48 protein-coding genes, 1 tRNA gene, 1 pseudogene and 1 other annotated feature (1 of these 51 running past the window's edge) are annotated in these 57,671 nt (G+C 67.6%); of the genes and pseudogenes, 24 read left to right on the forward strand and 26 right to left on the reverse strand.

Annotated elements, in window-relative coordinates; all coding sequences use genetic code 11:
- Both RF644_RS10040 and RF644_RS10045 read right to left on the reverse strand, forming a co-directional pair.
- The coding region (locus RF644_RS10040; protein WP_368796405.1) for a sensor histidine kinase at positions 1 to 644 on the reverse strand (644 nt) is incomplete at its 3' end.
- 417 nt (positions 645 to 1,061) lie between these two features.
- Positions 1,062 to 1,430, reverse strand: coding sequence for a hypothetical protein (locus RF644_RS10045; protein WP_368796406.1), 369 nt, complete (start codon positions 1,428 to 1,430; stop codon positions 1,062 to 1,064).
- 213 nt (positions 1,431 to 1,643) lie between these two features.
- On the opposite strand from RF644_RS10045, the gene RF644_RS10050 reads away from it, so the two are divergent.
- The 3 genes from RF644_RS10050 to RF644_RS10060 all read left to right on the forward strand — a co-directional run bounded on the left by RF644_RS10050 (position 1,644) and on the right by RF644_RS10060 (position 3,145).
- Positions 1,644 to 1,781 carry a hypothetical protein gene (locus RF644_RS10050; protein WP_368796407.1) on the forward strand — a complete coding sequence of 46 codons (138 nt, stop codon included), beginning with the start codon at positions 1,644 to 1,646 and terminating at the stop codon, positions 1,779 to 1,781.
- 260 nt (positions 1,782 to 2,041) lie between these two features.
- A complete protein-coding gene (locus tag RF644_RS10055) occupies positions 2,042 to 2,515 on the forward strand; it encodes a hypothetical protein (RefSeq protein WP_368796408.1) in 474 nt (157 codons plus the stop codon).
- Between the two features lie 213 nt (positions 2,516 to 2,728).
- Positions 2,729 to 3,145 carry a VOC family protein gene (locus tag RF644_RS10060; protein WP_368796409.1) on the forward strand — a complete coding sequence of 139 codons (417 nt, stop codon included), beginning with the start codon at positions 2,729 to 2,731 and terminating at the stop codon, positions 3,143 to 3,145.
- A 117-nt stretch (positions 3,146 to 3,262) separates the two neighbouring features.
- Here RF644_RS10060 and RF644_RS10065 read toward each other — a convergent pair whose 3' ends face one another.
- Both RF644_RS10065 and RF644_RS10070 read right to left on the reverse strand, forming a co-directional pair.
- Positions 3,263 to 4,984 carry a cation:proton antiporter gene (locus tag RF644_RS10065; RefSeq protein WP_368796410.1) on the reverse strand — a complete coding sequence of 574 codons (1,722 nt, stop codon included), beginning with the start codon at positions 4,982 to 4,984 and terminating at the stop codon, positions 3,263 to 3,265.
- A gap of 75 nt (positions 4,985 to 5,059) precedes the next feature.
- Positions 5,060 to 6,592 carry a Mur ligase family protein gene (locus RF644_RS10070; RefSeq protein WP_368796411.1) on the reverse strand — a complete coding sequence of 511 codons (1,533 nt, stop codon included), beginning with the start codon at positions 6,590 to 6,592 and terminating at the stop codon, positions 5,060 to 5,062.
- Between the two features lie 357 nt (positions 6,593 to 6,949).
- Between RF644_RS10070 and RF644_RS10075 the strand changes: the two genes are divergently transcribed.
- The 5 genes from RF644_RS10075 (at position 6,950) to RF644_RS10095 (ending at position 12,623) form a co-directional block, all read left to right on the forward strand.
- The gene (locus RF644_RS10075; RefSeq protein ID WP_368796412.1) at positions 6,950 to 7,411 is read left to right on the forward strand and encodes a hypothetical protein; all 462 of its coding nucleotides are present in this window, start codon (positions 6,950 to 6,952) and stop codon (positions 7,409 to 7,411) included.
- Positions 7,412 to 7,712: 301 nt separating this feature from the next.
- Positions 7,713 to 9,248, forward strand: coding sequence for a sugar transferase (locus tag RF644_RS10080; protein WP_368796413.1), 1,536 nt, complete (start codon positions 7,713 to 7,715; stop codon positions 9,246 to 9,248).
- 313 nt (positions 9,249 to 9,561) lie between these two features.
- Entirely contained in the window at positions 9,562 to 10,392 is an 831-nt protein-coding gene (locus RF644_RS10085; RefSeq protein ID WP_368796414.1) for a hypothetical protein, read from the forward strand.
- Positions 10,393 to 11,598, forward strand: coding sequence for an oligosaccharide flippase family protein (locus RF644_RS10090; RefSeq protein WP_368796415.1), 1,206 nt, complete (start codon positions 10,393 to 10,395; stop codon positions 11,596 to 11,598).
- Positions 11,599 to 11,609: 11 nt separating this feature from the next.
- Positions 11,610 to 12,623, forward strand: coding sequence for a glycosyltransferase family 4 protein (locus RF644_RS10095; RefSeq protein ID WP_368796416.1), 1,014 nt, complete (start codon positions 11,610 to 11,612; stop codon positions 12,621 to 12,623).
- A 126-nt stretch (positions 12,624 to 12,749) separates the two neighbouring features.
- Here the strand turns inward: RF644_RS10095 and RF644_RS10100 are convergent.
- The 6 genes and pseudogenes from RF644_RS10100 to RF644_RS10125 form a co-directional block, all read right to left on the reverse strand.
- Positions 12,750 to 13,913, reverse strand: a pseudogene (locus RF644_RS10100) (ISL3 family transposase).
- 46 nt (positions 13,914 to 13,959) lie between these two features.
- Positions 13,960 to 15,196, reverse strand: a protein-coding gene (locus tag RF644_RS10105) for an IS3 family transposase (RefSeq protein ID WP_368796417.1) whose coding sequence is annotated in 2 segments (ribosomal slippage) — positions 13,960 to 14,907 and positions 14,909 to 15,196 — 1,236 coding nt in all. Because the reading frame shifts where the segments join, the coding sequence is not laid out codon by codon here.
- Positions 14,803 to 14,918 (reverse strand) — a sequence feature (AL1L pseudoknot). It overlaps the preceding gene by 116 nt.
- Positions 15,197 to 15,542: 346 nt before the next feature.
- Positions 15,543 to 16,820 (reverse strand): O-antigen ligase family protein, encoded by a 1,278-nt coding sequence (locus tag RF644_RS10110; RefSeq protein ID WP_368796418.1) that lies wholly within the window; start codon positions 16,818 to 16,820, stop codon positions 15,543 to 15,545.
- Between the two features lie 122 nt (positions 16,821 to 16,942).
- The gene (locus RF644_RS10115; RefSeq protein WP_368796419.1) at positions 16,943 to 18,055 is read right to left on the reverse strand and encodes a glycosyltransferase; all 1,113 of its coding nucleotides are present in this window, start codon (positions 18,053 to 18,055) and stop codon (positions 16,943 to 16,945) included.
- Positions 18,055 to 19,203 (reverse strand): glycosyltransferase, encoded by a 1,149-nt coding sequence (locus RF644_RS10120; RefSeq protein ID WP_368796420.1) that lies wholly within the window; start codon positions 19,201 to 19,203, stop codon positions 18,055 to 18,057. The genes RF644_RS10115 and RF644_RS10120 overlap by 1 nt, the downstream gene beginning before the upstream one ends.
- Positions 19,200 to 19,808: an acetyltransferase gene (locus tag RF644_RS10125; RefSeq protein WP_368796421.1), complete on the reverse strand. Its 609-nt coding sequence runs from the start codon at positions 19,806 to 19,808 to the stop codon at positions 19,200 to 19,202. The genes RF644_RS10120 and RF644_RS10125 overlap by 4 nt, the downstream gene beginning before the upstream one ends.
- Before the next feature lie 172 nt (positions 19,809 to 19,980).
- Here RF644_RS10125 and RF644_RS10130 point away from each other — a divergent pair, with 172 nt between their 5' ends.
- The 4 genes from RF644_RS10130 (at position 19,981) to RF644_RS10145 (ending at position 25,090) form a co-directional block, all read left to right on the forward strand.
- On the forward strand, positions 19,981 to 21,216 hold the full coding sequence (locus RF644_RS10130) for a glycosyltransferase family 4 protein (RefSeq protein WP_368796422.1): 1,236 nt from the start codon (positions 19,981 to 19,983) through the stop codon (positions 21,214 to 21,216).
- A gap of 78 nt (positions 21,217 to 21,294) precedes the next feature.
- Positions 21,295 to 22,326: a GDP-mannose 4,6-dehydratase gene (gmd, locus tag RF644_RS10135; protein WP_368796423.1), complete on the forward strand. Its 1,032-nt coding sequence runs from the start codon at positions 21,295 to 21,297 to the stop codon at positions 22,324 to 22,326.
- Positions 22,327 to 22,340: 14 nt separating this feature from the next.
- The gene (locus tag RF644_RS10140; RefSeq protein WP_368796424.1) at positions 22,341 to 23,342 is read left to right on the forward strand and encodes a GDP-L-fucose synthase family protein; all 1,002 of its coding nucleotides are present in this window, start codon (positions 22,341 to 22,343) and stop codon (positions 23,340 to 23,342) included.
- Positions 23,343 to 23,386: 44 nt separating this feature from the next.
- Entirely contained in the window at positions 23,387 to 25,090 is a 1,704-nt protein-coding gene (locus tag RF644_RS10145; protein ID WP_368796425.1) for a polysaccharide biosynthesis tyrosine autokinase, read from the forward strand.
- A gap of 195 nt (positions 25,091 to 25,285) precedes the next feature.
- On the opposite strand, the gene RF644_RS10150 is transcribed toward RF644_RS10145, so the two are convergent.
- The 5 genes from RF644_RS10150 to RF644_RS10170 all read right to left on the reverse strand — a co-directional run bounded on the left by RF644_RS10150 (position 25,286) and on the right by RF644_RS10170 (position 30,442).
- Positions 25,286 to 26,629 (reverse strand): glycosyltransferase family 2 protein, encoded by a 1,344-nt coding sequence (locus tag RF644_RS10150; RefSeq protein WP_368796426.1) that lies wholly within the window; start codon positions 26,627 to 26,629, stop codon positions 25,286 to 25,288.
- 434 nt (positions 26,630 to 27,063) lie between these two features.
- On the reverse strand, positions 27,064 to 27,468 hold the full coding sequence (locus tag RF644_RS10155) for a VOC family protein (protein ID WP_368796427.1): 405 nt from the start codon (positions 27,466 to 27,468) through the stop codon (positions 27,064 to 27,066).
- Complete coding sequence (locus RF644_RS10160; RefSeq protein WP_368796428.1) at positions 27,465 to 27,758, reverse strand: ArsR/SmtB family transcription factor; 294 nt, start codon at positions 27,756 to 27,758, stop codon at positions 27,465 to 27,467. The genes RF644_RS10155 and RF644_RS10160 overlap by 4 nt, the downstream gene beginning before the upstream one ends.
- 38 nt (positions 27,759 to 27,796) lie before the next feature.
- Complete coding sequence (locus RF644_RS10165) at positions 27,797 to 28,633, reverse strand: class I SAM-dependent methyltransferase (protein ID WP_368796429.1); 837 nt, start codon at positions 28,631 to 28,633, stop codon at positions 27,797 to 27,799.
- A 156-nt stretch (positions 28,634 to 28,789) separates the two neighbouring features.
- Complete coding sequence (locus RF644_RS10170; protein WP_368796430.1) at positions 28,790 to 30,442, reverse strand: LuxR C-terminal-related transcriptional regulator; 1,653 nt, start codon at positions 30,440 to 30,442, stop codon at positions 28,790 to 28,792.
- 102 nt (positions 30,443 to 30,544) lie between these two features.
- Between RF644_RS10170 and RF644_RS10175 the strand changes: the two genes are divergently transcribed.
- The gene (locus RF644_RS10175) at positions 30,545 to 30,937 is read left to right on the forward strand and encodes a helix-turn-helix domain-containing protein (protein WP_244915736.1); all 393 of its coding nucleotides are present in this window, start codon (positions 30,545 to 30,547) and stop codon (positions 30,935 to 30,937) included.
- Positions 30,938 to 30,962: 25 nt separating this feature from the next.
- Here the strand turns inward: RF644_RS10175 and RF644_RS10180 are convergent, their stop codons facing one another.
- Positions 30,963 to 31,565, reverse strand: coding sequence for a ClpP family protease (locus tag RF644_RS10180; protein ID WP_229586808.1), 603 nt, complete (start codon positions 31,563 to 31,565; stop codon positions 30,963 to 30,965).
- Positions 31,562 to 32,182, reverse strand: coding sequence for a ClpP family protease (locus tag RF644_RS10185; protein WP_368796431.1), 621 nt, complete (start codon positions 32,180 to 32,182; stop codon positions 31,562 to 31,564). Before RF644_RS10185 ends, RF644_RS10180 begins: the two co-directional genes overlap by 4 nt.
- A 278-nt stretch (positions 32,183 to 32,460) precedes the next feature.
- On the opposite strand from RF644_RS10185, the gene RF644_RS10190 reads away from it, so the two are divergent.
- The 5 genes from RF644_RS10190 (at position 32,461) to RF644_RS10210 (ending at position 38,250) form a co-directional block, all read left to right on the forward strand.
- Complete coding sequence (locus RF644_RS10190; RefSeq protein ID WP_368796432.1) at positions 32,461 to 33,501, forward strand: hypothetical protein; 1,041 nt, start codon at positions 32,461 to 32,463, stop codon at positions 33,499 to 33,501.
- A gap of 34 nt (positions 33,502 to 33,535) precedes the next feature.
- Positions 33,536 to 33,844, forward strand: a complete 309-nt coding sequence (locus RF644_RS10195; protein WP_368796433.1) for a hypothetical protein — start codon at positions 33,536 to 33,538, stop codon at positions 33,842 to 33,844.
- A 40-nt stretch (positions 33,845 to 33,884) separates the two neighbouring features.
- Positions 33,885 to 35,054 (forward strand): serine protease, encoded by a 1,170-nt coding sequence (locus tag RF644_RS10200; RefSeq protein ID WP_368796434.1) that lies wholly within the window; start codon positions 33,885 to 33,887, stop codon positions 35,052 to 35,054.
- Positions 35,055 to 35,180: 126 nt separating this feature from the next.
- Positions 35,181 to 35,591, forward strand: a complete 411-nt coding sequence (locus RF644_RS10205) for an META domain-containing protein (protein ID WP_368796435.1) — start codon at positions 35,181 to 35,183, stop codon at positions 35,589 to 35,591.
- A gap of 256 nt (positions 35,592 to 35,847) precedes the next feature.
- Positions 35,848 to 38,250, forward strand: a complete 2,403-nt coding sequence (locus tag RF644_RS10210) for an ATP-binding cassette domain-containing protein (protein WP_368796436.1) — start codon at positions 35,848 to 35,850, stop codon at positions 38,248 to 38,250.
- A 38-nt stretch (positions 38,251 to 38,288) separates the two neighbouring features.
- Here the strand turns inward: RF644_RS10210 and RF644_RS10215 are convergent, their stop codons facing one another.
- From RF644_RS10215 to RF644_RS10225, 3 genes are all read right to left on the reverse strand, one after another.
- Positions 38,289 to 39,572 (reverse strand): M28 family metallopeptidase, encoded by a 1,284-nt coding sequence (locus RF644_RS10215; RefSeq protein ID WP_368796437.1) that lies wholly within the window; start codon positions 39,570 to 39,572, stop codon positions 38,289 to 38,291.
- 10 nt (positions 39,573 to 39,582) lie between these two features.
- Positions 39,583 to 41,772 carry a M36 family metallopeptidase gene (locus RF644_RS10220; protein ID WP_368796438.1) on the reverse strand — a complete coding sequence of 730 codons (2,190 nt, stop codon included), beginning with the start codon at positions 41,770 to 41,772 and terminating at the stop codon, positions 39,583 to 39,585.
- 120 nt (positions 41,773 to 41,892) lie between these two features.
- Complete coding sequence (locus RF644_RS10225) at positions 41,893 to 42,222, reverse strand: hypothetical protein (protein WP_167508901.1); 330 nt, start codon at positions 42,220 to 42,222, stop codon at positions 41,893 to 41,895.
- Positions 42,223 to 42,275: 53 nt separating this feature from the next.
- On the opposite strand from RF644_RS10225, the gene RF644_RS10230 reads away from it, so the two are divergent.
- On the forward strand, positions 42,276 to 42,518 hold the full coding sequence (locus tag RF644_RS10230; protein WP_095650412.1) for a hypothetical protein: 243 nt from the start codon (positions 42,276 to 42,278) through the stop codon (positions 42,516 to 42,518).
- 91 nt (positions 42,519 to 42,609) lie between these two features.
- On the opposite strand, the gene RF644_RS10235 is transcribed toward RF644_RS10230, so the two are convergent.
- On the reverse strand, positions 42,610 to 43,221 hold the full coding sequence (locus RF644_RS10235; protein WP_095650413.1) for a low molecular weight phosphatase family protein: 612 nt from the start codon (positions 43,219 to 43,221) through the stop codon (positions 42,610 to 42,612).
- A gap of 332 nt (positions 43,222 to 43,553) precedes the next feature.
- Between RF644_RS10235 and RF644_RS10240 the strand changes: the two genes are divergently transcribed.
- The 4 genes from RF644_RS10240 to RF644_RS10255 all read left to right on the forward strand — a co-directional run bounded on the left by RF644_RS10240 (position 43,554) and on the right by RF644_RS10255 (position 50,817).
- Positions 43,554 to 45,440, forward strand: a complete 1,887-nt coding sequence (locus tag RF644_RS10240) for a GH25 family lysozyme (protein WP_368796439.1) — start codon at positions 43,554 to 43,556, stop codon at positions 45,438 to 45,440.
- On the forward strand, positions 45,437 to 46,624 hold the full coding sequence (locus tag RF644_RS10245; RefSeq protein ID WP_368796440.1) for a CAP domain-containing protein: 1,188 nt from the start codon (positions 45,437 to 45,439) through the stop codon (positions 46,622 to 46,624). Before RF644_RS10240 ends, RF644_RS10245 begins: the two co-directional genes overlap by 4 nt.
- A 526-nt stretch (positions 46,625 to 47,150) precedes the next feature.
- On the forward strand, positions 47,151 to 49,547 hold the full coding sequence (locus tag RF644_RS10250) for a bifunctional polysaccharide deacetylase/glycosyltransferase family 2 protein (RefSeq protein WP_368796441.1): 2,397 nt from the start codon (positions 47,151 to 47,153) through the stop codon (positions 49,545 to 49,547).
- On the forward strand, positions 49,534 to 50,817 hold the full coding sequence (locus tag RF644_RS10255; RefSeq protein WP_368796442.1) for an acyltransferase: 1,284 nt from the start codon (positions 49,534 to 49,536) through the stop codon (positions 50,815 to 50,817). The genes RF644_RS10250 and RF644_RS10255 overlap by 14 nt, the downstream gene beginning before the upstream one ends.
- On the opposite strand, the gene RF644_RS10260 is transcribed toward RF644_RS10255, so the two are convergent.
- From RF644_RS10260 to RF644_RS10280, 5 genes are all read right to left on the reverse strand, one after another.
- The gene (locus RF644_RS10260; protein ID WP_368796443.1) at positions 50,783 to 51,811 is read right to left on the reverse strand and encodes a chitinase; all 1,029 of its coding nucleotides are present in this window, start codon (positions 51,809 to 51,811) and stop codon (positions 50,783 to 50,785) included. The two genes, RF644_RS10255 and RF644_RS10260, sit on opposite strands and share 35 nt — an antisense overlap.
- Before the next feature lie 178 nt (positions 51,812 to 51,989).
- Positions 51,990 to 52,973, reverse strand: a complete 984-nt coding sequence (locus tag RF644_RS10265) for a ribose-phosphate diphosphokinase (protein WP_095650419.1) — start codon at positions 52,971 to 52,973, stop codon at positions 51,990 to 51,992.
- Positions 52,974 to 52,975: 2 nt separating this feature from the next.
- Entirely contained in the window at positions 52,976 to 54,562 is a 1,587-nt protein-coding gene (gene glmU / locus RF644_RS10270) for a bifunctional UDP-N-acetylglucosamine diphosphorylase/glucosamine-1-phosphate N-acetyltransferase GlmU (protein WP_368796444.1), read from the reverse strand.
- Between the two features lie 142 nt (positions 54,563 to 54,704).
- Positions 54,705 to 54,777, reverse strand: a tRNA-Gln gene (locus RF644_RS10275).
- A gap of 62 nt (positions 54,778 to 54,839) precedes the next feature.
- On the reverse strand, positions 54,840 to 55,607 hold the full coding sequence (locus RF644_RS10280; RefSeq protein WP_146200235.1) for a hypothetical protein: 768 nt from the start codon (positions 55,605 to 55,607) through the stop codon (positions 54,840 to 54,842).
- 323 nt (positions 55,608 to 55,930) lie between these two features.
- Here RF644_RS10280 and RF644_RS10285 point away from each other — a divergent pair, with 323 nt between their 5' ends.
- A protein-coding gene (locus RF644_RS10285) for an ABC-F family ATP-binding cassette domain-containing protein (RefSeq protein WP_368796445.1) crosses the window boundary here: on the forward strand, positions 55,931 to 57,671 show its 5' portion. 104 nt of this gene lie beyond the right edge of the window; only the first 1,741 of its 1,845 coding nucleotides appear in the window; it begins with the start codon at positions 55,931 to 55,933; its stop codon lies off the right edge, out of view.

The raw sequence follows: 57,671 nt of genomic DNA on the forward strand, positions 1-57,671 counted from the left end.
CCCTCGCGGGGGGGGGGGGGGCCGGGGGGCGGGGTGGCCCCCCCGCCCCCCCCGGGGGGGGGGGGGGGGGGCGGGGTTGCCCCCCCCCCCCCCCCCCCCCCCCCCCCCCGGCGGACGTCCTCCGGAGACATGCCGTGGCCGTGGTCGATCACCTGCACCTGGGCGGAGTCGCCCGACTGGGAGTCCAGCACGAACACCGTGCTGTTCGCGGACGAGTACTTGATGGCGTTGGAGATGAAGTTGTCCAGCACCTGGCGCATGCACACCGGGTCGCAGTCGACCACCAGGGTGTCCGGCGTCCAGGCCTTCACGGAGATCCCGGCCCGATCGGCATGGGGCTGGGCGGCCTCGGCGGACTGCTCGAGCAGCGCCACGAGGTCCGCCGGGACAACGTGCAGGTCGGCGGTGTCCCGGCGGGAGTTCAAGCGGTCGTCGACCAGGCTCAGCAGCTGGTCGGCGTTGCGCTCGATCACTTCCAGCCCGGCATGCGCGGAGCCGGGCAGCCGGTCGTCCATGGCCAGCAGCTCGGTGTAACCGCGAAGGGAGGTGAGCGGGGTGCGCAGCTCGTGGGAGATACCGGCCACGAACTCGTCCTTGGCCTGCAGGGCGTCCACGAGCTCGGTGACGTCGCTGAAGGACAGCACGGACCCCTCCCGCCCGCCCGTGCTCGTCGCGCATGACGCGGGCGGTCACGGACAGCACCTGCTGGGCGGGCGGTTCCCCCCCCACCCGCACCAGGTCCGCGGAGAAGGACTCCCCCGCCACCGCGCGGGCGATCGGCCGGGCCGAGGAGGACAAGGGGGCGCCCGCCCCGTCGTACAGCACCGGGAGCGCCGAGGACGACGACGTGCGTGCCAGGCGCTGCTGGGCGTGGGCGTGCAGGTGACCGTTGTTGGTGAGCAGCGGCACCCACGGCATCGCCACGGTCAGCAGCGCCCCCAGCGGGGCGGCCGCCCGGGGCAGCTGGGCCGAGGCGACCAGCCAGAGCACGGGCAGGGCCGCCAGGAACGGCACCCCGAGGAACTGCCGGTGCTAGCGCGTCGGGCCTGCCGTGGGACCGCTCAGGCGGCCGGGATCAGTGCGCCGTCGGCCGCACCGGGAGTCTCGGGTTCGCGCAGGACGGCTCGGGCTATCTCGTGGTCGCCCACCACGGACATGAGATCCACGCCGTGGAACCCGGTGATCCGTCCGTGGCTGATCTCCGCCTCGTGCTCGGTGTCCAGCAGGCAGGCGGGGACCAGCTCGACCGGGACCCGGTAGTCCGCCCACACGTAGGTGTGCCCGGGGACGCGCCGGCCCTCGGTCATGGACTCGAGCACGGCCTCGAGACCCGGGTCGTGGCCGGAGGGCAGCTGGTAGGAGAAGAGGCGGGCCCACTCCACCGCCCCGGCGGGAGTGGTGGCGGTAAGGATGCTGAGGGTCACGGTCATCGTGGGGTTCCTTCCGGGACGCTGCGTGGACCGGCGGAGGCACCTGCCCTCCCCCAGCCTCCGTGAGCTGAGTAACAGGGGCGTGTCCCACACCTGCCAGCTTCCCGTGCCTTCGCCGCCCTGCGCGGGCGTGCGGGTTGGAGACCCAAGGATCAGTGCTTGTGGGAAGGCGGGTGAAGCCAGTGGCGCCGTCACAAAGAGCGCCGAACCGTCATGAAGCTGATGGTCGCCGGGGTCCTCAGCGGCGTTCGGGGCGCCTGCCTGCCGCGCCGTCAGGGCGGATCGTCCGAGGTGGTCGCCGGTACTGCCAACCGGTCGGTAATCCGCTATGACCTGCAGAAAGACAGCTGACTTACTGGTCATTAGGGAGGAAACACCCCAGGACGCAGGCCGTCGTATCCGCCAGCCCATTTCGTCCGCAGCGGCAAGAACCGGGCGCGAGAAAAGAATGCCATGTTGCCGTTTGTCCTAGTCGGACTCTTGAACCCCGCGCAAATGCCCTTCTACGGTGGTGTCACCCGGTTCTCAGGGAAGGCCTGTCTCACAGGCCTGGACACATTCTCTTTCGCGCGCATGGCGACTTCTTCGTCATGCCCTTTTGAGGGGACATCATGAACGATCTGCAGAAGACTCTCGCCGGTGCGGCCATCGCGGCCGCCCTCCTCGGAGGCTCACTGGGCACTCCCGCGTTCGCGGGCGGGAACCATGACCACGAGTCCAATGGTGATTACGAAGACAAATCCAGTGATGACTACGACAAGGACGAAAAGGACGACGAGAAGGACGACGACGAGTACGACGTCAAGAACTGGTACCACGACGAGAACGAGAACGGCGAGAAGGACGACGAGGAGAAGTACCACCACGAGCACGTCTGGCAGTACGACGGCAAGCACTGGTTCCACGACGAGAACGAGAACGGCGAGAAGGACGACGACGAGGAGTACCACCACGAGTACACGTGGGAGTACGACGACAAGGCCGACGACGACGAGGACGAAGAGGAGGACGAGAAGAACGACGAGGAGGCTGACGAGGACGAGGACGAGAAGGACTACCACCACGCTCACCACGGGAAGCACTGAGACCCGGATGACAGGGGCAGCCAGGGCGCTCCCCGCATGAGACGCAGGAGCGCCCCACCCCTTGCGCGGGTGGGGCGCTCCTGCGTCACCGGCCGGCCGGCCGCGGCCCTGGTGCCGGGTGCTGCGCGAAAGGAGGCTCATCCTCGTGGTCGCCCCCGTCACGGTCGAAGCCTGCCTACCGTGGGACGGGGGAACGAGCGAAAGGGATGACCGATGACCGAATACCCGCAGTTGCAGACCATCGTGCTGGACGCGACGGACGTCCGGGGGCTGGCGGAGTTCTACCGGAAGCTGCTGGGCCTGCGGTACCTGCCCCGGGATGAGCCGCCGACGGACGGATCCCCCGACGACGACGGGTGGCTGGTCCTCACGGACGCCCACGGGGCACGGAAGCTGACGTTCCAGGCGGTCCCCGCCCTACCCCGGGTGACGTGGCCCGACGCGTCCGGCGTGGCGCAGCAGCTGCACCTGGACCTGTCCGTCCCGGATCGGCAAGCGCTTGAGCTTCAGCGGGAACGGGCCCTCGAACTGGGTGCCGAACTGCTGCGCGACCGCTCGGACGATCCGGAGGAATCGTTCTACGTGTTCGCCGATCCCGCAGGGCACCCGTTCTGCATCCTCGTCGCGTAGACCCGCACAGCAGGACACCGCGTCACGCGCGGCCAGAAGGGGCGACGACGACGGAGCTCCGCGGTCGCGGCGAGATGCTGGGCGCGCCGAGGCGGGACACCTCCCCGGACATCCCAGCTAGTGCTCCGAGGTGTGCGGACGCAGCCTCGCCTCCTCGACGTCCAGGACGCGCTGGGCGTCGGCCAGGATCCTCGAGGGGTACTTCCCCTCCCGGCGGGCGGCGAGCAGGGCCTCGCGCTCCGCGCGGACCACGGCCAGGCGCAGCTGCCGGTACTGGTGGTGCGGGGTGGGGGCGTCCTTCTCCTCGCGGACGTGGGCCCGCTCCCAGGCGGACTCGCTGCGCAGGAAGGTGTCCTGGCGGACGCGCTCGACGACGTCGGGGTCCGCGGCCGCGCCGTCGCCCAGGACCGCACCCGGCGCGTCGAGGACCCGCAGCCCGGCGTCGGCGATCTCGTCGAAGAGGGCCGCGGACTCCCGCAGATCCGCGGTGGTGTCCACACCGCGGATGCCCAGCACCCGGATGAGGGCGGGCAGCGTGCCGCCCTGCAGCAGCAGGGTGGTGACCGCCACGGTGAAGGCGATGAGCACGAGCTGCTCCCGGTAGGGCACGGCGGCGGGCAGGGACTGGGCCGCCGCCAGGGTCACCACCCCGCGCATGCCGGACCAGCCCAGGACCACGGCACCCCGCCAGCCCAGTCCTTCGCGGCGTTCCTGCTCCAGGTCGGCCCGCCGCTGGGCGTAGAGGCGGCGGAGCAGGCGACTCCGGCGCTGCTGCCGGGGGTCGGCGGGGCGCTCGCGCACCTGCTCCAGGCGCAGCCACAGGCGCATGATCCGGCGCTCGGCGCGGCCGGCGCGCCGGCGCAGGAGGAACACCAGCGGAAAGACCCAGGCGACGCGGATCACGATGAGCACCGCCGTGACCAGCAGGCCGATCAGCGCCGTGTGAGGAATGCTCAGCAGGTCCTGGTCGATGTCATCCACCAGGTCGTGCAGCTCCAGGCCCATGAGCAGGAACACCGCGCTCTCGAGCAGGAACTGCACGGTGCGCCAGTTCACGTCGTCGCCGATCCTGGCCTGGGCACCCAGCACGGCCGCGCCGCGGTGACCGGTGCACAGTCCGGCCACCACCACGGACAGCACCCCGGAGGCCCCGAGCTCCTCCGCGGGGATGAAGGCCAGGAACGGCACGACGAAGGACAGGGCCGTGTCCAGCACGGGGTCGTCGATCCTGGCGCGCACGGCGACGGTGACCACGCCGACGAGCAGGCCCACGGCCACGGCGACGACCACGGCGAAGCCGAAGTCGGCAACCCCGCTCCACACTCCAGACATCGTCCCTGCCGCCACGGCCAGGGCACTGCGCAGCAGCACGAGGGCGGTGGCGTCGTTGACCAGCCCCTCGCCCTCGAGCACGGTCACCAGCCGCGGCGGCAGGCCCAGCCGCTTGCCGATCGAGGTGGCCGCCACGGCGTCCGGCGGGCTGACCACGGCCCCCAGGGCGATGGCCGCGGCCAGGTTCAGGTCCGGGAGCAGGGCGTAGAGCACCAGCCCGGTGATCAGGGCGGACACCAGCACCAGGACCACGGACAGGCTGGTGATGGCTCCGAGGTTGCGGCGGAAGTCGATGACCGGGACCTTGATCGCGGCCGCGTACAGCAGCGGGGGAAGCACTCCGGTGAGGATCCACTCGTGGGGCACCTCGATGTCCGGCACCCCAGGGGCGTAGGACAGCGTCAGTCCCACCACCACCAGGAGCAGCGGCGCGGCGACACCGAGCTTTTTCGACAGGCCGGTAACCGCCACCATCAGGACGATCACCAGGACGCCCACGATTGCCATTCCCATTCCCGCACTCTAACCAGCGCAGCGAGCGCGGGCGGCGGCGCGTCCAGGGCAGGGCCGTACCGGCAGGCGTCAGGATCGGGCGGCGGCCTCGTCCCGGGCGAGGGAGATGTCGCCCGCTGCCGCGAGGACCTCGTCGCGGTCCACGAACGGCACCCGGCTCCCCCGCGGGCCGATCTCCATCCACTCCTCGTGCCCCCTGCCGTTGAGCACCACCGTGCCGTCCGGTCCGGCCGTCTCGAGGGCGAACCGGATGGCCTCCCGCCGGGTCGGCAGCTCGACGACCTCGGGCACGGACAGACCGGCGGACCGCCGCGCCGCCACCGCACGGCGGACGCCCCGCAGCACCGCGGCGCGGATGGCGGCCGGGTCCTCCGTACGGGGGTTGTCGTCCGTCACCAGGACCACGTCGGCGCCGGACTCCACGGCCGCGACTCCGGCGGGCTCCCGCTTCGTGGGGTCGCGGTCCCCGCCGGAGCTCGCCGTGACCACGAGCCGGCCCCGCGTGCGCGCCCGCAGCGCGGCCGCGGAGGACGCGAGCGCGTCCGGGGTGTGGGCGAAGTCGACGACGACGGTCGGCCACCCCGGCCCGAGGTCCACGTGCTCCATCCGCCCCGGGACACTCACCGGGCCGTCGAGAGCGGCAGTCACCTCGGACGGCGACACCCCGAGCTCGAGCAGCATCAGCGCGGCCACCGCGGTGTTGGTCCGGTTGTGCTCTCCGGGCAGCGGCGTCCGCAGCGCCAGGCTGCCGGCCGGGCCCCGGAGGAGGAACGCGTCCTCGCCCCGCTCCCCCACGATGTGCCACTGCGCGTCCGCCCCGGGATCGTTGGCCAGGCCCTCCACGGGCAGCCCGCGGCGGCCGGCCAGGTCGAGGAGACGGCGGCCGGCGTCGTCGTCGACCACCACCACCGCCCGGGACGCGAACTCGGGGGTGAAGAGACGGGCCTTGGCCGCGAAGTAGGACGCCATGTCCCCGTGGTAGTCCAGGTGCTCGTGGGAGAGGTTGGTGAAGGCGACCACGCTGTAGTGGATGCCGTCCACCCGGTGCTGGTCCAGGGCGTGGCTGCCGACCTCCATGACGCAGGCGTCGTTGCCCGCGTCCCGCATCTGCGCCAGCAGCTCCTGCAGCCGCGGGGCCGCGGGGGTGGTGACGGCGCTGCCCCGGCGCCGGTCGCCCACCACGGTCTCCGGGGAGCTCAGCAGCCCGGGGCGGCGGCCCAGGCGGACCAGGCCCGCCTCGAGGAGATAGGCGGTGGTGGTCTTCCCGTTGGTGCCCGTGATCCCCAGCATCGTCAGATCCGCGGCGGGGTGGCCCTGCAGCCGGGCCGCCACCGGTCCCAGCACGGCGCGCGGATCGTCGACGACGACCACCGGCACCCCAATCTCCTGGCCCAGCAACTGCGCGCCGCGCGGGTCGGTGAGCACCGCGACCGCGCCGGCTCCGACCGCCGCCGCGGCGTGCTGGACGCCGTGCCCGCGACCGCACTGCAGGGCGACGAAGAGGTCGCCCGGGCCGGCCTCGCGGTGGTCCTCCACCACCCGGCGCACCACCGGGTCTTCGAGCACGTCACCCGCGGCGAGCGTCCCCCCGATGTCGTGCACCAGATCAGCCAGGGGCACCGCTGCGGACGACGACCGCCCGCCCCGCGCCCGCTCAGGAGAATGCACCGTTCCAGCGTATCCGCGCCCGGAAAGAAGTCAGTACACGTATGAATTCACGCAGTCCCGTCTCGACAGCCAGGACCGTCTGTGTGGCCCCCGACACACTCCGGAAACACCGCCTGGACAATGGTCTACACCGAACCACTTCCCGCATAGGAACAAGGGGCTGACAATAGACTTTTGTCCGGTCCGATGGGGACCATGTGGGGACAGGAATAGCCCCCCACTAGGGCCGTCGCCCCGATACGCTCGGAGGACCCGAAGATCCGTACCCCTCGACGGACAAGAGAGAAGCCGATGCGCACCTCCCCCCTTGCCACTGACGTCCAGCACTACCTGGAGTCCTGCTCCCCCGCAGGCCTCACGCTCCTGGAGCTCGACATCGTCGAGGACGTCGCCGCGCTCACCCTGGCCTTCACCCCCGAGGCCCTCGACCGCGTGCTGCGCACCCAGCTGCGCACCGCCGGCACCCCCAGCGACTGGGACTGCCCGAAGGCGTCCATGGAGGTCGGCACCCCCACCTGGGCCTACGCCCTGGAACTGGCCGATCTCTTCAACGACCACTACTTCGGCCACGTGGTCCTCGAGCGCCACGAGGCCGCCCTGGGCGAGATCCTCGCCGCCCACGGCCACGAGGGCACGCCCGTGGTGATCCGCCCGGCCTACGCCCCCGGCTGCCTGGCCCTGAACCTCCGCCGCCTCAAGGCCGAGCACCTCCGCACCGCCGGCCACGCCGCGCCGGAGGCTCGCGCCGCCTGAACGGTCGGTACCGATCGCCGCCGTCCCCCGAGTGGGGGACAGAAAAAGGCACGGTCACCGTCGGGCCGACTTCCCCGCCCGACGACGTGACCCCCGTCACCACTAGGCACGACGCTGTCCCGCGAGTTCTCGGCACGAACAAGTGCAGACGCAAACATCCTTCGTCATAGAACCATCCTCATCGATTTGCGCCCCTAAACTGATGACAAGTGCAATGCAGCGCGCGGTCCACCGTCTCCCCCACGGGCTGGGAGGAGGCACCCCAGGTGGCCGCGTGCTTTTTCGGGGAGGGAGCACCACCATGCTCAAGGTCAACGAGATCAGCAGAGCGGACGACCACCGGCGTCCGCGGCTCAACGCCGCACGCACCACCGCCCGAGACGCCGCGTCCCGTACCGGCTGGCGGTCCACCTACCTGACCCGCATGCGCTGGGCCGACGGCCTGGCCCTCATCGTCACCCTCATCGGCACCCAGCTCGTCCGGTTCCAGCTCGAGAACGCCGGTCTGGACCTCGGACCCCTCTCGGTCCCCTACTGGATCGTCGGCATCACCCTGGCCCTGGTCTGGTGGATGCACCTGGGCGCCCGCGGCGCCCGGGACGTCCGACTCATCGGCCACGGCCTCGAGGAGACCCGGCAGGTGGTGCACTCGAGCCTCATCCTCTTCGGCGCCATCGCGATCATCTCCTTCGGCTTCAATCTCCCCACAGCCCGCAGCTACGTCCTGCTCGCCCTCCCCCTGGGCCTGGGCTTCCTGATCCTCGGCCGTTTCATCGTGCGGGACCGGCTGGTCAAGGCCCGCTACAAGGGCGAGGCGCTGTCCAGAACCATGGTGGTGGGCCGGCTGGCCGGCACGTGCGACCTCATCAAGTCCCTGCGCCAACACCCGACCTCGGGACTCGACGCGGCCGCCATCTACGTCCCCGAGACCCGCAAGCCGATCCCCGCGGAGCTGCAGCGCATGAGTCTCCCCCCAAATGCGCTCGCCCCGGGGGCGCGCCCCACCGTGGAGGGCATCGTCGACGCCTGCCACGAGCGCGGCATCGAGACCGTCGTCCTGTCCTCCAACGTCCCCCTGGGCACCACGGAGATCCGGCACCTCAGCTGGCAGCTCGCCGACGCCCACATCCGCCTGGTCATGGACACCGGCCTCACCGACATCGCCGGCCCTCGCATTCACATGCAGCAGGTGGCCGGGCTCCCCCTCATCCACGTGGCCACCCCGAAGCTGAGCCGCAGCCGCGCCATGACCAAACGCCTCATGGACATCCTCGGCTCCGGGGCCGCCCTGCTCGTCCTCTCCCCCGTCCTGCTCGCCCTGACGCTGATCGTCAAGGCCCACGACAAGGGCCCCGCCTTCTTCGCCCAGGAGCGCATCGGCCAGGACGGCTCCCGCTTCAGGATGCTGAAGTTCCGCAGCATGCGCACGGACGCCGAGCAGGTGCTCCAGCGCCTCAAGGAGCAGAACGAGGGCGCCGGCCTGCTGTTCAAGATGAAGGACGACCCCCGCGTCACCGCCCCCGGCAAGTGGATGCGCCGCTACAGCCTGGACGAGCTCCCCCAGTTCCTCAACGTGCTCAAAGGCGAGATGTCGCTTGTGGGACCCCGCCCCCCACTCCCCGCGGAGGTCGAGCAGTACGAGGACTACGTCCACCGCCGGCTGCGTGTGAAGCCCGGCATCACCGGTCTCTGGCAGGTATCCGGAAGATCGAACCTCGATTGGGAGCAGTCGGTGCGCCTGGACCTTTACTACGTGGAGAACTGGTCACCGGTGCTAGATATTTTAATTATGGGGCGAACATTTAAAGCAGTCATGGCAAAAGAGGGCGCATACTAATTAGTTCGACCCAAACCATTGTGCGACGTACAGCGACTCAGATGGGGAATCAAAGTTGAAGAACGATAACATTATGGTCGGCATTTATGAGCCGTGCGACGCCGGACACAGGTTCAAGTATGTGCAATATCTAATATCCCATGGAATTCACCAACGGGCAACAATCATACTATTCACAACAATTGCGGCAACCAAGAGCGACAATTACAAACTACACATTGAGCCATTGTCTGAGTTTTTCACCCTAAGTCTGGTAAGAGGTGAGGGAAATGACGAGGTAGTTCGATCGTCGAATCTATTTAATACGGACATAATGATCGTTCCTGACGGTGATTCTCTCATCTGGCGGCACATCTGGTATCGCGGATGGCGCGGCAATGGAACCCTCTCAGCATTAGTTATGAGACCAGCGGGCCAAAGCTCCATAAAACTACGTCGAACATTCGCAACAATGCTCAAGTCCATAATGATCCAAATTTCCAATGCCTACAAGAATGTAAGCGTTCTTAAACTTGAAAGCTCCATTTCCAATAACAACAACATTAACAGTGTGCCTGATCCAATTAGCTTCAAACCGAGCGAGTTCGAACTCGAATCAATTTGGCCATCAACTTCCCGGACACGTGAAATCGAATGGATAGGAGTCGTTGGAGCCCTTACTTGCCGAAAAAATATACCGTTGGTTTTAGAATCTGCGTTAAACGTGAATAGGCACCGCATTGGTATCGTTCTGGCGGGAAAACTCGACGAGTCTCTTAAGGCCGAAGTGCAAACTTTATTGCAAAAGATGGAGCGCCGGAGAATTCAGACAGTTCTGCTTGACCAGCCTCTGACTGATGGGCAATTAGATGCAATTCTCAGTCGACTAAAAATTGTCGTGCTCGCCCATTCGAATGAGGGTCCAAGCGGCATATTGGGAAAAGCAGTTGAGGCGGGTACATTCGTGGTCGCTGCCGGTGCCCACTCGTTGAGGGATGACTGCAAAATCCTAAGCAAAAGTAGTGCCTGGTCCCCCCTAAGCGCCCCCGACATTTCCGAATCAATTAGGATAGGGCTAGAACATCGTCAAGTTACGCCGCGTTCACTCAATACGGAGTGCAAATTCGCCGAGGGTCTTTTTCTTTCATATACAAAGAATAACTAAGTGCTCAAACGATCAATAATTTTGGCTGTATCGCAAATCCTATCTCAGGGTGCGATTGCAATACTATATATCGTCGTAGCGCGAGAATCCGGAGCGGCAAGTTTCGGTGGGGTCGTGGCAGCTATTGCGCTGGCCAATTTTCTTGCAGGCATTGTTGACTTTGGCACGAATAGTCTTTGGGTTCGCGGGCTTGTAACCAACGCGCTTTCGCACGACAAACTTACGGCAAGAATGTCATCGAAACTCATAATCGCTGCTGGAGTAGGTGGCGTAGTCGCCGCACTCTCCGCCATACTATTGTCAGAAACTTTTTACTACCTGTCCGGTTTACTAACCGTATCCGTCGCTTTCTTTCAATGCGCAATTGTGTCCATCAAAGCCGCGGGCGCGGGAACGCGCTTATCCGTAGCGATTCTTCTCGAGCGGCTGCTCGCAATTTTTTGGTTTTTTATACTATTGTGGGTTGGGCTTGATGCGCATATCGCCCTGGTGCTGGCTCTTAGTATAGGTTCGTTTTCAGCGGGAATTGCGGCGTACTGCACTTCACCCATTAAGTTCATAAAGGTGTCTAGCCTTGTTCGTCTGGCTTGGCCGTGGAAGGGCGCGACCTCATACGGGCTTGGCGGAATGGCTATTGCCGCTCAATCCTTAGATGCTGCAATCCTCCACACCGTCGCTGGCCCCTCAGCTACGGGAATCTTTGGAGCCGTTAATCGTTGGACCCAGCCTATGGGCGTCTTCGCAAACGCATTTGCAACCACAGGTCTGCCAGTTGTTGCAAGAACCCAGTCCTTGCGTCGTTCATATGGGGAGATGCGGAGAGCGTGGTGGATTTTGGCGATGGGTATGGCGACTTGCTTGCTTGTTGCGATTTTTGCATCCCAACTCGTTGATATTCTCCTTGGGCCGCAGTATGAGGGATCAGCCAGTGTGTTATTCCTTTTGGCCCTGGGAACCATCCCTTCCTTACTGAACCAGCCACTTTATGCCTTTTTGCAGGCCCTACATGCTAATAAACATGTTGCGACTGTAGCTTGCACATCGGTCGCCATACAACTTACATTGTGTTTCATTTTAGGTCTGCTTTACCAGGAAACTGGCATTGCTGCCGCGTTCATGATCGCTCAGTTTTGTTTTCTCACTGGCTTCATTATAATCTTAGTCTGGCGTTCGAAAACATACCCTCCTCCCTCTTCCCAATTTTAATTGAGGCTTGCATGAAAATTCTCCAGTTTCTCTTGAGTCCTCGGATTGGCGGCGCTGAAACGCTGGCAAAATCCCTCCAGTCTGAATGGGCAAAGACTGGCATTGAGTCGGAAATTGCATATGTCGATCCATCAAATGGTACGGGGTTTAAGTATTATTCCCGCCCCAGGCACATACGTTCTGCATATAATCGATGCTCTCCCAATGTAGTTGTAACACATTCGGCTATTCCTAACGCTTATTGTCGTTTGGCATTGCCGAGGTCAGTTCCCATCGTTCCTGTAATGCATAGTGCTGCAGGTGACTTCGACTTTCGATCCCTAAGAACTGCCGAATACTTCCTGCAATACTGGCGCAATGACCATGTTGTCGCGGTTAGTTCGCAATTAAAGGCCCAATACGTCAACTTGTTCGGTGACAGAACACCCGTTCACCTTATTCAGAATGGTATTGCGGATCCAGGCTACTTCCCCTCCCCTAATCTGGGTGCGCCCAATTTGGTTACGTTAGCCAGGGTTACGTCCGCAAAGAATCCATGGCTTTGGCATGAAGTTGCAAATCATTTTGCCTCGATCGACTCACAGGCGACCTTTGATTGGATTGGTCCTATGGACCATGACCCAGAGATTCAGGCCATTGCGGACAGCATAAATACCAGCGACCATAGAGGACGTTTGCTAGGTGGTGCGCCTGATGGCGCGTCATTACTGAGAAAATACAACATATATTTTCACCCTTCGGATAGGGAAGCACATAGCCTTTCCATTCTGGAAGCTGTAATGACGGGGCTTCCAGTAGTCTGCAGTGATACGGTCGCCAATTCGGTCGGCATTGATTTAGTTAGTGAGACTTTCGATGTCGGAAATCCGACGTCAGCGATTAGGGCCGTTACATCTGCGATTGAAAAATACGCCTCCCATGTGGAGCGCGCTGAGCCGCGGAGACGCTTGGTTGTCGAGCGCTTTGGAATAGCGCATACTGCCGATTCATACGTGAATCTCTTCAGAAAGCATGTAATTCAATAATCAAGACGAATAATTGCACGCCAATCAGGAACTGACGTGCTACTTTCCTGGTGGGTCAGGTGCATGTTGGCGATCCTCGGTTTGTAGTTATTCGTTTAGATGTTTTGTGCCTTGTTTTCTGGCGCTTCACAGATGAGCATTAGTAGGCGTTTTTCGCCACGGCCGGTGGCCACTGGCGGCGAGCAGGATACGTAGCCGGTAGTTGTCGAACTTGCGGAAGCCCCAGACGACCCGGCGCATCGTTTCGATCACGCCGTTGATCGCCTCTGTCAGTCCGGTCGAGAATCCGGCGGTGTCGACGTAGTCCAGGATCCCCGACCGCCATCACCGCAAGGTGCGGCCCAGCCGGGCGACCTACGGGATCGGGCGGGTCGGGGAGGCGCCCAGGATCTCGGCGATGAGCCGGAGTCCGACTTTAGGGCGGGCGTGGTAGACGGCATGCAGCTTCTGGTAGCAGTGCCAGGCGAGGGTGACTTCACGGTGCGAGTCCCGGGCTTCGAGCTTCGCGTCCAGGCGGGTGATCTGCTTGGGGTTGATGTGGTCGACGCCGATCTGCAGGGTGCGGCGGATGCCGTAAAGCGGGTATCCGGCCCTCCCGCGGTGGCCCAGGGCGTCCTGCTGCACCTGGCGGCAGATCTCGTCGACGACTTGGCCGCCGAGCTTGACGACGTGAAAGGCGTTGAGCACCGTGATGGCCTCGGGGAGTTCGTCGCGGATGGCGTTGGCGTAGCCGTCGAACGGGTTCAGCGTCGCGGTTCGGATCCCGCCCGCGAAGGTCGGCCCCTGTTCGGTGAGCCTGTCGCCGTAGGCGGCCCCGGTGCGGCCCTTGACCAGGTCCAGCAGGCGCGTCCGGGGCCCGCCGTCGTCACAGCGGGAGTGGTCCACGATTCCGGTCACCAGCCTGGTCGCAGGCGGACCGACGTGGCGCCAGACGTGCTCGTCGATGCCGAGGGTGTCCACCCGGGCCAGCCGGTCCTCCGCAGCCAACTGGTCCGCGAGGATCGGGGCGATGGCGTCTTGGACGGTTCTCCAGGCCACCCCTAGCCTGCCGGCCATTGCCGAGACTGCGATGTCATGGGAGCGCAGCTGGCCCACCGCCCAGGCGCTCGCTCGGGTGGTGAACTTGCCCCGCGGCACGGCCAGTTTGTGGACCTCGCTGAACCTCGTGATCTCGCAGGCATCCTCCCGGCAGCGCTGGATCCACTTGCGCCAGACGACCCGCACCGGCACCCAAGCGCAGGGCAGGTCGTGGAGCAGGACCTGCCGGCGGCCGTGACCTGCGGTGAACACACCGCAGGACGGGCACCCGACCAGGGCCGGCTGTCCCCTGACGGGTTCAGTGGAGGCTTGGTAGTGCCGCTCCGGCGGTCGTCGGGGCGGTGTGCTGACGATAGTAGGCGTCCTCGAACTCGGCCGGGGGCACGAGCCCGATCTCTCCGTGCAGGCGCCGGTGCTTGAACCAGTCGATGTACTCGGCCACCGCGATCTCCAGGTCGTCGATCGACTTCCAGGGACCCTTGTTGCGGATCAGTTCGGCCTTGAACAGCGAGTTGAACGCCTCAGCGAGGCCGTTGTCGTACGAATCGCCGGTGGATCGCACCGTAGCCACCGCCCCGGCCTCCGCCAGGCGCTGGGTGTAGCGCACCGCGACATACTGCACGCCCTTATCGGAGTGATGGACCACACCGCTGGCGTCATGGCCGTCGTGGGATCGGGTCCACAACCCCATCTCGAGGGCATCCAGAGCCAGGTCCGTGCGCAACGAGGTCGACAGCTGCCACCCCACCACCCGCCGGGAGAACACATCGATGACGAACGCGGCGTAGACCCAGCCGGCGAACATTCTGCAATACGTGATGTCGGCGACCCACAGCCGGTCCGGGGCAGCGGCGGTGAACGACCGCTCCACCAGGTCCGGGCGGGACTCCGGTCCGGTGCCGGCCACCGTGGTACGCGGGCCCTTGGCCCGAATGATCCCGCGCAGCTCGGCTGCCCGCATCAGCCGGTGCACCGTGCACCGGGCCACCCGGTGGCCTGCCCGGCGCAGCTCGGCGTGGACCTTGGTGACCCCGTACACCCCGTAGTTCTCCGCATGCACCTTGGCGATGACCGCGGTCGTGGCCGCATCGCTGACCGACCGCGCCGAGGGAGGCCGGGTCTTGGCAGCGTAATAGGTGCTCGGGGCGACCTGCAGAACCTTGCAGATCGGCTCGACCCCGTACTCGCCCTTGTGGGCGTCGATGTAGGCCACTACCTGTGGTGTGGGTAGAACGAGCTCACGCCGCGAAGAAAGCCGAGGCCGACCGCAGGATGGCGTTAGCCCTGCGGAGTTCCCGAACTTCTCTCTCGAGCTCGGCCAGCCGCTGGGCGTCATCAGTGGTGGTCCCCGGCCGGTATCCCTCATCGACCTCGGCCTGTCTCACCCAGTTCCGCAGCGTCTCCGGGTTGATCCCCAGCTGCTGCCCGATCCGCGCCAGCGCCCCGGCCTTCGTCGCCGGGTCCCGCCGGGCCTCCACCGCCATCCGGGTGGCGCGCTCACGCAACTCGTCCGGGTACTTCCTCGGTGCCCCCATGACTCTCATCCTTCCGTGGAATCAAAGCCTCCAACAGACCCGTTACGGGACACCAGTCGATCCGTCCGGCTGCATCCACCGCCGCAGTGAGCGTCGCGAGCACTTTGTCCCACATGCCATCCTGGCCCCCCCTGATGCCATGTTCACACCGTCTACCACGGGCTGCACACCTGCGGCAGACACATCAGGCGATTCCGCACCGGCATCGGTAGATGAACGTCCCCACCATGGTGCGCGCGTCAGTGATCAGGCATCCCTTGCAACCCATAGGGGCTGACAGCATCGACTCGCTCAACAACCAGTGGGCAGCCGAGAACATCTGAAACCGGGACATGCAATCAGGATCTCAGCGCGTCACCGACTCACTTACCAGACACGCTCTAGGGGTACACACCGTCGTACCCAACTTCGAAGCACGCATCCCGTGAGCAGCTCGACCATGAACCACCAGGAGGAATAACACGATGCTCAAACCATAAGCAAACCCTTTATCCTCCGTGGGTGCCCCCAAAAAGGCAATGAGGGAACACATGAACAGGAATGCGGTACCGAGAGCCTGAGCCTCTGAACGGGCGCCAATTGCCCGATGAAAGCGAACTATGCAGAAACCAATTAGAGCGAAAGATACCATTAAGCACAACATGCCTAATACTCCAAATTTCGCAAAAAGCAACATTCCACTATCCAGCTGGAAATCAACCGCCACACGACCAGGAACCGGGCTTTCAAATGCGTGCCCAAATCCAACCCCCAAAAGCGGCCGATCTCGCCATTCGGCGCGGGTAATGTCGACGGCACGGGATCGTATGGCACCTGAAGCGTCCGAGGTTACACCGTCACCGAATATTTCACCGAGAGCACGTATTCTGTTCTCAAGGAACCCTTCTTTTGAAACTCGACTGGAAATAACGGGCAAGACGAGGTAGGTGCATACAGCAATACCGATCATGCCCACCGCAAATCGAAAAACTGGAATACGAAATTTTCGAACTGCGCCGACCGCACCGAAGACTCCGAGCAAAAGTATAAAACCAGACCTCGTGCCAGTGACGAGAATGGCGATGAAACATAAGATCCCAAAAAGTACCCATGTTGGTCGCAGACGGACCAGACCATAAACTGAACCCAGCAATATTCCAAGTCCAGTTAGAACCATTGAAAACATTAGAAGGCGATCAACACCGAGCAAAGAAACTCCGCGAGCGGAAAGCCAGTATACGGAAAAGCTAACAGCTGCCACTCCCGTAAATGACGCAGCCAGCGCTTTTCCGGATCTCAAACTCGTGACACGACCGGCATCGACTGCCACAATAGGAGCGATGCAAATCAACAAATAAGTGAAAAAATCCCTAAACACTCGAAGAGGCTCTTCGCCCCTAATAATTGAGATAAAAGCAACTCCGGTTATAAAAACAAGCAGTATACTCAATCCCACCAAGGCGGGTTTCAATGCACGCTTCATGCTTGGGTCGAGATATCGCAAATTTCCTAGGGAAATTACCCCGAACAATACGACTAGAGGGAAGTAAACAAATTTGAGTGATGACACCCAACCGGACTCAGACTGGAAAACGAACATGCCCATCGCAACAAATATCACAAATCGAAGCTGAGCCGCTTTCATGCATTCTTTCCAATCCCCGAACTAACGGCATGGTTCTCGTATATGCGCGTGAACACGAGTCTGCTATGACATTTCGTTAAAAATTTGCGCCATCCCGGACATCACCATCCTTCAAGCAGTCTTCATGGGGCCAGCATTTTGACCACACCTGCGGAAAAATTCTTCACCATATTTTCAAGGTTTGGAACCGGCCAATCTGCAGAGCTGGATCCCCTTGGTTCAGTTCCGGTGACATACGACATAATCAATCTGGCATATGCCTCTGGCGTGTTCGAGGCGGTCACTTTGCTATGTCCCTCGACTAAGTATTCGAACTCAGGAGCATGAAACGGCCACTCAGTGGTAAGTATGGGAATTTGACCCGTAAGGGCATCGACAGCCACCAAGCCGATACGACCGGGCAAACATAGCGCGCGGGACGACTTTATCACCAGAGCTTTCTGGCGAACATCTGAAAAACCAAGAAAACTCACTTGGCCCCTATATTGGGCCTCCTGCAGTAACCCCACATGCGCGCCGCTGCCGGCCACGAGAAGATGAATAGTGGGATCGAGATCCCATAAGTAATTCAAAGACTTCGCCAGAAACGCAATTCTTTTGCTGGCATCCAAGCCACCGATGTAACCCACGGCTCTGCTAGGGTCGAAGTTGCGTTCTTGCGCGAATTTTATAACGTCCTTGGTGCTGATTCCATTCAACTCCTCCCGCAACAGTTCGGAGTTAATAGTATTACCGACCTCTGTAACTTTGTCAGGATTAATTCCTGCCTGCATGGCGAACTCGGCGCCCCCACCGGTGTACGCAAAAACGTGGTCAGCCTGCTGCATCTGGAACCGCTCAAATCGGAGATCGAGCCAGTTTCCAGAGTTTACATATGGTCGGACGTGCCCCCATAAACCAATACGAGTACCCTTGCTGCGACGATACATCAAGGCCTCGTAAACGGGCAGAGAAGTACCCTTCAGTCCGAAGATAACTCCATCTGCGTCCATCCAAGGCTTCGGTTGAACGCTCGTATTAATTGACCGACCTCGAATTACCAGCATATTGCGTTTGATGGGCGTAAGCCACTCCGGCGCTGCGGCATCTCCTCTTTCGGCTTGCTCACCCTCGGGCGCTCCTGCTGCGATGACACATTGGATTCCACGCTCCAACAATCTGTCGTGCAAGCGCTCAAAAAAGTCGACTCTATACGAGGGAATATAGGATTGAACAATTACAAGTCGTTTTGCCATTATTCTCCCAGATGGAATGCAAGCGCGTTCCGATATATTCCCGACAACTCTTCTCCTACGGCTTGCATGGAGTTCAAATCTTGCACAACACGCACTGAGTTTCTACCCATAGTTATTCGCTTTTGCGAGTCTCTCATTAGTGTGTCCAAAGCGGCTTCAAAACTCTCGGAAGTGGAATCGCATACTACCCCGCAATTAAACTCCTCGACAATTGGGGCTAGACCGCAAGAGTCAGTTAGAACTACCGGCAGTCCGTAAGCCATCGCTTCCAGTATCGCCATTGGATACGGTTCATTCGTCGAGGGTAGGGCAAAAATAGACGCCTTGCTCATTCGCTGGCCTGTCCCGAGCGGGTCTATGGGCCCTTCCCAGGCCACCGCGTGCTCAAGCCCGTATTCCTTAATAGCCCTCTCGACACTAGCTGCTTCGCCCTCGTCAGGTCCGACGAGCTTGAACCTCATATGGGGATACTTTGCAATCAATTTCGCTGCCGCTGAAACCATTTGCATTGGTCGCTTCCGTCGATGCAATCTGGCAAGAAACAGAACCTCTGGGTTTTTTGATTCACCAAACACCTGCTCCTCTGCCCGCATATCGGTTGCATTCACTCCATTACGAAGTGAATAAAAGTTTAAATTTTTGCCCGCTATGTCCGTAAGTTTTGATTTTTCTAGTTCTGTCAGGTGAAGGACTATTGCCGCTCGACGTAGAATTGGACAAGTGACAAGCGCATCCAGCGGCTTGGCTAATCGCCTTTTAGACTGCCGAATCATCCCATGTGTTTGCACAACTAGCGGCTTTCCTGTTAGCCGCGCTATCAGGGCGGCAGGAAGTGTAACCAAGTCCCTTCCCATATGCACATGAACCACGTCGGCGTAACGGAGTGCATTAAGAAGCCAGCACAGGAGTGCAGGTGAAAAAACGCCAGCGAATCCGGCTTTCGACGTGACCCGCCTAGCTGGAAAAAGTTGTACGGGATAGCCATCAAACTCGTGTGGCAGGGGTCCGGCAAAGCCCCCTGCACCGGCCGCGACAACCACTTCATGTCCTAGCTCGGTTAGAGCTTTGGCCTGGTTTATTGCCACACGCACAGGTCCACCATATGCCCCGTCGGGGCTTATGTACGTGACAATTTGAAGAATTTTCATTGATCGAATCCTTCGCCTTCCAGGGGGAACCGATGCCCTTGTATTTTCGGGGTAACGTGTCCGTAGATTGCATTGGCTGGCACATTTTCCGCGACCCGCGTCAACGGCTGAATCAGCGCAGAGCGCCCTATGTTGACACCTCCCGTGATGACACATCTTGAGGTGACCCATGCGCCATCGTCGATCATCACTGGGCGCGTGATGAGGCCCATATCGGTGCGGTAGGCATGGCTGCCTGTGGTAATAAACGTTTCCTGGGACACAACGACGTCATGTCCGATTGCAACTGTTTCGCGATTATGTATCCACACGCCATCTCCGATCCATGACCGATCTCCAACCTCCAAATTCCAGGGAAATCGGATTCGGGTACGGGGTCGGATGATAACGCCGTTGCCAATCTTTGCGCCAAAGGCTTTGAGTACCTTTGTCCGCAGGCTGGAGCTGATCTGCCATGGGTTGGTGATAATGACCAGCTCGGTGGCAGTCCATAAATAAACCAACCACTTCGGCTTGCCCCAGGCCTCGCCCTCCCCGGGCGCTTTGGACAAGTTGATTACCGGAATCTCTGGACGGGCAGGGCTGCGCTCGGCGGCGGGGACCATGGGTACCTCTGCTGTGGGGGTCGAGGGAGTTGTCTGAGCCGAACCGCGAGATGACTGGGGCGTCGCTCCCGCGCTGAATGCGCTCACATGTATCGTCTGATTTATACCCCATCCCCTCCGGTGGGCCGCTGATTCCCTTCGGCGTTGCTCCCAGTGTGACGAAAGCACCCCCATGCGCCCTCGATTGACGATCATTGGCATCAACTACGCTCCCGAGTCCAGTGGCAACGCTCCCTACACCACAGCCCTCGCCGAAGGACTGGCCGAGCTCGGGTGGGAGGTCCGGGTCATCACCGGCTTCCCGCACTACCCCCAGTGGCGGATTTATGACGGCTACGACGGCCGGACGCTGGAGGAGGATTGCCGCGGGATCCATGTCTTGCGCCTCCGCCACTACGTGCCCCCAGAGCCGAAGCTGCTCAACCGGCTGTTGATGGAAGTCCATTTCGGGATTCGCACCGCGGTGGCGAACTGGGGTCGCCCGGACGTGGTCCTGTTCGTCAATCCCGGCCTGTTCTCCTCGGGCATTGCGGCTCTCCGCGCCAAGCTCGGCCGGCGCCGTCCCGGCACGGCAATCTGGATCCAAGACCTGTACTCCCGAGGCCTCGAGGAGGTGCACACCTCGGCTGCCGCACTGGCCCCCGTCATGCGCCAGGTCGAGGGGCTGGTCCTTCGTGCCATGGACCGCGTGATCGTCATCCACGACCGCTTCCGCCGCCACGCGGTCAACGAACTCGGCGTGGTTCCGGGGCGGGCGCTCATCCACCGGAACTGGTCCCACATCACCCCGCAGCACGAGATCGACACCGCGGCGGTCCGTGCTCGTCGGGGCTGGTCCGAGGACGAGGTCGTTGTCCTCCACGCCGGCAACATGGGCGTGAAGCAATACCTCGAGAACGTGGTGGACGCCGCCCGGCTCGCCGATGAACGAGGCTCCCGCGTGCGGTTCGTCCTGCTCGGCGCGGGCAACCAGTTGCAGCGGCTCAGGCAGCTGGCCGCCGGCATCAAGAGCCTGGAGTTCGTCGAGCCCCTGCCAGACGAGGAGTACACCGCCGCCCTGGCGGCAGCCGACGTGCTACTCGTCAACGAGAAGCCCGAGTTGCGGGAGATGTGCGTACCGAGCAAGCTCACGTCCTACTTCGCCACCGGTCGCCCTGTCCTGGCTGCGGTGGACGACGAGAGCTCGTCCGCCGGTGAGATCGAGTCCTCCGGCGCCGGTAGGGTCATTGCCTCCGGCGATCCGGCAGGACTGCTGCAGGCCGCCGAGGAGCTCGGCGGCGACCGGGCCCTGGCCGCGGAGATCGGCGGACGCGGTCCCGGCTACGTCGCGGAGCATCTCGCCGCGGATGCCGCCATGCGACGGTGGGACGATGTGCTTCGATCTTTGACGCAACATGTCCGGCTCTGATCACTGGCTTTGCTTGTTCATTCACTAGCATAAAGCTGTCCCCTCAATGGCCTACGCTTTCCCCCTCGAAGGATGATCATGCACGCCACCCCCAAGAAGGCTTTCATCACCGGTATCACCGGTCAGGACGGCTCCTACCTGGCGGAGCTGCTGCTCGCCAAGGGCTACGAGGTCCACGGGCTGATCCGTCGCGCCTCGACCTTCAACACCCACCGGATCGACCACCTCTACTCGGACCCGCACGAGGCCGACGCCAAGCTGTTCCTGCACTACGGCGACCTCTCGGACGGCTCCCGCCTGGTGACGCTGATGGCGCAGATCCGCCCCGATGAGGTCTACAACCTCGCCGCCCAGTCCCACGTGAAGGTCTCCTTCGAGGAGCCCGAGCACACCGGGGACACCACCGGGCTGGGCACCGTGCGCCTGCTCGAGGCGATGCGCCTGGCCAACGTGGACGCCCGCTACTACCAGGCCTCCACCTCCGAGCTTTATGGGGCCACCCCGCCCCCGCAGCACGAGGACACCCCGTTCTACCCCCGCTCCCCCTACGGGGCGGCGAAGATCTACTCCTACTGGATCACCAAGAACTACCGCGAGGCCTACGACATGTACGCCGTCAACGGGATTCTCTTCAACCACGAGTCCCCCCGGCGCGGTGAGACCTTCGTGACCCGCAAGATCACCCGGGCCGTAGCAGCGATCAAGGCCGGCACCCAGGACAAGCTCTACATGGGTAACCTCCAGGCCATCCGCGACTGGGGCTACGCCGCCGAGTACGTCGAGGGCATGTGGCGGATGCTCCAGGCCGACGAGCCCGAAGACTTCGTGCTCGCCACCGGACACCCGTGCACGGTGCGGGAGTTCCTGGAGATTTCCTTCGACCACGCCGGTCTCGACTGGCGCGAGCACGTCGAGTTCGACGAGCGCTACCTGCGCCCCACCGAGGTCGACGCCCTTATCGGGGATCCGGCCAAGGCCAAGGACAAGCTCGGCTGGGAAGCCACCGTTAAGGCCCCCGAACTCGCCCGCCTCATGGTCGACGCCGACATCGCCCTGCTCGAGAACGACGCCTGGATCGACACCGTCGACCTCGCCTCCTGGGCCAAGTGACGGAGGATCGCATCATGACAGCAGACACCACCGAGAAGACCGCCGACGCGACCGCCTCGTTCACCCCCGGCCCCCTCGATCGCACGGCCCCGTTCTACGTGGCCGGTCACCGCGGCCTGGTCGGTTCCGCCATCTGGCGCCGACTCCAGTCCGAGGGCTTCACCGACCTCATCGGCCGCACCTCCTCCGAGCTGGATCTCAAGGACCGCGAGGCGGTGTTCGCCTTCTTCGCCGAGGCCAAGCCCCGCTACGTGGTGCTGGCCGCGGCGAAGGTCGGCGGGATCCTCGCCAACAACACCTACCCGGTCGACTTCCTCTCCGAGAACCTGCGGATCCAGGTCAACGTCCTCGACGCCGCCCTGGAGCACGGGGTGGAGCGGGTTCTGTTTCTGGGGTCCTCCTGCATCTACCCAAAGCTGGCTCCGCAGCCGCTGAAGGAGGAGTACCTGCTCACCGGGCACCTGGAACCCACCAACGACGCCTACGCGATCGCCAAGATCGCCGGCATCCTCCAGATCCAGGCCGTCCGGCGTCAGTACGGGCGGCCCTGGATCTCCGCGATGCCCACCAACCTCTACGGGCCCGGGGACAACTTCTCCCCCACCGGCTCCCACGTCCTTCCCGCGATGATCCGCCGCTACGAAGAAGCCCGCCTGGTCGGAGCCAAGTCGGTTACCAACTGGGGCACCGGGTCCCCGCTGCGGGAGTTCCTGCACGTGGACGACATGGCCGAGGCCTGCCTGCACCTGCTCGAGCACTACGACGGAGCCGAACACGTCAACGTGGGCACCGGCACCGACGTGACCATCAGGGAGCTCGCCGGACTCGTCGCCAAGGCCGTGGGCTACGAGGGTCGGATCGAGTGGGACACCACCAAGCCCGACGGCACCCCCCGCAAGCTCATGGACGTCACCAAGCTCGCCGAGGCCGGTTGGACCGCCCGCATCCCCCTGCAGGAGGGCCTCCGGTCCACCGTCGAGTGGTTCCGAGAGCACCAGGACGGCATCCGCGAGTGACTTCTACCCATCCCCCCACCCCCGAGCCGATCCCGAGGAGAACCATGGAGCACCTTGACGCAGAGCGGGAAGCCCCCGCTCTCGATGCACGGGATCTCCTCCGGCTCGTGCGCACGCACTGGCGGGCCATCACGCTGATCACTCTGCTGTGCACCCTGCTGGCGCTCGGGTGGACGCTGATCCAGCCGAAGATCTACTCGGCCACCGCGTCCGGGCTGGTCGTCGCCACCGGCGAGCAGGACCTGGCCAGTGCGCTGGCCGGCAACAACCTGGCGCAGTCCAAGGCCGTGTCCTACGAGTCGCTCGCCACGTCCCGGCCGGTCGCCGAGTCGGTGATCGACGAGCTCGATCTCGACGCCACGCCGGAGGAGGTGCTGCCGCGCATTGCCACGGACGTCCCCGTGGACACCCCGGAGCTGCGCATCACCGCCGACGCCGAGGTCCCGACGGAGGCGGCCGACCTGGCCAACGCCTGGGTCGTGGCCCTGGCCGGTCAGGTGCAGGAGCTCGAGAGCCAGGGCGACGAGGACGCGATCAACCGCGTGGCCGTTCAGCCCCTGAGCAACGCCTCCCTGCCGCTGGCGCCGTCGTCGCCGAACCTCAAGCTCAACCTGGCCCTCGGCTTCGTGGGTGGTCTCGGGCTGGGTCTGCTCTACGCCTTTGCGCGGTACAAGATGGACCGCCGCATCAAGTCGGTCGAGGAGATCCGCGACGGCTTCGGCGTCTCCGTCCTCGGTGTCATCCCCACCGACGACCGGCTGTCCGACCACCGCGCGATCGTCGAGACCGGCATCTCCGCCGGGCGCGGCCACCACGAGTTCGCCGAGGCCCTGCGCGAGCTGCGCACCAACCTCAGCTTCGTCTCCGTGGACAATCCGCCGAAGATGATCGTGGTCACCTCGTCTTTGCCGGGTGAGGGAAAGTCCTCGATCACGGCAAACCTGGCGGTGGCCATCGCCTCGACGGGGCGCAACGTCGTCGTCGTGGACGGTGACCTCCGCCGCCCGGTGATCACCGATCTCTTCGGGCTCGTGGCCGGCGTGGGCGTCACCGACGTGCTGACCGGGCAGGTGCAGGTGGAGGAGGTCCTCCAGACCTACGACACGTTCCCCAACCTGCAGGTGCTCGGTGCCGGGAAGACCGCGCCGAACCCCACGGAGCTGCTGTCCTCGAAGGCCATGCACGCCATGCTGGAGACCCTCGCCGAGGACGCCCTGGTCCTGGTGGACGCTCCCCCGCTGCTGCCGGTCACGGACGCCGCGCTGCTCACGGCCTCCGCCGACGGCGCGCTGATCGTGGCCACCGCGCAGAAGACCACCACGGACGAGTTGTCCAAGGCCCTGGAGAACCTGCACCAGGTCCGCGGCAACGTCCTCGGCGTGGTGCTCAACCGCGTGCCCACCACCGGCGCGGACGCCGGGTACTACGGCTACTACGGCAAGTCCTACTACGCGAACGCGGACGAGAAGGCGGCGCCGAAGACCGGCGCGCAGCCGGTCGTCCCCGCGCCGGTCGGCAAGCACCAGCCGTGGGGCACTGAGCTGCGACCGGAGCCCGCCGCGGCCCAGCCGCCGGCCACGCCGCGGGCGCAGCAGGAGCCCACGGCGCCGTCGGCGGAGGACGCGGCGCCCGCGCCTGCGCGTGCCGATCAGCCGGATGTCCCCGGCTCTGCCGAGCACGAGACCTTCGGACTCGAGGCCTGGGGCCGGTCGGGCTCCTCCACCGGGTCCACGTCGACGGGGCACTGACCCCGTTCTGCTGTTGCGTTATCCGTTCACAGGGCGTCTTCCTTCGGGAGGACGCCCTGTGACATTTGGCGTGCCCCTGGCCGAGGAATACTCAGCGGTCGTGCACTCGGTCTTTGAACCATGAAAGCTTGCACCGCGGGCTCATCACGATGTTCAGCACGAGAGTGATCCGGACTGGCGTAGCAACGGATCGTCTCATGCATTGCTCCGTAAGGCTAAAGCTGCTGGTCCGGTCCTTCCCCGCTCACGCCGTTCGATCAACCGCTCCGTCTTGGCCCATCCGTTGCGACCTCGCAGCGCACGGTAGGTTGCCTTCCACCCTGCGATGTACCACAGGGTCGCGTAAAGCACGTACACATGCATGAGGGCCAGGGCCTTCAGGCGGCCCACGCCATGGCCTCTCTCCTGACCCCAATACACCACGCTGAACAACAGGGCGGGCCCGAAGGCAACCAAATATGCCGACAGCCACCATCCCGAGTACACGGCCGTACCCAGCAGCACCCCGATTGCCACATCAATAACCCACAAAGCGAAGGCCGCACTGAGAAACGAGCTGAGCAGCAACAAGAAGGGGCTGGTGAGGTGGTACAGCAGGTCAGCCTTGCGTGTGCCCGAGAGGTTGCGCAACACCAGTGACACCATGGCCCAGGACTGCAAATGACCCTGGAACCAACGCGTGCGCTGCTTGATCCAACGTTGGATGTCCACCAGGCCCTGCTGATGCACCGAAGAAGTGGAGCAGAACTCTGTCTGCCAGCCGCTGAGAAGCAACCGGACTCCCAGGTCCAGGTCTTCGGTCAAGCTGCGCGACCAGGGTGAAGCACCTAAATCGTCCAATGCCGAGAGCCTGACGAACTGACCGTTGCCCCCAAGACCCACGCTTCCCAAATGCCGCCGGCCACGCTGGAAAATCTGGGTGTAGAGCACGAACTCCAGGTCCTGCAATCGAGCCAGAAGACTCCGGTCCCGATTGTTGATCCGCACCCCGATCTGGACCGCTCCCAACTGTTGGTCCACGAACAGCGGCATCACGTCCTCTAGGGCATGCGGATCCAGTCTTCCGTCGGCGTCCATGACGCAGACGACGATCTCGGAGGGGTCCCATCGGCCCAAGTCCGGATCGGCTCTCAGGTGCTGGATGGCGGCATTTAAAGCCTCTCCCTTGCCCTGCCGGGCCTCGGGCAGCACCCTTTGCAGCAGATGGACCCGAGGATCCGGGTGAGCTCTGACGATAGCGGCGGTCTCGTCGTTGGAGCCGTCGTCAATGACGAGGATATGGACAAGTGGATGATTCAGACTGACCAGACGTTCCAGACTCGCCCCAATCACGCGCTCCTCATTGAGGCAGGGCACGACGAAGATCACGGGCATCGTCGCCGCTGAATCGCGCCGCAGGCACTTCCGCAGTCGAGCGTGGGCAGGGTCCACTCTGGACAGGATGAGCAAGAAGAGGCTGTACAGCACACTCAGTGCGACCAGCAGAATTGCCAGGCTCAGCACAGGGTCGATCACCTTATCGAACAGCATGATGATCATCGCGTTGCTATGCCCCGGGAGTGTGCAGTCGGGCTGCGTGCCCCACCGGTCTCGGCCTCCCCGAACGGGGCGTGGATCTCCGACAGTTCAAAGAAAAATTCATTTGCCCGTTGCGTCTGATGCGATCTCCTGCTGGAAGAAGCGGTTGCGCCGACTCAACGAAGGGGTCGAACTCAGCGGACATGACACATCGAGACAGCACAAACAGCTCCTGAGGACCGAGACTGGCCCATCCCCCCGACAGGCCAATCGGCTCGATTCCCCTCGGAAGAGCCGACTCAGACCAGGATGACAGGTCTCAGTGATGCGTCACAAGAACGAGGATCAACTCGGCCACATATCTACATATGAGACAATCTTCAGTCCACCAAGCCGCCCTTGGGGCCGTCAGCGGCCCCCTTGCCGATAACACGGCGGGTCTCGAGCCCTGCTCGTTACCCCGCCGCTTCCGGGTCGTTCAGGTGGGCGATCTGGATCAGGTTGCCGCAGGTGTCGTCGAGCACCGCGGTGGTGACCGGGCCCATCACGGTCGGCTCCTGCACGAAGCGCACGCCCAGGCCGGTGAGCCGCTCGTACTCGGCCTGCACGTCCTCGACCCCGAAGCTGTTGAACGGGATGCCGTCGGCCACCAGGGCGTCCTTGAACGGGTGAACCGCCGGGTGCTCGGAGGGCTCGAGCAGCAGCTGCACCCCGTCCGGCGCCTGCGGCGAGACGACGGTCAGCCACCGGTAGGGACCGGTCGGCACGTCGACCTTGAGCTGGAAGCCGAGCATATCGGTGTAGAACTCCAGGGCCTTCTGCTGGTCGTCCACGAAGACGGAGGCGTAGGTGATGATCACGGCGTGTCCTTCGGCGGGGGCGGCAGGGAGTCCATCCACTGCCGCGCGTGGGTGAGCGGGGAGGTGTCCAGGTGGTGCACCGTGGTGCGCCCCTGGACGGTGGAGGTCACCAGGCCGGCCTCGCGCAGCACGGCCAGGTGCTTGGTCACGGCCTGGCGGGTCAAGGCCAGACCGTGGTCGTTGATGAGCCGCACGGTGAGCTCGAAGAGGCTCTGGTCGTCCCGCGCGGCGAGCTCCTCGAGGAGGATCCGCCGCGCGGGATGGGCCAGGGCCTGGAACACGATGTCCACGCCCCCAGATTAGGCAACCTTTTGGTTGCCGGTCAAGGTCACGGCCGGGTGCCGACCGCCACCAGGTACTCCATCTCGAACCGTGCCCGATCGGGCGTGCCCCGGTTCCACGCGTCGCAGAGCTGGTCGAGCGCCTCGTCGAACTCCGCGGCCCGGCCCTCGCGCTCGGCGTTCTTGCGCACGGCGATGGTGGGGCCGTAGTTGGCCTTGAAGTGCTCGCCGAAGTCGCGGGGCCGTTCGAAGGCCGTGACCTCGAGGACGTCCCGGACGAGCCGGTGGAACTCCACCCGTCCGCCGAAGAGCCCCCGCAGGTGCTCCTCGCTCCCCCACAGCGGCGGGGGCTGCACGCCCGGCGGCGGGGTGGGCGCGAAGGGCTTCATCGTGCGGAACAGCTCGCCCACCAGTCCTGCGGGCGTCCAGCTCAGCAGGGCGAGGGTCCCGCCGGGGCGGGTCACGCGCACCAGTTCGTCGGCCGTCTGCTGGTGGTGGGGGGCGAACATGGCGCCGATCGAGGACATCACCACGTCGTAGGAGGCGTCCTCGAACGGGAGGTGCTCGGCGTCGGCCTCGACCCACTCGAGATCGAGCCCGGCGATCGCGGCGCGCCGCCTGCCGTCGTCGAGCAGCTCGGGGGTGAGGTCGCCGGCGGTGACGCGGGCGCCCGTGGCGGCCGCGGGCAGGGAGGCGTTGCCGTTGCCGGCGCCGACGTCGAGGACGCGCTGGCCGGCGGTGACGCCGGCCGCCCCGACCAGGCGCGGGCCCAGGGGGAGCAGGAACGTCTCCACCATGGCAGGGTAGTCGCCCGCGGCCCAGATGGCGCGGTGCTTGGCCTTGAGCTCGTGGTCCGCGGTCCGGGGGCTGATGGTCTGGCTCATGACGGGGTCTCCTGGTCGAGGGAACGGGCGCCTCGGGTCGAGGTCTGCTGCCGGAGTGGGCTCCAGCGGTGCCGTGCGTCCCAGGATCCGCCGATCGACAGGACGGAACATCGGGAGAGCTCCCTATTCGCTCCCTACCCTCTCCCTACTCCTCCGCTACCCCTTTCCTCTGCCCACCGCGTGCGCGGCCGCCTCCGCGCGGTTGTGCACCCCGAGCTTCATGAGGATCCGGCTCACGTGGTGCCCGGCGGTCTTCTCGCTGATGCTCAGGGCTCTCGCGATCCGCGCGTTGGACATCCCCAGGGCGATCAGGTCCAGCACCTCATGCTCGCGCGAGGTCAGCTCTCCCCTGTTCCGCGGCCGGGGGCCCGTGCCGCCCCCGAGCTCGCGCAGGAGCCGGGCCGCGGCATCCAGCTCCCGGGACGCACCCAGGTCACGGAAGACGCCCTGGGCGGCCAGCACCTCCTCCCGCGCCAACTCGGCCGAAACACCCATGACCGACCGGGCCAGATCGAGCCGGGCCAGCGCCGCATCCAGCGGCATCGCCATGGCGCCGAAGGCCCGCAGCGCCCGCCGGGCATGCTCGGCGGCCGCGTCCCGGTCACCGGTGGCCAGGGCGAGCCGGGCCGCGGCGAGATCGGCGCGGGCCGAGCCGAGGCGCATCTCGGACTGCCCTGCGATCCGGTGCAGGCTCTCCGTGGCAGCCTCCGCGGCCGCAAGGTCCCCGGCCGCGAGGGTGGCGTCGACGAGGGCGGCCAGCAACTGCGTGGTGCGCACCGCGTGCCCCTCCGTCCCAGACAGCCCGCGCTCGAGCAAGGAGACCGCCACGTGCGGTCGCCCCTCGGCGACGTGCAGCAGGGCCAGCGCGCGCAACGACGACGGATGCTCCTGCCGCCCCGACAGCAGCTGCTCCGCCTCGCGCAGCCGGCCCTGGTGGATCCGCAGCTCCGCCAGGGAGGCGAGGGCCGGGACGCTCAGCTCCGGGATGGCCCGGGCGTGGGTGGCCACGGCGGACTCCAGCGCTTCCTCGGCCTCGGACCAGTGGCCCGTGGCGATCAGCACGTCGGCGTGCACGGTCCGGCAGACCCCCAGCAGCGGCGCCGCCTGATGGGACCGGGCGAAGTCCTCGACGCGCTCGCACCACTCCACCGCCCGCTCCCACTCCTCCGCCTCGGCGCAGGCCGTGACCAGGGCGCAGTAGGTGTCCCCCAGGGTGTGGACGTTGCGGACCCGCCCGGCCGTAGCGGCGACCATGGCCTCCTCGAGCAGACGCAGACCCGGCTCCCGGTGGCCCGCGGCCAGCTCCGCCTGGCCGAGCAGGCTCAGGGCGAAGACCTCGAGGTCCTCCGCGCCGGTCTCACGACCGATGCGCATCGCCCGTTCCGCCTGCGCGGCCTGTTCCTCGACGGACTCGGCCTGCTGGGCCCGTCCGACCGCCACCCAGCCGTGCCCGGTGCCCGTGGGAATGCCCTCGACCGCCCGCTCGGCCCGGGCCAGCCAGCCCCGTGCCGCGGACGGGCGGCCGGCGATGAGGTGCTGGTCGGACACCCAGACCGCCACCCGGGCGGCGTCGTCGAAGCGGCGCTGCGCCACGAGCCCCGCGACGGCACGTTCGCGCCACGCGATCCCGTCGGCGATACGGCCCTCGAACCACAGGGCGAGGCCCAGGCCCTCCGCGGCCACCGCCTCACCGGCAGAACCGCCGCCGTCCAGGACGTGCTCGAAGGCCAGGCGCGCGCCGGCCCAGTCGGCCCGCTCGAGCGCCTCGGTGCCCTCGTGGAGCTGGTCGCCCACCTGCGGCGAGTCCATGCGGCCAGTATCCCACCGTGCCCGCGGCGTGGACAGGACACCGTGCTCCGCTCACAGCAGACGACCCGCCCGTCGGCGCCCGGACGGACCTAGCATGGGTCCATGAAGGACGTGATCCGCCCCACATCGGCCTCGTCGCCGGCCTACCTCCCGTCGCCCACACCGAGGGAGCGTGCCGCACCGCGAGCGCCCGTGGACCCGCTGTGGCGGTCCGTGCTGGGGATGTTCCTGCGCCGCCACCGCCTGGCGCAAGGGCTGACGCTGGCGCAGGTGGCCCGCGTCTCCGGGGTCTCCACGCAGTACCTCTCCGAGATCGAGCGCGGGGTGAAGGACCCCTCCTCGGAGATCATCGCCGCGGTGGTCGGCGCCCTGGGACTGAACCTGGTCGATCTCACCGAGGGGACCACCGGGGTGCTGCTGGACAGCGCCCCGGCCGCCCGTGCCGTCCCGGGCGGGCCGGTCTGCCTGGCCGGGCCCGTGGCCCTGGCCGTCTGAGCGCTCTCCCCCGGTCCAGCCCGTCTCACCGGGCCCGGACCTCCCGCGGGGTCACGACCCGGTCGGCCACCCCGTAGGCCACCGCCTCCTCGGCGGTGAGCACGAGGTCCCGGTCGGTGTCCTCCCGCACCTGCTGCGGGCTCCGCCCGGTGTGCCGGGCGAGCACCTGCTCCAGCTGCTCACGGGTGCGGGCGATCTCCTCGGCCTCGAGGATGAGGTCCGGGATGGTGCCCTGGCCCTGCGCGGCCGGCTGGTGCAGCACCACCCGGGCGTGGGGCAGCACCGAGCGGCGCCCCGGGGCGCCGGCGGCCAGCAGCACCGCGGCCGCCGAGGCCGCCTGGCCCACGCAGGTGGTCTCCACGGGCGCGCCCACGTGCTGCATGGCGTCGTAGACGGCGAGCATCGCCGTGGTGGAACCGCCCGGGGAGTTGATGTAGAAGCCGATCGGCTGATCGGAGCCGTAGGAGTCCAGGTAGAGCAGCTGGGCGATCAGGACGTTGGCGACCCCGTCGTCGATCTCGGTGCCGAGGTAGACGATCCGCTCCACCAGCAGCCGGCTGAAGACGTCCATGCTGCGCTCGCCGTTCGGCGTGCGTTCGACGACGTAGGGCACGGCGTAGCTGCTCATGACCCCACCCCCGCGGCGGCCGTGGTGGCGGAGCGGGGCCGCACGTCGTCGAGCCCGGCGATGACCCGGTCCACGAACCCGTAGGCGAGGGCCTCCTCGGCGGTGAACCAGCGGTCCCGCTGGGAGTCGGCCACGATCTGCTCGAGCGGCTGCCCGGTGTGCTCGGCGATGAGCCCGAGCACGGTGTCCCGGGTGTGGCGCAGGTCCTCGGCCTGGATGGCGATGTCCACGGCGGTGCCGCCGATCCCGGCCGAGCCCTGGTGCAGCAGGATCCGGGCGTGCGGCAGGGCGCTGCGCTTGCCCGGGGTGCCGGCCGAGAGCAGGAACTGCCCGGCGCTGCAGGCCAGCCCCATGGCGAGGGTGCCGACGTCGTTGGGGATGATCCGCATGACGTCCATGATCGCGAGCATGGCCGGCACGGAGCCGCCCGGGGAGTTGATCCAGAGGCTGATGTCCCGCCGCGGGTCCTGGGCGGAGAGCAGGAGCAGCTGCGTGCAGAGTCGGTTGCCGGTGGCCTGGTCCAGCTCGGCGCCCAGCACGATGATGCGCTGCTCCAGCAGCCGGGAGGCGAGCTCGTCGTCGATCGGGGTCCGGGGTGGTGCGGTGGTGGCGTTCATGGGCTCAGCGTGGACCCGGGCTCGCGCGAGCGGAACCCGTTTCTGCTGTGCGCGGCTCTGCCCTGAGCGGCTCTGCTGTGCGCAGCAGCGCGTCCTCGGGGCTGCATGTCCCTTCATGACAGTGCATACCTGGCAGTACTAACGCGGGGATAACGCGCTGCCTGGTGACCTGTTTCATGTCCCCGCCGCAACGGCGGGACGTCAGGTCCTGGCCCGGTTCGTACGCAGCGGCACTGGAGCTGACGGTTGATCACACGCCACGCATACGAGGAGTTGTCATGAGCATTCAGAGTGAGACCGCTCGGGGAACGTCGTTCCCTTCGGCCGACGGCCCCGGCACGGGACCGAACGGAGAAGCCGATCGCGTACGGGGTGTGCTGCGCCAGATCGGACGCCTCGTCGATGAGTTTCTCCAGGACGCCCCCACGTCCTCGACGGACAGGGCGGGCCACGGCGCAGCCGCCACGGCGGCCAGCACAGGGTGCCACATCATGCCCTTGCCGCCCCGGCTCCACGAGAGAGCCGCTGAGGTCGCCTCCAAGATCAATCCGGTCAACGCTCCGCTGGAGGAACTGGCAAGCCTCGACGGTGGTATGGGCCAACCACAACGGTTGACGCTCACCACCTCCAAGTACTGGGGTCCCAAGCCGAAGACCTTGACGGTGAGCTTCATGGAGACCGCTCCCGCCGACTTGAAGGAGCGCATCATCAGCCACCTCAACGCCTGGTCCTGCGGCATCAGGTTCGCCGGGACCTCAGGCCGGGGTGACATCCGCATCTCCCGCGAACCGGGAGGCTACTGGTCCTACTTGGGCACCGACACCCGGCTGATCCCCACCAACCGCCAGACGATGAATCTGCAGGGCTTCACCATGAACACCCCTGAAAGCGAATATCTGCGAGTGGTGCGCCACGAGGCGGGGCACACGCTGGGGTTCCCGCATGAGCACATGCGAAGGGCCCTCGTCGAGCGCATCGATCCGCAGAAGGCTTACGCGTACTTCGAGCAACGGCACGGCTGGGACAGGGAAACGGTGGATCAGCAGGTCCTGACGCCCCTGGACATCCGCTCCATCATCGGCACCGAGCCGGATCAGGACTCCATCATGTGCTACCAGCTGCCCGGTGACATCACCAAGGACGGAGCGCCGATCACCGGTGGGGCCGACATCAACCAGTCCGACTTCGCGTTCGCCGACATCATCTACCCCTCGGTCCTCTGGTCCCCGGGTACGGGCAGTTCCGGCGGGGCGCTCAGCACCGGGTCACTCACAGTCATCGACTGGGACCCCTCGGAGGACGTCCCCGCCACGGAATGAGCTTTCCACCACGTACCGCTGCGGACGGTGAGTCATGGCACGGCTGATCGACGTCCGCCCCCAGGAGGAGAACATCCCGTCCGAACTGGGGGTGACGGTTGGAGACGTGATTCGATTCATCGCCACGGGCGGGCGAGTCCGCTCGGGCACATCAGTCGAGCTGCTCGGGATGTTCACCGACAGCGTCGTCGGGACCGATGGGTCCGTGCTCACGCCCTCGGGGCCGCCGACGACCGTCTTGTTCCGTGCCCGGCAGCTGGGAGATGCCGTGGTCGACGTCGTCGCGGGCTTTCCGTTCCACCACTCGAAAACCTGGAGCGTCCTCATACGGGTCGCGCCCTGACACTTGATCGGCCGAGATCGTCACGAGCCAGAAAGTAGGTATGACCATGTCCACCACACCTGATTCCGATACCCCGGATCGCAGGCTCACCCAATTCGTGGGCGATCGTGACGCCCCGGTGCCGCTGGACGAGGTATACCGACGTCCGCCGGTACCGGCCAGCGCGCCTCCTCCTGAGGAACTGGCACGCATGCGGAGCAACAGGACGCTCTACGTGCCGAACCAGCCCGGGTCCGACAACCGCGCCCTGCAACCGTCCCCAGCAGGCCCGGACGGACCGGAGGGATACATGCAGCTCGAGGTTCCAGTGGAAGGCGAATTCCCGCTGGGCGCCCTGCCCGGCAGAGCAGCCCTGCGTGAAAGCCCCCAGGAGATTGTCGAATCGACCGACCCCACCGTCAGCTACAGCTCGTACAGGCCGGAATGGCAGGACGTGTCCTACACCCCGCGACCTCTTCCGGGAAACGGTGAACCGCCCGCCATGCGGCGCATCAACGGTCGACCGGTACGGCCGCTGTACGTCTTTCCGCCCGAGGACCGCCAACAGTATCGGGACAATGCATGGCCCTGGGGCCTGGTGGGGCGCATCACCACCAGCGGGGGCTGGTCCGGCTCCGGGGCCCTGGTCGGTGATCGCACCGTCATCACGGCCGGGCACGTGGTCCCATGGGGACAGTCATCATGGTGGATGAAGTTCACGCCGGCATATTACGACGGGCAGTCTCTTCATGGACCCGGCGTGGAGTCATATGTTTCCGACACGCGCGGGTTCGACACTGCAGGAGACGTGACGGGCTACGACTGGGCGGTCCTCCGGTTGTACCAGCCCCTGGGCAAGTCCTTGGGGTACTTCGGCTACAACGGATACTCCGGCGACTGGCAAGGGAAGCCGTATTGGACGCTGCTGGGATATCCTGGAGCGATCGCCAATGGCCAGCGCCCGTCGTATCAGAGCGCGTCTTCTGTCTTCGACGACGACTCCGATTCCAACGGTGGTCAGGAGCTCGAGACCCGGGCTGATGCAACGCCGGGCAACTCGGGCGGCCCCTACTTCGGTTGGTGGGGTCAGGACGCGCGTGTCATCGGAGTGGTCAGTGGTCAGGAGGAGGACTACATCTTTCCGTTCGGCTCGGAGAAGGGGAACGTGATGGCCGCAGGCTCGGGTTTCACCAATCTCATCGCCTGGGCCCGAACGAACTGGCCCCTGTGACCGCCAGGGGCGGACTGTTGCCTCCCGAACCGGTCGAGCCCGGTCGACCGTCACCGACGTAGCAGTCCCGTCCAACATGGCGGCGAACTCCATGGATCGTCCGAGGGGGATACTGTGAGTGCAAGGGTGAGCGCCTGCGCGTTGACGGTGGTGCTCCTGCTCGTCTCCTGTTCTCCGACAGCGTTCGACCAGTTCCGCCACGAATTGAGCGGACGGTCGTTCCAGATCACTGAACTGACCCGCGAGGGGAACGCACTTCCCCTCGCGGGTCAGCCGCACATCACATTCTCGAGCGGTCAGTTCACTGCCGACACCGGCTGCAATACCGTCACGGGTGGATACGCCCGCACGGCACGCGGATACAAGCTGCGCCGGGTCAGCAGCACGCTCCGGGGTTGCGCCGCTGAATTGGCGGCACAGGACGACATCATCCGCGAAGTGCTCACGTCCGGAACCAGGATCACCGTCAGCGAGTCATCGATCGTGATCAGGAACGGCGATCGCAGCATTGTCGGACAGCGTTCAGCGAGTGGTTGACGGAGGGCTGATCCAGCAGTCGCAGTGCGACGGTTGCATCGGTGTGCCCGGGGACGTCCATCCCGCCCGGGGGTAGGCTCGCCGGCGTCCTGCACTCGATGCTCCGCGCCCCACGACATCCGAAGAGCACCGAACCGGCCTGACCACGTCGTACGATCGCCGAGGCCGGGCCGGACGTATGCTCGGAACCGGTCGGATCGAACCGGGCCGCGTCGTCGGGAGTCCCGGCGCAGGCGCTCCCAGGGATGGAGACACGATGAGCACACCCCCGAGCCAGGACCCGCACTCCCCCGGGTCGTCCTCCGCGCCGCACGTGGCCGACAGCCACGACCTGATCCGTGTCCAGGGCGCCCGCGAGAACAACCTCCGGAACATCAGCGTGGAGCTCCCCAAGCGCCGGCTCACGGTGTTCACCGGGATCTCCGGCTCCGGCAAGAGCTCCCTGGTGTTCGGCACGATCGCCGCGGAGTCCCAGCGGCTGATCAACGAGACCTACAGCACCTTCGTGCAGGGCTTCATGCCCACCCAGGCCCGGCCCGACGTCGACGTCCTCGACGGGCTCACCACCGCGATCATCGTGGACCAGGAGCGGATGGGCGCCAACGCCCGCTCCACCGTGGGCACCGCCACCGATGCGGACGCGATGCTGCGGATCCTCTTCAGCCGGCTCGGCAAGCCCCACATCGGCACGGCGAAGGCGTTCTCCTTCAACGTCGCCTCGATCAGCGGCGCCGGTGCGGTCACGATGCAGCGCGGCGGGAAGACCGTCAAGGAGCGGCGCAGCTTCTCCATCACCGGCGGCATGTGTCCGCGCTGCGAGGGCATGGGCCAGGTCAACGACTTCGACCTGACCCAGCTCTACGACGCCTCCAAGTCCCTCAACGAGGGCGCGCTGACGATCCCCGGCTACAGCGCGGACGGCTGGTACGGCCGGATCTACGGCGGCTCCGGGTTCCTGGACCCGGACAAGCCGATCCGCGACTACACCGAGACCGAGCTGCACGACCTGCTCCACCGGGAGCCGACCAAGATCAAGGTCGACAACATCAACCTCACCTACGAGGGCCTGATCCCCCGGATGCAGAAGTCCTTCCTGTCCAAGGACGTGGCCGCGCTGCAGCCGCACATCCGCGCCTTCGTGGAGCGGGCCGTGACGTTCACCGCCTGCCCCGAGTGCGGCGGCACCCGCCTCAGTGCGGCCGCCCGGTCCTCCAAGATCCGCGGGATCAGCATCGCCGACGCCTGCGCGATGCAGATCAGCGACCTCGCCGCGTGGGTGCGGGCCCTGGACGAGCCGTCCGTGGCGCCGCTGCTCACCGCGCTCGGCGAGACCCTCGACTCGTTCGTGGAGATCGGGCTCGGCTACCTCTCGCTCAGCCGGTCCTCGGGCACGCTCTCCGGCGGCGAGTCTCAGCGCACCAAGATGATCCGCCACCTCGGCTCCTCGCTCACCGACGTCACCTACGTCTTCGACGAGCCGACCATCGGACTGCACCCGCACGACATCCAGCGGATGAACCAGCTCCTGCTGCGGCTGCGGGACAAGGGCAACACCGTGCTGGTCGTGGAGCACAAGCCGGAGACCATCGCGATCGCCGACCACGTGGTCGACCTCGGCCCGGGCGCCGGCACCGCCGGCGGCACCGTCTGCTACGAGGGCACCGTGGCAGGACTGCGAGCCGGCGACACCCTCACCGGGCGGCACCTGGACGACCGCGCCGCCCTCAAGACCACCGTGCGCACCCCCACCGGGATGCTGGAGGTGCGCGGCGCCGACACCCACAACCTGCGGTCCGTGGACGTCGACATCCCGCTCGGCGTGCTCACGGTGCTGACCGGGGTGGCCGGCTCCGGCAAGAGCTCGCTGATCACCGGATCGGTGCTCGGCCGGGAGGACGTGGTCTCGATCGACCAGGGCGCCATCCGCGGCTCCCGCCGCAGCAACCCGGCGACGTACACCGGACTGCTGGACCCGATCCGCAAGGCCTTCGCCAAGGCCAACGGGGTGAAGCCGGCGCTGTTCAGCGCCAACTCGGAGGGCGCCTGCCCGGCCTGCAACGGCGCGGGCGTCATCTACACCGATCTGGTGATGATGGCCGAGGTGGCCACCACGTGCGAGGAGTGCGAGGGCCGGCGGTTCCAGGCCGCGGTGCTCGAGTACACCCTCGGCGGACGCAACATCGCCGACGTGCTCGCGATGCCGGTCGAGGAGGCCGAGGCGTTCTTCGGCGCCGGCGACGCGCGCACCCCGGCCGCCCACGCCATCCTGCACCGGCTCGCCGACGTGGGACTGGGCTATGTGAGCCTCGGCCAGCCGCTCACCACGCTCTCCGGCGGCGAGCGCCAGCGGCTCAAGCTGGCCACCCACCTGGGCAAGAAGGGCGGCGTCTACGCCCTCGACGAGCCGACCACGGGTCTGCACCTCGCCGACGTGCAGCAGCTGCTGGGCCTGCTCGACCGGCTGGTCGACTCCGGCAAGTCGGTGATCGTGATCGAGCACCACCAGGCGGTCATGGCCCACGCGGACCGGATCATCGACCTCGGCCCCGGTGCCGGTCACGACGGCGGCCGGATCGTGTTCGAGGGCACCCCCGCCGAGCTCGTCGCCGCCCGCTCGACGCTGACGGGCGAGCACCTCGCCGCCTACGTGGGCGCCTGAGCAGCCGTCCCGCTCGCTCCGGTGGTGCCGGTCCTGGCTCAGGCCGACCCGAGGGCCTGGACGAGGTAGGCGACGTTCATCCGCAGGATCTCGAGGGCGAGGTCATGGTCGACGTGCTCCAGGGTGTCGCCGGCGGTGTGGATGCGGTCGTTGGCGCCGTCGGCCCCCTCGATCGTGAGCACGGCGGGGATGCCTGCGTCGAGGAACGGCACGTGGTCGCTGTTGAAGGGCATCAGACTGGTCTGCACGGTCAGGCCGGTGTGCGCCTGCGCCGCGGCGGCCAGCTCCTCCAGCACGGCCTGGGACACGGTGGCGCCCTCGAGCAGCACCGTGGGCGCGGGCGTGTTCCGGGACGCGATCATGTCCATGTTGACCACCGAGTGGATGCGGTCGCGTGCCGCCTGGTCCAGCTCCGCGACGTAGTGTCGGCTGCCGAACAGTCCCTGCTCCTCGCCCCCGAACAGGATCAGCCGCAGATCGCGGGCGGCGGGATGGGCCCGCAGCGCCCGGGCGACGGCGAGCACCCCGGCGGCGCCCGAGCCGTTGTCGTCCGCGCCCGGGGCGGGGGCGGCGGCACCGTCCCGGACGTTGATCGAGTCGAGGTGCGCCGTGACGAGCACCGCGCGGCCGTCGCCGCCGGCGCCCGGCCGCTCGGCGACGAGGTTCTGCGTGCTCCCGCCGTGGATCGCCACCGTCTGGGTCCGGGTCGCGAAGCCCAGGCCGCTCAGCACGCCCTCGGCCCAGTCGAGCGCGGTGCGGAACTCGGGGCTCGTCGAGTGCCGCGTCTCGAGTCCGGCGAGCGCGCGCAGATCCGCTGCGAACCCATCCCGGGACACGGCGGCTGCGCGCGGCGCCGCCACGGCCCGGGTCCGTGCCGGTGCCGGTGGCCGCTGCTCGAAGACCACGGTGTTCGCCGGCAGAGGGCGGACGCCGAAGCACGGCAGGTGCCGCTCGGAGGGCTCGACGATCCTCCCCGCCTCGGCGGGGTCGAGGTCGACGACGAGGTAGCGGCCCCGGTCCACCAGGACCGGGACCCCGGGGTGGGTCTGCTGGAACTGGCGGCCGTTCTGGATCACCAGGTGCAGGCGGGCGGCGGGGACCTCGATCCGCTCCGCGGGGGCTCGGCCGGCGGCCGTCCGCTCCAGCTGGGCCGGCGCCCCGGTCACCAGGAGCGTGTCGCCGAGCCGCGCCCAGACGGCACCGGCGTCCGCGGCCGCGGCGGTCAGTGCCTGCAGCGCGTCCGGCGTCGTGCCGCGGGGCACGTCGTCGTTCCCTGGTGCCTGTCCCGGAGTCTTCCCCATTTCGAAGCGGAGGGCCGTCATGGTGCGCCTCCTACGGCGTATTGAAGCTCTCGACCACGCCCGCGAGCGACGTGGAGGTGCTGGGCGGGGACACGGCGCCGGCGCCCAGGCCGCGCTTGGCGAAACCGCGCCACACCGCACCGAGGTCGCCGGGGTTCAGGGCGGCGACCGCGGTGACGATGCCGTCGCGCGCCAGCGTGAAGGTCGGCATGCTGGGCGTGAGCTTGAGCCCGCCGACCACGTACTCGAGCACGCGGCGCTCGGCCTCGGCGTGGCCGTGGGCTGCGACGAGGTTGACGAAGACCTCCCACAGGGCGGCGCACCAGACCTCGCCGGCGTTGTGCACCTCGCTGTTCGGCCCGCCGCCGTGCGGATGGCGCGGCGGGCCGGCCGGGAGCACCACCCCGTTGCTGATGTGCTTGAACGTCAGCGGGTTCTTGCCCAGGTCCGCGGAGTAGGGGTAGCGGCGGATGGAGAAGTAGTAGTTGTCCGTGAAGGTGGGGGTGAGGTCGGTCCACCCTCCGGCGGGGAAGGCGCCGGTGCCGAAGTCGTCGGTGGCCTGGGAGGTCATGGTGATCGCGAAGAAGTCGCCCCAGCCCTCGCCCATCGCCCGGCCCTGCTGGTTGGCCAGCCCGGTGGCGTTGCCGACGAGACGGTTGGTGATGTAGTGCCCGAGCTCGTGGTAGGTGATCAGCGCGTCGAAGTTGCTGGTGCGGGACGGCAGCGGGGCCACGCCGCGGAACTCGAACATCTGCATCCGCGGGCTGGCGCCGTCGGCCGGGGTCTGCATGTTGGCGTTGTCGGTGCCGCTGAAGTCGTTGCCCTCGGCGAGGATCGGGTCCCCGCCGAGGCCTGCCCCCGTGAGGTTCACCTGCTGGGCGTTGCCGGCCGCCTCGTCGAAGCCCGCCTCGTACCAGCGGTCATGCAGCCAGTTCACGTGGAAGAACATCCCGACGAGACTGGCCTGCAGGTTGGTGGGGTCGCTCGCGGGCCGGGCGTGGTCGTAGGCGTGGTCGAAGATGCGGGACCCGGTGGCCCGGCCGTCCACGTCCCCGGAACTGCTCCCGTCCGGGGCCTGGACGTCCGCGTAGGCGATGCAGTTGTTGCCGCGGGTGGTCATGGCGCCCTCGGGCAGCCATGGGGCGTCCGGGAGCAGGCTCTCGAGCGTGACCAGCCGGTCGGGGATGGTGGGGGCCTGGAACCCGTCCGGGCGCCCGGTCGGGTGCGGGGACCCGGGCGCCGGCCCGTCCTCGGGGCGGAACAGCGCGTCCCCCGTGTTGAACACCCGGTAGGTGAAGGCCGCGTCCGCCCGCAGGTTCTTCCGGAACAGCACCTCCGGCTCCCCGAGCGCGTCGATCACGTAGCTGAACGCCGGGAAGCCCTCGATCCACAGCTCCAGGTAGTAGCCGGGGGTGAACTGCTCCTCCCCCAGCGGGAACAGCACGTCCTTCACCCGGACCTCCCGCTCGAACGCCGGCCGCCCGGCGCCGGCCAGTTCGGTGCCAGCCGATTCGGTGTCGGTCGGCTCGGCGCCGGCCGGTTCGGTGAAGCGGTAGAACCTGTAGCCGCCACCGGCGGTGTCGCCGGTCTCAGTACCCCCGGCGTCCTCGGCGCTCGCCGTGCTCGACGTTCTCGTCCCGGTGAAGGCCGTGGCGGGGTACTCGACCCCGGTCAGGTCGAACGCCGCCACCGCGATCGCCTCCTCCGCCGTGGTGACGCCGGTGGTGGTGCTGGCCGCGCGGGCACCGGCCGCCTGCGCGGCGCCGGGAAAGAACTGGCCGGCCACGGACATCACGTCGCCGTCCGGTCCGATGGCCGCCGTCGCCTCGGAGTTGAAGACCTCCAGGCCGTCGGCCCGCTGCACGAGCTGCACCGTGCGCAGCCCCCGTCCGCTCACCGACACGATGGTGACGCCCTGCGCGTCCGCCTCGGACAGCCGCCACAGGTCGCCGTGCTCGGTGACGAAGCGCTGGACGGTCTCCTCCGGCGATGCGCCCGCCTCCCCCGACAGCCCGGCGGCCGGGGCCCGCCGTGCGATGCGGTTCGGCAGCGCGGTCGCCTGGTCGTAGTCCACCTCCAGGTCGCCGAGCTGCGCGTCCATTCGGAGGTGGCCCGGCGACCCAGGAGCCGGAGCAGCCGGCGGCGCGGTGCCACGGGCGTTCCGGACGCCGGCGTCGTACAGCGCGTGGAAGTCCTCCGGGAGTGCTCGGTCAGCGGCCATCAGGAACTCCTCGCGAATAATCAGTGCAGCACCCGGTCATCGTCCACGGGACCGGGAACGGGTTCTCCTCGCAGGCGTGGCCGACCTGAGCTCCATTAAGGAACCGGTCCCGTTCATCGGTCAAGCAGCGAACAGGCGTGTGACGTGCCCGTTCGTCCTTCTCGTCACCAGCCCGCGGCGGCGGAGCGCGCCCACCATGGCGGTTGGCGTCAATTTCATCTTGACACGCCCGGGGCGGTCCGGCACATTGGAGAAATGGAGGTTCGGGGATCCGCGCGGAAGCACGGCATCGACGACGCCGACATCGAGCACGCGTGGGTAAATGCGATCCGTCTGGTCGAGTACGAGTACCAGGGCGAAGACCGCCTCCTGGTCATCGGGCCCGACCAACACGGCAGGCTCCTCGAGCTGGTCGCCGTACCAGCCGGAGAACCGACGAGGATCATCCACGCCGATCTGCTCAGACCGAAGTTCTACGACTATTTGAGATGAGGTGGAATTCCATGGATATCGCAACCGCGCACGACCGCACAGGACTGGACGAGCTCGACGTGTCGTCGCACCCCGCTCGTGACGCCGTGCACTTCCGGCGCATCCTGGCCGCTCGGCAGCACATCACCGAGGCGGAGAACGAACTGCGGGAGGCGGTGAAGGCCGCCCGTGCGGCCGGCGACTCCTGGGCCTTGATCGGTTCCGCTCTCGACACGACGCGCCAAGCGGCCCAGCAGAGGTTCGGTCAGGACTGAACGTCCGCGCGGTCGGTGCAGGACTCCCCGCCCCACAAGGCGCCCCACCCGGGTGGAACAGGCACCCGCGCAAAACACACCTGACGCAGTACTACTCTGCCACCGGCGCGGGCTCCGCGTAGCGGCGTTCGAAGGCGAGGATCGCGTCCGTGGCCTCGAACAACTCGTCCGCCATCTGCTGGAGCACAGCGTCCTCCTGGCGGTAGGGGTCGATCACGTCGTTGCGCTCGGGGTGGCGCACCGGCACCCGCTGCCGCAGCCGCGGCGCCTGCTGGACCAGCCAGGCCCAGCGCTCGGCACGGTCGGACGGCACCGCGCGGTCGAGCTCCGGGTCGGTGGAGAGGTACTGCAGGATCCGGGCGAACTCCCGCAGGGTGAAGACCTTCTTCAGCAGCCGCGGTGACTGCTGGAGCACCGGCTGGGTGTGCTCCCGGGCCATCACGAGCACCAGGTCGATGTCCTTCAGCACGTCCGGGGTGACCTGCCGGGCCCGGTGCGCGGCGGCGGCCTCCAGGCCGCGGTCCTGGGCCAGCCTGCCCACCCGCTGCTCGAAGCCCTCGTCCACCAGCGCGTGCATCCCGGCGCTCGTCACCTCGAAGCCGCCGGGCGAGATCTCGTTGAGGCCGTGGTCGAGCTCGACCGCCGCCATGGGCGAGCGGCACACGTTGCCCGTGCAGACCGTCAGGATGCGCGTGGGGGCCATGGTTCTCCTCTGGGGGGTCGAGTCCGGTTCATCGTATCCGGCACCGGGTCCTGAGCTGGGTCTTCGCCCACCCACCGGGATCGCGCCGCCGACGGGATCCGGGCGCGCCGGGTCCGTCGTCGTCGTTCCCCGGCGCGCCTTCCCCGGCGCCCAACCCGCGGACGGAATCACTACGCCCAGAGAGGTACGGGTGCGTAACACGGCCCATCGTTATTGATTGTTTATGCAAACGCGCCTTTATACTCGTCGTGGCTCTGAGGATCTTCCCCCCATCCCGATGGCCTTGCACGAGTCGTTCCCCCCAACGATCCATGCGAGTTAGGCGTTCCAGCGTGAAAGCAACCCCCCGACTGACGCTGCCTGCCGCCCTCACGGCGGCGGTGCTGGCCATCACCACACTGACCCCGGTCGCAGCCCTGGAAGAGGCCGCCACCACCCGATCGACCACCCTCTCCGAGGAGCGGCAGGGCAACCTGGTCTCCAAGGTCGTGAAGTCCGACGGCGAGATCGTCTCCACCCTGGTGGACGCGACCACCGGCGAGGCCGTCCTCCCCGACCCGGCGCGCGCCGGCACGCAGCCGGCCGTGGGCGACCCCCACGGCGGCGCCGTGATGGGCCAGTGGGCCAAGTCCGAGAACCACTTCGAGCAGATGGCCGCGTCCTCCGCCCGCACCGCGGAGGAGCTCGCCGGCGACACGGACAACGACACCGACGACGACGCCGGCGCTGCTGTCGGCGCGTCGGACGGCGACACCGCGGAGGAGGCCGTCGCGGGGGTCGCGTCGGCCGAGTCCCTCGGCGCCGCCGCGTCCTGGGCCCCCAGCGGCATCAAGGGCACGGACGTCTCCAACTGGCAGCCGTCCCTGAACTGGACGAGCCTGTGGAACCAGGGCTCGCGCTTCGCCTACGTCAAGACCTCCGAGGGCGACAGCATCCGCAACAGCCTCTTCAAGCAGCAGTACGCCGGGGCGGGCGCCGTGGGCATGCACCGCGGCGGGTACCACTTCGCGATCCCCACCCGGGACTCCTCGGGCGCGAAGCAGGCGGACTACTTCATCAACAACGGCGGTGGCTGGTCCGCGGACGGCCGGACGCTGCCGGGCCTGCTGGACGTCGAGAACAACCCGTATCCCTCCCTGTACGGCAACCAGTGCTACGGCTTCAGCCAGTCCGAGATGGTCGGCTGGATCCGCGACTTCTCCAACCGGTACAAGGCCCGCACCGGGCGTGTGCCGGCCATCTACACGAACTACTACTGGTGGCGGGACTGCACCGGCAACTCCACGGCGTTCAACGACCACCCGCTGCACATCGCCTCCTACGGGGCCCAGCCCCTGAACCCCGGCGGCTGGTCCACCTACGACTTCTGGCAGTACACCGACGCCGGCTTCACCGAGCAGATCGACGCCAACGTGTTCCGCGGCAGCACCGCGCAGCTCCAGGACCTGGTGCGCAACCGCTACTACAAGCCGATGGGCGGCCGGGCCCCGAGCGGGTCGCCCACCCAGGTGACCCCCGCCGGGTACACGGTCAAGGGCGCCATCGGCACCCGGTACCGTGCCCTCGGCGGATCCGCGGTCTTCGGCACCCCCACCGGCAACGAGCGCGGCGGCCTGATCAACGGCGGCGTGCTCCAGGGCTTCTCCAAGAACCACACGTTCTACTGGACCCCCTCCACCGGAGCGTGGCCGGTGAGCTTCAACGGCGCCATCGGCCGGAAGTTCGCCGCCACCCGCTGGGAGAACGGCTACGGCTACCCCATCACCCGTGAGGCCGGCGGGCTGGTCGACGGCGGCGCCTACCAGGTGTTCCGCCAGGGCAACGACGTCACCAAGGTCCTCTGGACCCAGGCCACCGGTGCGCAGCCGGTCCGGGAGACCAGCGGGATCGGCGCGGCGTGGAAGCGCGGCGGCCAGGAGCGGGGCTACGGCTACCCGATGAAGCCGGAGACCGGCGGCCTGGTCGACGGCGGCGCCTACCAGGTGTTCCGCAACGGCGCGGCCGCCTACAAGATCCTCTGGAGCCCCTCGACCGGAGCCCACGCCGTGAAGGAGACCGGCGCGATCGGCCGGGAGTGGAGGGCCACCGGCTCCGAGCGCGGCTACGGCTACCCGACCACCGGCGAGTACCGCTACGGCACCGAGGTCCGCCAGAAGTTCTCCAAGAACTTCACCGTGCACTACTCGACCACCACGAAGAGGATCTGGGCCACCCGATGAACTCCGCCAAGCACCGCGCCCCCGCGCGTCCCCGCGCCACCGGCCGCCTGGCGCTCACCGCGGCAGCCCTCGCCCTGGCGGTCCCCGCCACCGGGATCCTCACGGCGGCCCCGGCCGCCGCGGCGAACTCCGACATCGTCAAGGCCTCCACGAGCACCCGCTCGGCCGACGCCCAGCAGCTCCTGGCCCTGATCAACGCCCACCGCAAGGCCAAGGGCCTGGCCCCGGTGAAGTACTCGGCCACCGTGTCCGGCATCGCCCAGGGCCAGTCCGACCGGCTGGTCCGTGAGGAGGTCATCGACCACACGGACACGTTCCTCAAGGACTCCCGGGCCGGCTCCTGGAACGCCGCCGGCGAGATCCACGCGGTCTCGTGGCAGGGCCGGGTGAGCGACCTGATGACGTGGTGGAAGGGCTCCAAGGCGCACAACAAGGTGCTCACCGACCCGGAGATGACGGTCATCGGCATCGGCCTCACCTACGTGGACGGGCAGCTGACCGGCAACAAGCAGGGCTGGAAGCTGGTCGGCACGGTCACGTCCTACGGCTACGTCCCCGCGAACACCCCCCGGGACGCCCGCACCACCGTGGGCACGGCACCGGCACCGGCACCTTTGCCGAAGCCCACCGCTCCGCCGGCCACCGCGCCGATCACCTCCGCCGGGCACACGGTCAAGGGCGCCATCGGCACCCGGTACCACGCCCTGGGCGGAGCCAGGGTCTTCGGCACTCCCACCGGCAACGAGCGCGGCGGCCTGGTCAACGGCGGCGTGCTCCAGGGCTTCTCCAGGAACCACACGTTCTACTGGACGCCCTCCACTGGGGCATGGCCGGTGAACCTCAACGGCGCCATCGGGCGGAAGTTCGCCGCCACCCGCTGGGAGAACGGCTACGGCTACCCCACGACCCGCGAGGTCACCGGGCTGGTCAACGGCGGCGCCTACCAGGTCTTCCGCCAGGGCGGCGCGGTGCACAAGGTGCTCTGGAGTCCTCGGACCGGGGCGAGGGTCGTCAAGGAGACCGGCGCGATCGGTCAGCGCTGGAAGTCCGCCGGCTTCGAGCGCGGCTACGGCTACCCGGTCACCGACGAGTACCGGTACGGCTCCGAGGTGCGCCAGCGGTTCTCCCACGGCTACACCGTGCACTGGTCCTCGGTCACGAAGCGGACCTGGGTCACCCGCTGACCCCTCCCCACCCGCAGAACGCCCGGCCGGATCCCCGGCCGGGCGTTCTGCCGTCCCCGGCCGGCGTTCTTGTCCCCGGCCCCGGTGCCGGTGTCCCCCGAGCGGTGGCCGCGCCCCGGTCCGCCCCGGCTGTCCCCCGCAGGAGGGCGGGCGACCGCATCCGACCACGTCAGGATGTGGTGCGCTTCACAAGCAGGACGGAACCACGCTGTGTTTCCTGTCGCGAATCTGTGAATGCGTGGATTCCCGTGTCACCACTTGGGGGGACGTGTCCGGTCGCACTCGTCCCCCGACCGGCGGATGTTCCCGTTCATTAAGTACCACTCCGTAACTTCATGCGCCGTGATGCCACGGGTTTGCACTCGCACCTGCATGCACAGCGATGGGATGTGCTTCCTGTGCAACCTGTTTGCACTTGTGACAAGCGGGGACAGGCTTGGCAGGCTGGCCCGGTCGGCCCGTCCGGGGGGATGCGCCGGCCGGTCCGTCGAGGGGACGGACCGCCGACCGGGGGAACGAGCACGCCGTGGCAGCATCCGACAACGACCGACGACCACCGCACCGCCGCCGCGCGGAGCGGACCGGCAGCACCGCCGCGCCGCCAGTGTTCTTCGATCCCAGCGGCAAGCGCTGGTACCGCATCCTCGCCACTCTCGTGGTGCTCCTGGCCATCGTGGCCGGCGCCGTGTCCTGGATCGTCCCGCAGGCGCTCGCCCAGCCCTGGGAGCGGCCGCTGCACCAGGAGCCCGGCTATCCGCGCGAGCTGATCGCCACCGGCGACCAGGAGAACATCCCGCTGCTCGGGGACGCGTCCAACCCGTTCAGCCGGATCGGGCTCGTCGAGGAGACGGAGGCCGGGACGGTGCTGCGCAGCCCGTTCACCGAGGACGTGTTCCGGGTGCTCACCGAGGAGGAGCAGGAGCTCATCGGGAACAGCCCCTACGCCATGGAGCGCTTCGGGGAGCTGCCGGAGAAGCAGCTCATGCTGACCTTCGACGACGGCCCCGACGCCACCTACACCGGTGAGATCCTCGACGTGCTCTCGGCGGAGGGCGTGCCCGCCACGTTCTTCAGCGTCGGCACCAACGTCGTCGGGCACCCCGAACTGTTCCAGCGGATCGTCCGCGAGGGGCACATGGTGGGCAACCACACCATGACCCACACCACCGCCTGGGACGACGACCTGCGCAACCGCGAAGAGCTGATCGGCACCGACCGCGCCATGCGCTCGGTCGGCAGCTACGCGACCCACCTGTTCCGCCTGCCCACCGGCGACCCCGACAACAAGGCCCTGCCCATCCTCGAGGCCCAGCAGCTGGGCTACCTGCACGTGGACTTCGACTACGACACCCACGACTGGGAGGCCGCGCCCGGGGAGACCGTGGACCTGCCCGCGCTCGACGGCGGGGGCCACATCGTGCTGATGCACGACGGCGGCGGCGACCGCACTGCCACCGTGGCCGCCCTCAAGGAGCTGATCACCGAGGCCAAGGCGCAGGGCTACACCTTCTCGACGCTGGCCCCCATCGTCCCCGAGGGCTACCTGCCGGTCGCGGACACCGAGCCCGTGCTCGCCGACGACGCCACCGCCCTGGCCGTGGCCGGTCTGACCGTGGCCCCGGACGTGGTCATGACGTGGCTGTTCTGGTTCGGCATCGGATCCCTGACCCTCATGTCCGCCCTCTACGTGGTGCTGGCGCTGATCGGCCACCGCCGCCAGACCCGCCGGGCCTGGCCCGAGCTCCCCGAGGACCGGCTGCCGCTGGTCTCGGTGATCCTGCCGGTGTTCAACGAGGAGCCCGTCATCGCCCGCACCTTGGCCGCCCTGCGCGCCAGCGACTACCCCAACCTCGAGGTCATCGCCGTCGACGACGGCTCCACCGACCGCACCCTGGCGATCATGCGCGAGCACGCCGCGTCCTGGCCGGCGCTGACGGTCATCACCCAGCCCAACGGCGGCAAGTCCATCGCCTCCAACCACGGGATCATGGCCGCCCGGGGCGAGATCGTGGTGACCCTCGACGGGGACACGCTCTTCGAGCCCCAGACCGTGCGGATGTTCGCCCGCCACTTCTACGCCCAGGACGGCAAGCGACCGGTCGGGGCAGTGGCCGGGCACGTGAAGGTCGGCAACCGCCGCGGCCTGCTGACCATGTGGCAGTCCTTGGAATACATCTCCGGGATCTGCGTCACCCGCATGGGCGAGGGCGTGGCCGGGGCGATCTCCATCGTCCCGGGGGCGTGCGCCGCCTGGCGCAAGGAGGCCCTGCAGGCCGCCGGGGGCTACTCCCACGACACCCTCGCCGAGGACGCCGACCTCACCATGACCCTGCAGAAGCTGGGTTGGGCCGTGGTGCAGGAGAACCGTGCCGTGGCGTGGACCGAGGCCCCCATGACCGTGCGCGGCCTGGCCAAGCAGCGGCTGCGCTGGACCTACGGCAACCTCCAGGCCCTGTGGAAGCACGCCGGGATGCTCTTCCGCCCCCGCTACGGGTTCCTCGGGATGGTGGCCCTGCCCTACACCCTGCTCGCCACCCTCGTCCCGCTGGTCTTCCTGCCGCTGACCGTGCTCATGGCCGGGATCAACCTGGCCGCCGGCAACTGGCATCCCATCGCCGCCTTCGCCGCCTTCGTCCTGGCCATCCACGCCGTGATCTGCGTGCTCGCCATCCGCATGGTCGGCGAGTCCTGGACCCACCTGCTGGTGGTGCCCGTCTACCGGATCATCTACGAGCCCCTGCGCGCCTACCTCCTCTACGCCTCCCTGCTCCAGGCGCTGCGGGGCCGGATGATCGGCTGGTACAAGCCCGAGCGCACGAACAGCGTCATCGACCTGGCCCCCGCGGCGGAGCCCGCCGGCTCCGCGGCCCCCGCGGCCTCCGTGGCCCCGTGGCAGGAGGGCCGGCGCGGTGAGCGGGTCTGAGCCCGGCCGGGACCGGTACCTCGACCTGCTGCGGTCGATCGCGCTGGTCCGCGTCGTCGCCTACCACACGTTCGCCGGCGCCGTCTTCAGCCTGGTGTTCCCCGCCATGGGCGTGATGTTCGCCCTGGCCGGGTTCCTGATGACCCGGTCCCTGCGCCGGCCCGCGGGCACGGTCCTCGTCTCCCGGGCCCGCCGGGTGCTGGTGCCGCTGTGGGTCTACGCCGCCACGGTCCTGGCGCTGCTCGTGGGGCAGGGCTGGTCCCCCGGGGCCGACGCGTCCTGGGGGCAGGTGCTCCTGTGGTGCCTCCCGGTCGGGGATCCGGTCCTCCCTGAGAGCGCCGGGTCCGGGGCCGTGGATCCCACCTGGCCGGTGCAGGCCGGGGAGATCCTCTGGTACGTCCGGACCTACTTCTGGTTCCTGCTCCTCTCCCCCGTGCTGCTGCGTGCGTTCCGAGCCCGGCCCTGGCCGGTGCTGCTCGCCCCACTGGCCTTGAGCGGCCTGCTCGCCCTCGGGCTCGTGCCGCTGCCCTCCTGGGCGGACGCCCCGGTGACGGACCTCGCGACCTACGGCTCCTGCTGGATCCTGGGCTTCGCCCACCAGAACGGGCTGCTGCGCCGCATCCCCCGCGCCGCCGTCCTCGCGGCGGGGCCCGCGGTGATGGGCCTGGGCCTGTGGTGGGCCGCCGGGCACCGCGGCGAGGCGGGGTGGGACCTCAACGAGATCCCGTTCGCCCAGGCCCTGTGGTCGTTCGGCTTCTGCGCCGTGCTGCTGCGCGTCTCCCCGGCCTGGCGGGATCTGCCCCGGCCGCTGCGGTTCCTGGACGGAGCCGTGACCCTGCTCAACGCGCGGGCAATGACCGTCTACCTGTGGCACAACCTCCTGCTGGTCGGAACCGTCCTGCTCGTCGACGTGCTGTGGGAGAGCGACGTCCTGGCCACGGCCGTGCCCGAGCTGCTGGCGAGCCCGTGGCTGTCCTTCCTGCTGGTCTGGCCGCTGCTCGCCGTGGTCGTGCTCGCGGTGGGCTGGGCCGAGGACCTCGCCGCGGGACGGCGGCCGCGGCTGTGGCCGGTCCGGCCCGCTGCCACCCCCGCCACCGCTCCCGTGCCTGCCCCTGTTCCTGGCCCCGCTGCTGCCACCGCCGCGGGACAGGGAACCGCGGGACAGGGAGCCGCCGGCACCGGCTTCCCCGGCCGATCCTGGCTCTACCCCCGCTCCGTGCGGGAGCCGGCGGCGCTCAGCCCGCGAAGCCCTCGAGGAGGACCCGGGTGAACTCCCCGGCCTCCTCGTCGAGGCCGCTGCAGAAGTCGTTGGCCTCCGCAGGGTCCCCGTCCTGCGCGGTGCACGGCCGGTCCCGGTTGACCGACCAGTAGGAGAGCCGCCCCGCGCCCTGCTCCCGGGCGAACCCAGCGAGCTCGGCCGCCGCGTCCAGGTCCAGGACCTCCCCGGGGACGTCGTTGATCCCGATCATCGGGGTGAGCCCGATCCGGTTCCACACCTCCTCGGCGGAGAGGTCCTGGCCCGCCGCCTCCCACAGCGCGGTGAGCTGGCCGTGCGCCGAGCGGGCCGCTTCCTCCGAGGCCGCCGCCATCGACTGCCCCGCGGGCTTGCTCTCGCTGTAGTTCATGGTCATGAGGTTGACGCCGGCGAGGTCCACCTCCGCCGCGAGCAGCTGCGCCACGACCTCCACCGGGTCCTGGTCCAGACCGTGCGGGGCCACCGGCAGCGTGGCCCACAGCTCGAGCGGCTCGTCCTGCTCCTCCTGCAGACGCACCAGCACCTCGGCCCGCCGGCGGTTGGCCTCCCGGTCCTCGAGGTCGTCCAGCTCGATGTCGAAGTCCGCGATGCCCACGTCGTAGCGCTCGAGCACCGTCCGGTACGCCGCGAGCAGCCGGTCCGGATCGGTGCACACGGTGGCCAGCTCGGCCCCGGCGGCGCCGCCGAAGGAGACCGCCACCTCCCCGCCCTGCTCCCGCAGGGACGCGATCTGCTCCTCCATCCGCAGCACGTCCTCCGCCTCGTCCAGCCCGTAGTAGCCGCCCCACGAGGGCGTGCAGGGGTCCTCGGGATCGGCCACCACGAACCCCAGCACCGTGCGGGACTGCCCCGCGGCCTCCGCCCCGAAGTCGAAGTACGGGTAGGACGTGGTGTTGACGTAGCCGCCGGACCAGGGCTCGCGCAGGTCGGGGCCGCAGCCGGTGAGGACCAGCCCGGCGGCGCCGCACAGCAGCAGCGGGCCGAGGAGGCGGTGTCGTCGTCGGGTCATGGGGTGCGGGCTGTCCTTGTCGGCGCGAAGGTTCCCCGGACGGTGCCGCCCGGGACGGTGGTTCCTGCGGTGCCGGGCCCCGCAGCAGGGCTCAGCAGTGGGGTCCCCGGCGGCGGAGCAGCCCCCCGCCGGGTGGCGAGGGGCTGCGTCGTCGTCGTCGGCCGTTCCCGGGAGCGGGTCAGGACCTGCCGTCGAACAGGCTGGTCACGGAGCCGTCCTCGAAGACCTCCTGGATGGCGCGCGCGATGAGCGGGGCGATCGAGAGGACCGTGAGGTTCTCGAACTGGTGCTCCGGGGGCACGGGCAGGGTGTCCGTGACGACCACCTCGAGGGCCCCGCACGTGGACAGCCGCTCCACGGCGGGGTCGGAGAACACGGCATGGGTCGCGGCGATGATGACGTCCTTGGCGCCGCGCTCGCGCAGCACCTGCACGGCGCCGGAGATCGTCCCGCCCGTGTCGATCATGTCGTCGATCAGCACGCAGGTGCGGCCCTCGATCTGCCCCACGACCTCCTTCGAGGTGGCCTGGTTCGGCCGGGTGATGTCGCGGGTCTTGTGCACGAACGCGAGCGGGCAGCCGCCCAGCAGCTCGGTCCACTGCTCCGCCACGCGCACGCGTCCGGTGTCCGGGGAGACCACGGTGACGTTCTCGACGTCGACGACGGAGCGCACGTGCTCCGCCAGCAGCGGGATGGCCATCAGGTGGTCGACCGGGCCGTCGAAGAAGCCCTGGATCTGCGCGGTGTGCAGGTCCACCGACATCAGCCGGTCCGCGCCGGCGGTCTTGTACAGGTCCGAGATGAGGCGGGCCGAGATGGGCTCGCGGCCGCGGTGCTTCTTGTCCTGCCGGGCGTAGGGGTAGAACGGGGACACCACGGTGATGGACCTGGCGGACGCCCGCTTCAGCGAGTCGATCATGAGCAGCTGCTCCATGATCCACTGGTTGATCGGGGCCGGGTGGGACTGGATGAGGAAGGCGTCCGTGCCCCGCACCGACTCCCCGAACCGCACGTAGGTCTCGCCGTTGGCGAAGTCGTAGGCGTCCGTGGGGATCAGCTCCGTGCCCAGCTCCGTGGCGATGCGCTCGGCGAGCTCGGGGTGGGCCCGCCCCGAGACCAGGACCAGCTGCTTGGCGCCCTCGTTGGTGATGGCAGTGGTCATTGCTACTCGCTTTCCTCGGTGGTGTCCCCGGCCGCGCCGTGCGCCGTGGTGCCGGCGCCGGTCCCTGCCGTGGAGTGCTCGGTGGTCCCGGACGGAACGGTCCCGGCCGCGGTCGCGGCGCCGTTGCCCAGGGCACGGGACGCGGCCTCGGCCGCGGCGGTGCCGGGACGGTGCTCCACGACCCAGTTCTCGACGACCCGCTGCGCCCCCTCGGTGAGGGCCAGGGCCCCCGGCGGCACGTCCTTGCGGATCGTGGTGCCCGCCCCGGAGTAGGCGCCGTCGCCGACCTGCACGGGCGCCACGTACATGTTGTCGGAGCCCATCCGGACGTGGTCGCCGATCACGGTGCGGTGCTTGCGCACGCCGTCGTAGTTGACGAACACCGAGGCCGCCCCAATGTTGGAGTGCTCGCCGATCGTGGCGTCCCCCACGTAGGACAGGTGCGGGACCTTCGAGCCGGTGCCGATCCGGGAGTTCTTGGTCTCCACGAACGTGCCGATCTTGCCCTCGTCCGCGAGCACCGTGCCGGGGCGCAGGTACGCGAACGGGCCCACGCTGGCCCGGGGGCCGATCACGGAGCCGGAGCCGTGCGTGCGCACCACGTGGGCGCCCGGGCCGACCTCCACGTCCGTGAGGGTGGTGTCCGGGCCGACGACGGCGTCCTCGCCCACCCGCGTGCCCCCGTGCAGCTGGGTGCCCGGCAGGATCGTCGCGTCCGCGGCGATCCGCACCTGCACGTCGATCCAGGTGCTGGCGGGGTCCACGACCGTCACACCGTTGCGCATGTGCGCCTCGAGGACCCGGCGGTTGAGGTGGGCGCCGAGCTGGGCGAGCTGCACGCGGTCGTTGGCGCCCTCGACCTCCCAGCGGTCCTCGATCTTCAGCGCGTCCACCGCGTGGCCGGCCTCGCGGGCCAGCAGCGGGACGTCGGTCAGGTACATCTCGCCCTGTGCGTTGTCCGAGGTCACCTTCGCGAGGCTGTCGCGCAGCACGTCGGCGTCGAAGGCGAAGATGCCGGAGTTGATCTCAGCGACCGCGAGCTCGGCCTCGGTGGCGTCCTTGGCCTCCTTGATCTCGCGGAACGAGCCGTCGGCGTCCCGCAGGATCCGGCCGTAGCCGCCGGGCTGCTCGTGGTCCGCGGTCAGCACGGTCACCGCGTTGCCGCGCTCCTCGTGGTGGGCGACCAGCCGCTGCAGGACCTCCGGGGTCAGCAGCGGGACGTCGCCGTAGGTGACCACCACGGTGCCGGCCAGCCGCTCCTGGGCGTCGAGCGCCTCCACTGCCACCTGGACGGCGCGGCCCGTGCCGGGCACCTCGTCCTGGTCCACGACGATGGCCTCGGGGTCCTGCTCGAGGACGTGCGGGGCCACCAGGTCCCGCTCGAAGCGCACCACGGCCGCCAGCCGGCGCGGGTGCAGGCTCCGGGCGGCCACCAGGCAGTGCCCGACCATGGAACGACCCCCGATCCGGTGCAGGATCTTGGGGGTCTTGGACTTCATGCGCGTGCCCTTGCCGGCGGCCAGGACGATGACGGCGGCGGGCCCGACGGCCGCCCCCGGACGATGTGCAGGGGTCTGGGGGGTGCTCACGGCGGGATGCAGCTCCTCGGTCGTCGATCTGAGAGAGGAGGCGGTGGGCTCACCGGCTCCGGCTCTGTTCCGTCTCACTAGCTTGTGGGCTCTTCGGCTCTGGGGATCTCGAGCTTCCGGGCTCTCCGGCGGGATGCGGACGTTCCGCCTCTAGGACTCGAACCTAGACTCCACGGCTCCAAAGGCCGGGGTGCTGCCGATTACACCAAGGCGGAGCACCGCCGTGGAACGGCAGTGGTGCACGCAGTGCACAGGCAGTCACCCTACCACTCGGGGGTCAGGCCCCCGCCGCTCCCGGGCGCCCCAGGATCACGATGATCCGGGCCGTGGCGGCGGCCTCCCGCAGCTCCGGGACGGCGGCGAACAGGTCCTCCACGGTGTCCTCGTCCACCCCGCAGACGATCAGCGGCGCACGGTCCAGCAGGGGCCGCATCCGCTCGAACGCGGCGGCCGGGCCCTCCCCCGCCGCGGAGGACGCGGCCACGTTCCAGGCCACCGACGCCACGTAGTGCGGGTCCACGTCCAGGGTCCCCGCCTCCCGGGCGCGCTCCAGGTACTCGACCAGCGCCACCTCGTCCGCGGTGGCGCCCTCCGTTTCGAGCAGCAGGTGCACCTGGTGGGCCGAGGCCGCCTCGTCGAGGGCGGCCAGCATCGAGAAGATCCGCTCCTCGCTGCGGCCCCGCCCGCCCATCCCGGCCCGGGGCACCACGAGGTACTCGGCGCCCACGCCGGCGGCCAGCGAGAGGTGGTCGTCCAGGACCGCGATGACGCCCTCGTCCGGGATGTCCTCGTCGATCGAGATGTCCGCCCGGAGCATCAGCGGGTCGGCGCCCGCTCCGCGCAGCGCCTCCCCGACCTGCCGCTGCGGCACCGAGCCGAGGTGGCGCCCGACCAGCTGACCGGGTCCCGCCGGGATCTCCACGGGCCCGGGGTGCTCCGTCACGGCACGGACGGCGTTCTCCAGGTCCGTGATCCCGTCCAGCCTGGTGCCCAGCGGACGGGTGCTCGGGGACGCGGAGGATCGCTCCGTCGGATTCTGCTCCATGCTCTCCATGCTCTCACCCGAGGTTGAGCCGCCGCTGAGAAGTTCCTGTCCGCACATGTGCCTCCCCCGCCCCCTTTTGCGCCGAGTCCCCCATTCCGCCGAGTCCCCCATCTCCGCACCCTCATTCCGCCGAGCCCCCCCCATGTCCTCGCAAATCCCCCCGATCCTGTTGGGGGGATTGCGACGAGATGGGGGACTCAACGCGGCAGAGCCCCAATCATTGGGGACTCGACGCGCCAAGGGGCCCCACCATGGGGACTCGGTGCGCCCAGGGGGCCAGAGAGGGGGGACTCGGCGGGGCGGGGCGCGAGTACCCTTGACGGGTGGCACATCTACTCGGCGGCGAGAACCTGCACCTGGAATTCCCCACCAAGACGGTCTTCGACGCCGTCAGTCTCGGCATCGACGAGGGCGACCGGATCGGCATCGTGGGCCGCAACGGCGACGGCAAGTCCACGCTCATGAAGCTGCTCGCCGGACGGCTGAAGCCGGACGGGGGCCGCGTGACCGTGCGCTCGGGCGTGCGCGTGGGCATGCTCGACCAGGCCGACGTGCTGGACCCGGAGCTGACCGTGGGGCACGCCGTCGTCGGGGACCGCGAGGAGCACGAGTGGGCCGGGGACGCGAAGGTGCGGGACGTGGTCTCGGGGCTGGTCAAGGACCTGGACTGGTTCGCGTTGCTCGGCGAGCTCTCCGGCGGGCAGAAGCGCCGCGTGGCGCTCGCCGCGCTGCTGGCCGGCGACTGGGACGTCATCTTCCTGGACGAGCCCACCAACCACCTGGACGTGGACGGGATCACCTGGCTGGCCCGCCACCTGAACAACCGCTGGCCGAAGAACCAGGGCGGCCTGGCCGTGGTCACCCACGACCGGTGGTTCCTGGACGCCGTGTGCACCGACACCTGGGAGGTGCACGACCGGATGGTGGAGCCCTTCGAGGGCGGCTACGCGGCGTACGTCCTGCAGCGCGTGGAGCGGGACCGGCAGGCCTCCACCATCGAGTCGAAGCGGCAGAACCTCATGAAGAAGGAGCTGGCGTGGCTGCGCCGCGGCGCGCCCGCCCGCACGGCCAAGCCGAAGTTCCGGATCGAGGCCGCGAACCAGCTGATCAACGACGTCCCGCCGCCGCGCGACACCGTGGCCCTGTCCCAGCTGGCCGTCTCCCGGCTGGGCAAGGACGTGGTGGACCTCGAGAAGGTCTCCGTCTCCTACCCCACCGAGGACGACGGGCCCCGGGAGGTGCTCCGGGACGTCACCTGGCTGATCGCCCCGGGTGAGCGCACCGGCATCCTGGGCGTCAACGGCGCGGGCAAGTCCACGCTGCTGGGCCTGGTCACCGGCGAGGTGCAGCCCACGAGCGGGCGGGTCAAGCGCGGGAAGACCGTGAAGATCGCGACCCTCACCCAGCAGCTGTCCGAGCTAGAGGACGTGGCCGAGGACCGGGTCTCGGACGTGGTGGCCTCGAAGCGCACCACCTACCTGGCCGACGGCAAGGAGATGACCCCGGGCCAGCTGCTGGAGCGGCTCGGCTTCACCAACGAGCAGCTCGCCACCCCGGTCAAGGACCTCTCCGGCGGGCAGAAGCGGCGGCTGCAGCTGCTGATGATCCTGCTCGACGAGCCGAACGTGCTGATCCTCGACGAGCCGTCCAACGACCTCGACACCGACATGCTCACCGCGATGGAGGACCTGCTCGACACCTGGCCGGGCACCCTCCTGGTGGTCTCGCACGACCGCTACCTCCTGGAGCGGGTCACCGACCAGCAGTACGCCGTGATCGACGGCCGCTTCCGGCACCTGCCCCGCGGCGTGGAGCAGTACCTGGAGCTCGCCTCGCAGTCCCGCACCGGCACGGCCGCCGGCTCCGCGAACGCCTCGAACCCGCTGGCGGCCACGGGGGCGGCGTCCTCGAACGGGACGACGACGGCGCAGGGCGGGCCCAAGCTCTCCGGTGCGCAGGCCCGCACCGCGCAGAAGGAGGTGGGCGCGATCGAGCGGAAGCTGGAGAAGCTGTCCGCCAGGGTCGACGCCCTGCACACGGAGATGGCGGCGCACGACCAGTCCG

The sequence above is a fragment of the Kocuria sp. CPCC 205258 genome (assembly GCF_040981005.1).
GTDB lineage: Bacteria > Actinomycetota > Actinomycetes > Actinomycetales > Micrococcaceae > Kocuria > Kocuria rosea.

Coding starts and splice junctions, on each gene's coding strand:
- RF644_RS10045 (WP_368796406.1), bottom strand. CDS start 1,430: ATGACCGTGACCCTCAGCATCCTTACCGCCACCACTCCCGCCGGGGCG.
- RF644_RS10050 (WP_368796407.1), top strand. CDS start 1,644: ATGAAGCTGATGGTCGCCGGGGTCCTCAGCGGCGTTCGGGGCGCCTGC.
- RF644_RS10055 (WP_368796408.1), top strand. CDS start 2,042: ATGAACGATCTGCAGAAGACTCTCGCCGGTGCGGCCATCGCGGCCGCC.
- RF644_RS10060 (WP_368796409.1), top strand. CDS start 2,729: ATGACCGAATACCCGCAGTTGCAGACCATCGTGCTGGACGCGACGGAC.
- RF644_RS10065 (WP_368796410.1), bottom strand. CDS start 4,984: ATGGCAATCGTGGGCGTCCTGGTGATCGTCCTGATGGTGGCGGTTACC.
- RF644_RS10075 (WP_368796412.1), top strand. CDS start 6,950: ATGCGCACCTCCCCCCTTGCCACTGACGTCCAGCACTACCTGGAGTCC.
- RF644_RS10080 (WP_368796413.1), top strand. CDS start 7,713: ATGCTCAAGGTCAACGAGATCAGCAGAGCGGACGACCACCGGCGTCCG.
- RF644_RS10085 (WP_368796414.1), top strand. CDS start 9,562: ATGATCGTTCCTGACGGTGATTCTCTCATCTGGCGGCACATCTGGTAT.
- RF644_RS10095 (WP_368796416.1), top strand. CDS start 11,610: ATGAAAATTCTCCAGTTTCTCTTGAGTCCTCGGATTGGCGGCGCTGAA.
- RF644_RS10110 (WP_368796418.1), bottom strand. CDS start 16,820: ATGAAAGCGGCTCAGCTTCGATTTGTGATATTTGTTGCGATGGGCATG.
- RF644_RS10115 (WP_368796419.1), bottom strand. CDS start 18,055: ATGGCAAAACGACTTGTAATTGTTCAATCCTATATTCCCTCGTATAGA.
- RF644_RS10120 (WP_368796420.1), bottom strand. CDS start 19,203: ATGAAAATTCTTCAAATTGTCACGTACATAAGCCCCGACGGGGCATAT.
- RF644_RS10125 (WP_368796421.1), bottom strand. CDS start 19,808: ATGGTCCCCGCCGCCGAGCGCAGCCCTGCCCGTCCAGAGATTCCGGTA.
- RF644_RS10130 (WP_368796422.1), top strand. CDS start 19,981: ATGCGCCCTCGATTGACGATCATTGGCATCAACTACGCTCCCGAGTCC.
- gmd (WP_368796423.1), top strand. CDS start 21,295: ATGCACGCCACCCCCAAGAAGGCTTTCATCACCGGTATCACCGGTCAG.
- RF644_RS10140 (WP_368796424.1), top strand. CDS start 22,341: ATGACAGCAGACACCACCGAGAAGACCGCCGACGCGACCGCCTCGTTC.
- RF644_RS10145 (WP_368796425.1), top strand. CDS start 23,387: ATGGAGCACCTTGACGCAGAGCGGGAAGCCCCCGCTCTCGATGCACGG.
- RF644_RS10150 (WP_368796426.1), bottom strand. CDS start 26,629: ATGATCATCATGCTGTTCGATAAGGTGATCGACCCTGTGCTGAGCCTG.
- RF644_RS10165 (WP_368796429.1), bottom strand. CDS start 28,633: ATGAGCCAGACCATCAGCCCCCGGACCGCGGACCACGAGCTCAAGGCC.
- RF644_RS10170 (WP_368796430.1), bottom strand. CDS start 30,442: ATGGACTCGCCGCAGGTGGGCGACCAGCTCCACGAGGGCACCGAGGCG.
- RF644_RS10175 (WP_244915736.1), top strand. CDS start 30,545: ATGAAGGACGTGATCCGCCCCACATCGGCCTCGTCGCCGGCCTACCTC.
- RF644_RS10180 (WP_229586808.1), bottom strand. CDS start 31,565: ATGAGCAGCTACGCCGTGCCCTACGTCGTCGAACGCACGCCGAACGGC.
- RF644_RS10185 (WP_368796431.1), bottom strand. CDS start 32,182: ATGAACGCCACCACCGCACCACCCCGGACCCCGATCGACGACGAGCTC.
- RF644_RS10190 (WP_368796432.1), top strand. CDS start 32,461: ATGAGCATTCAGAGTGAGACCGCTCGGGGAACGTCGTTCCCTTCGGCC.
- RF644_RS10195 (WP_368796433.1), top strand. CDS start 33,536: ATGGCACGGCTGATCGACGTCCGCCCCCAGGAGGAGAACATCCCGTCC.
- RF644_RS10200 (WP_368796434.1), top strand. CDS start 33,885: ATGACCATGTCCACCACACCTGATTCCGATACCCCGGATCGCAGGCTC.
- RF644_RS10210 (WP_368796436.1), top strand. CDS start 35,848: ATGAGCACACCCCCGAGCCAGGACCCGCACTCCCCCGGGTCGTCCTCC.
- RF644_RS10215 (WP_368796437.1), bottom strand. CDS start 39,572: ATGACGGCCCTCCGCTTCGAAATGGGGAAGACTCCGGGACAGGCACCA.
- RF644_RS10220 (WP_368796438.1), bottom strand. CDS start 41,772: ATGGCCGCTGACCGAGCACTCCCGGAGGACTTCCACGCGCTGTACGAC.
- RF644_RS10230 (WP_095650412.1), top strand. CDS start 42,276: ATGGATATCGCAACCGCGCACGACCGCACAGGACTGGACGAGCTCGAC.
- RF644_RS10235 (WP_095650413.1), bottom strand. CDS start 43,221: ATGGCCCCCACGCGCATCCTGACGGTCTGCACGGGCAACGTGTGCCGC.
- RF644_RS10245 (WP_368796440.1), top strand. CDS start 45,437: ATGAACTCCGCCAAGCACCGCGCCCCCGCGCGTCCCCGCGCCACCGGC.
- RF644_RS10260 (WP_368796443.1), bottom strand. CDS start 51,811: ATGACCCGACGACGACACCGCCTCCTCGGCCCGCTGCTGCTGTGCGGC.
- RF644_RS10265 (WP_095650419.1), bottom strand. CDS start 52,973: ATGACCACTGCCATCACCAACGAGGGCGCCAAGCAGCTGGTCCTGGTC.
- RF644_RS10280 (WP_146200235.1), bottom strand. CDS start 55,607: ATGGAGCAGAATCCGACGGAGCGATCCTCCGCGTCCCCGAGCACCCGT.